The sequence below is a fragment of the Pseudomonas hunanensis genome, assembly GCF_013393325.1.
Taxonomy (GTDB): domain Bacteria; phylum Pseudomonadota; class Gammaproteobacteria; order Pseudomonadales; family Pseudomonadaceae; genus Aquipseudomonas; species Aquipseudomonas putida_P.
The window spans coordinates 1-56,443 of sequence record NZ_QJRC01000076.1; the positions used below are offsets into that span (position 1 = coordinate 1).

General features: G+C 63.7%; 48 protein-coding genes and 4 tRNA genes (1 of these 52 cut by a window edge). 33 read left to right on the forward strand and 19 right to left on the reverse strand.

Annotated features, from left to right (window positions below; translation table 11 throughout):
* From DM807_RS07775 to DM807_RS07845, 15 genes are all read left to right on the forward strand, one after another.
* Positions 1-1,680 (forward strand): motility hub landmark protein FimV (locus tag DM807_RS07775; protein ID WP_280526540.1); only part of this gene is annotated, 1,680 nt, incomplete at its 5' end.
* 130 nt (positions 1,681-1,810) lie between these two features.
* The gene (truA, locus tag DM807_RS07780) at positions 1,811-2,671 is read left to right on the forward strand and encodes a tRNA pseudouridine(38-40) synthase TruA (RefSeq protein ID WP_012271200.1); all 861 of its coding nucleotides are present in this window, start codon (positions 1,811-1,813) and stop codon (positions 2,669-2,671) included.
* 61 nt (positions 2,672-2,732) lie between these two features.
* Entirely contained in the window at positions 2,733-3,353 is a 621-nt protein-coding gene (locus DM807_RS07785) for a phosphoribosylanthranilate isomerase (protein WP_069943353.1), read from the forward strand.
* Positions 3,354-3,575: 222 nt separating this feature from the next.
* On the forward strand, positions 3,576-4,469 hold the full coding sequence (gene accD / locus DM807_RS07790; RefSeq protein ID WP_012271202.1) for an acetyl-CoA carboxylase, carboxyltransferase subunit beta: 894 nt from the start codon (positions 3,576-3,578) through the stop codon (positions 4,467-4,469).
* Positions 4,469-5,776 carry a bifunctional tetrahydrofolate synthase/dihydrofolate synthase gene (gene folC / locus DM807_RS07795; RefSeq protein ID WP_060515084.1) on the forward strand — a complete coding sequence of 436 codons (1,308 nt, stop codon included), beginning with the start codon at positions 4,469-4,471 and terminating at the stop codon, positions 5,774-5,776. Before accD ends, folC begins: the two co-directional genes overlap by 1 nt.
* Entirely contained in the window at positions 5,760-6,410 is a 651-nt protein-coding gene (locus tag DM807_RS07800) for an SPOR domain-containing protein (RefSeq protein WP_060515085.1), read from the forward strand. Before folC ends, DM807_RS07800 begins: the two co-directional genes overlap by 17 nt.
* A 191-nt stretch (positions 6,411-6,601) precedes the next feature.
* Positions 6,602-7,159, forward strand: coding sequence for a CvpA family protein (locus DM807_RS07805; protein ID WP_012271205.1), 558 nt, complete (start codon positions 6,602-6,604; stop codon positions 7,157-7,159).
* 42 nt (positions 7,160-7,201) lie between these two features.
* The gene (purF, locus tag DM807_RS07810) at positions 7,202-8,707 is read left to right on the forward strand and encodes an amidophosphoribosyltransferase (protein WP_012271206.1); all 1,506 of its coding nucleotides are present in this window, start codon (positions 7,202-7,204) and stop codon (positions 8,705-8,707) included.
* 16 nt (positions 8,708-8,723) lie between these two features.
* Complete coding sequence (locus tag DM807_RS07815) at positions 8,724-9,935, forward strand: O-succinylhomoserine sulfhydrylase (RefSeq protein ID WP_179027232.1); 1,212 nt, start codon at positions 8,724-8,726, stop codon at positions 9,933-9,935.
* Positions 9,932-10,705 carry an SDR family oxidoreductase gene (locus DM807_RS07820; protein WP_012271208.1) on the forward strand — a complete coding sequence of 258 codons (774 nt, stop codon included), beginning with the start codon at positions 9,932-9,934 and terminating at the stop codon, positions 10,703-10,705. Before DM807_RS07815 ends, DM807_RS07820 begins: the two co-directional genes overlap by 4 nt.
* 128 nt (positions 10,706-10,833) lie before the next feature.
* Positions 10,834-10,909: transfer RNA gene (locus tag DM807_RS07825), tRNA-Val, on the forward strand.
* Positions 10,910-10,974: 65 nt separating this feature from the next.
* Positions 10,975-11,051: transfer RNA gene (locus tag DM807_RS07830), tRNA-Asp, on the forward strand.
* A gap of 99 nt (positions 11,052-11,150) precedes the next feature.
* A tRNA-Asp gene (locus tag DM807_RS07835) sits at positions 11,151-11,227 on the forward strand.
* A gap of 141 nt (positions 11,228-11,368) precedes the next feature.
* Positions 11,369-11,445, forward strand: a tRNA-Asp gene (locus DM807_RS07840).
* A 201-nt stretch (positions 11,446-11,646) separates the two neighbouring features.
* Positions 11,647-12,459 carry a DUF2242 domain-containing protein gene (locus DM807_RS07845; RefSeq protein ID WP_012271209.1) on the forward strand — a complete coding sequence of 271 codons (813 nt, stop codon included), beginning with the start codon at positions 11,647-11,649 and terminating at the stop codon, positions 12,457-12,459.
* Positions 12,460-12,710: 251 nt separating this feature from the next.
* Here DM807_RS07845 and DM807_RS07850 read toward each other — a convergent pair whose 3' ends face one another.
* Positions 12,711-13,751: an AraC family transcriptional regulator gene (locus tag DM807_RS07850; RefSeq protein ID WP_012271210.1), complete on the reverse strand. Its 1,041-nt coding sequence runs from the start codon at positions 13,749-13,751 to the stop codon at positions 12,711-12,713.
* Positions 13,752-13,755: 4 nt separating this feature from the next.
* On the reverse strand, positions 13,756-14,874 hold the full coding sequence (locus DM807_RS07855) for a nitrilase-related carbon-nitrogen hydrolase (RefSeq protein ID WP_012271211.1): 1,119 nt from the start codon (positions 14,872-14,874) through the stop codon (positions 13,756-13,758).
* Positions 14,875-15,066: 192 nt separating this feature from the next.
* Between DM807_RS07855 and DM807_RS07860 the strand changes: the two genes are divergently transcribed.
* Together DM807_RS07860 and DM807_RS07865 are read left to right on the forward strand one after the other, a co-directional pair.
* Positions 15,067-17,103, forward strand: coding sequence for an NADPH-dependent 2,4-dienoyl-CoA reductase (locus tag DM807_RS07860; protein ID WP_179027233.1), 2,037 nt, complete (start codon positions 15,067-15,069; stop codon positions 17,101-17,103).
* Between the two features lie 96 nt (positions 17,104-17,199).
* Entirely contained in the window at positions 17,200-18,093 is an 894-nt protein-coding gene (locus DM807_RS07865; protein WP_179027234.1) for a 1-aminocyclopropane-1-carboxylate deaminase/D-cysteine desulfhydrase, read from the forward strand.
* Here DM807_RS07865 and DM807_RS07870 read toward each other — a convergent pair.
* A complete protein-coding gene (locus DM807_RS07870) occupies positions 18,084-18,629 on the reverse strand; it encodes a cytochrome b (protein ID WP_012271214.1) in 546 nt (181 codons plus the stop codon). The two genes, DM807_RS07865 and DM807_RS07870, sit on opposite strands and share 10 nt — an antisense overlap.
* A gap of 136 nt (positions 18,630-18,765) precedes the next feature.
* Positions 18,766-19,788: a DUF1853 family protein gene (locus DM807_RS07875; protein WP_060515089.1), complete on the reverse strand. Its 1,023-nt coding sequence runs from the start codon at positions 19,786-19,788 to the stop codon at positions 18,766-18,768.
* Here DM807_RS07875 and DM807_RS07880 point away from each other — a divergent pair.
* From DM807_RS07880 to DM807_RS07930, 11 genes are all read left to right on the forward strand, one after another.
* Positions 19,787-20,677 (forward strand): NAD(+) kinase, encoded by an 891-nt coding sequence (locus tag DM807_RS07880; RefSeq protein ID WP_179027235.1) that lies wholly within the window; start codon positions 19,787-19,789, stop codon positions 20,675-20,677. The two genes, DM807_RS07875 and DM807_RS07880, sit on opposite strands and share 2 nt — an antisense overlap.
* Positions 20,677-21,648 (forward strand): metallophosphoesterase, encoded by a 972-nt coding sequence (locus tag DM807_RS07885; RefSeq protein ID WP_012271217.1) that lies wholly within the window; start codon positions 20,677-20,679, stop codon positions 21,646-21,648. Before DM807_RS07880 ends, DM807_RS07885 begins: the two co-directional genes overlap by 1 nt.
* Entirely contained in the window at positions 21,645-22,532 is an 888-nt protein-coding gene (locus DM807_RS07890) for a rhomboid family intramembrane serine protease (protein WP_012271218.1), read from the forward strand. Before DM807_RS07885 ends, DM807_RS07890 begins: the two co-directional genes overlap by 4 nt.
* Before the next feature lie 13 nt (positions 22,533-22,545).
* On the forward strand, positions 22,546-22,806 hold the full coding sequence (locus DM807_RS07895; RefSeq protein WP_003260154.1) for a YeaC family protein: 261 nt from the start codon (positions 22,546-22,548) through the stop codon (positions 22,804-22,806).
* Positions 22,803-23,633, forward strand: coding sequence for a DUF2797 domain-containing protein (locus tag DM807_RS07900; protein WP_012271219.1), 831 nt, complete (start codon positions 22,803-22,805; stop codon positions 23,631-23,633). Before DM807_RS07895 ends, DM807_RS07900 begins: the two co-directional genes overlap by 4 nt.
* Before the next feature lie 13 nt (positions 23,634-23,646).
* Positions 23,647-26,304: an aminopeptidase N gene (gene pepN / locus DM807_RS07905; RefSeq protein ID WP_179027236.1), complete on the forward strand. Its 2,658-nt coding sequence runs from the start codon at positions 23,647-23,649 to the stop codon at positions 26,302-26,304.
* 184 nt (positions 26,305-26,488) lie between these two features.
* Positions 26,489-27,517, forward strand: a complete 1,029-nt coding sequence (locus DM807_RS07910; protein ID WP_179027237.1) for a WD40/YVTN/BNR-like repeat-containing protein — start codon at positions 26,489-26,491, stop codon at positions 27,515-27,517.
* A 20-nt stretch (positions 27,518-27,537) separates the two neighbouring features.
* Positions 27,538-29,913, forward strand: coding sequence for an efflux RND transporter permease subunit (locus DM807_RS07915; RefSeq protein WP_041166422.1), 2,376 nt, complete (start codon positions 27,538-27,540; stop codon positions 29,911-29,913).
* A gap of 63 nt (positions 29,914-29,976) precedes the next feature.
* Entirely contained in the window at positions 29,977-30,267 is a 291-nt protein-coding gene (locus DM807_RS07920) for a DUF5629 family protein (protein ID WP_060493366.1), read from the forward strand.
* The gene (locus tag DM807_RS07925) at positions 30,233-31,363 is read left to right on the forward strand and encodes a lactonase family protein (protein WP_226343015.1); all 1,131 of its coding nucleotides are present in this window, start codon (positions 30,233-30,235) and stop codon (positions 31,361-31,363) included. The genes DM807_RS07920 and DM807_RS07925 overlap by 35 nt, the downstream gene beginning before the upstream one ends.
* Positions 31,364-31,485: 122 nt before the next feature.
* Entirely contained in the window at positions 31,486-31,665 is a 180-nt protein-coding gene (locus DM807_RS07930) for a hypothetical protein (RefSeq protein ID WP_012271225.1), read from the forward strand.
* A 132-nt stretch (positions 31,666-31,797) separates the two neighbouring features.
* On the opposite strand, the gene DM807_RS07935 is transcribed toward DM807_RS07930, so the two are convergent.
* Genes DM807_RS07935 through DM807_RS07945 form a run of 3 tightly spaced genes read right to left on the reverse strand, consistent with a single transcriptional unit; the run spans position 31,798 to position 37,267 of the window.
* Positions 31,798-32,391 carry a glutathione S-transferase gene (locus DM807_RS07935; protein ID WP_012271226.1) on the reverse strand — a complete coding sequence of 198 codons (594 nt, stop codon included), beginning with the start codon at positions 32,389-32,391 and terminating at the stop codon, positions 31,798-31,800.
* A complete protein-coding gene (locus DM807_RS07940) occupies positions 32,388-36,032 on the reverse strand; it encodes an AAA family ATPase (protein ID WP_179027238.1) in 3,645 nt (1,214 codons plus the stop codon). Before DM807_RS07940 ends, DM807_RS07935 begins: the two co-directional genes overlap by 4 nt.
* The gene (locus DM807_RS07945; protein ID WP_012271228.1) at positions 36,029-37,267 is read right to left on the reverse strand and encodes an exonuclease SbcCD subunit D C-terminal domain-containing protein; all 1,239 of its coding nucleotides are present in this window, start codon (positions 37,265-37,267) and stop codon (positions 36,029-36,031) included. Before DM807_RS07945 ends, DM807_RS07940 begins: the two co-directional genes overlap by 4 nt.
* Positions 37,268-37,479: 212 nt before the next feature.
* Here DM807_RS07945 and DM807_RS28070 point away from each other — a divergent pair, with 212 nt between their 5' ends.
* Positions 37,480-38,136: an RHS repeat-associated core domain-containing protein gene (locus DM807_RS28070; RefSeq protein ID WP_179027239.1), complete on the forward strand. Its 657-nt coding sequence runs from the start codon at positions 37,480-37,482 to the stop codon at positions 38,134-38,136.
* A gap of 153 nt (positions 38,137-38,289) precedes the next feature.
* Here DM807_RS28070 and DM807_RS07955 read toward each other — a convergent pair whose 3' ends face one another.
* From DM807_RS07955 to DM807_RS07980, 6 genes are read right to left on the reverse strand one after another with little or no spacing between them, the layout of a single operon-like run.
* Positions 38,290-39,924 (reverse strand): BatD family protein, encoded by a 1,635-nt coding sequence (locus tag DM807_RS07955; protein ID WP_012271230.1) that lies wholly within the window; start codon positions 39,922-39,924, stop codon positions 38,290-38,292.
* Positions 39,921-41,639: a vWA domain-containing protein gene (locus DM807_RS07960; protein WP_179027240.1), complete on the reverse strand. Its 1,719-nt coding sequence runs from the start codon at positions 41,637-41,639 to the stop codon at positions 39,921-39,923. The genes DM807_RS07955 and DM807_RS07960 overlap by 4 nt, the downstream gene beginning before the upstream one ends.
* On the reverse strand, positions 41,636-42,712 hold the full coding sequence (locus tag DM807_RS07965; protein ID WP_060493346.1) for a vWA domain-containing protein: 1,077 nt from the start codon (positions 42,710-42,712) through the stop codon (positions 41,636-41,638). The genes DM807_RS07960 and DM807_RS07965 overlap by 4 nt, the downstream gene beginning before the upstream one ends.
* On the reverse strand, positions 42,705-43,199 hold the full coding sequence (locus tag DM807_RS07970) for a DUF4381 domain-containing protein (protein WP_060493345.1): 495 nt from the start codon (positions 43,197-43,199) through the stop codon (positions 42,705-42,707). Before DM807_RS07970 ends, DM807_RS07965 begins: the two co-directional genes overlap by 8 nt.
* Positions 43,196-44,140, reverse strand: coding sequence for a DUF58 domain-containing protein (locus DM807_RS07975; RefSeq protein WP_012271234.1), 945 nt, complete (start codon positions 44,138-44,140; stop codon positions 43,196-43,198). Before DM807_RS07975 ends, DM807_RS07970 begins: the two co-directional genes overlap by 4 nt.
* Before the next feature lie 4 nt (positions 44,141-44,144).
* Positions 44,145-45,104: an AAA family ATPase gene (locus tag DM807_RS07980; RefSeq protein WP_012271235.1), complete on the reverse strand. Its 960-nt coding sequence runs from the start codon at positions 45,102-45,104 to the stop codon at positions 44,145-44,147.
* Positions 45,105-45,331: 227 nt separating this feature from the next.
* Between DM807_RS07980 and DM807_RS07985 the strand changes: the two genes are divergently transcribed.
* On the forward strand, positions 45,332-46,642 hold the full coding sequence (locus DM807_RS07985; RefSeq protein WP_179027241.1) for a phospholipase effector Tle1 domain-containing protein: 1,311 nt from the start codon (positions 45,332-45,334) through the stop codon (positions 46,640-46,642).
* A 29-nt stretch (positions 46,643-46,671) separates the two neighbouring features.
* On the opposite strand, the gene DM807_RS07990 is transcribed toward DM807_RS07985, so the two are convergent.
* The 4 genes from DM807_RS07990 to DM807_RS08005 form a co-directional block, all read right to left on the reverse strand.
* The gene (locus tag DM807_RS07990; RefSeq protein WP_012271237.1) at positions 46,672-47,889 is read right to left on the reverse strand and encodes an MFS transporter; all 1,218 of its coding nucleotides are present in this window, start codon (positions 47,887-47,889) and stop codon (positions 46,672-46,674) included.
* Positions 47,890-47,947: 58 nt separating this feature from the next.
* A complete protein-coding gene (locus DM807_RS07995) occupies positions 47,948-49,162 on the reverse strand; it encodes a benzoate/H(+) symporter BenE family transporter (RefSeq protein WP_069943364.1) in 1,215 nt (404 codons plus the stop codon).
* A gap of 76 nt (positions 49,163-49,238) precedes the next feature.
* The gene (locus DM807_RS08000; RefSeq protein WP_012271239.1) at positions 49,239-50,126 is read right to left on the reverse strand and encodes a dihydrodipicolinate synthase family protein; all 888 of its coding nucleotides are present in this window, start codon (positions 50,124-50,126) and stop codon (positions 49,239-49,241) included.
* 44 nt (positions 50,127-50,170) lie between these two features.
* A complete protein-coding gene (locus DM807_RS08005; RefSeq protein WP_012271240.1) occupies positions 50,171-50,953 on the reverse strand; it encodes an aldolase in 783 nt (260 codons plus the stop codon).
* Positions 50,954-51,136: 183 nt separating this feature from the next.
* Here DM807_RS08005 and DM807_RS08010 point away from each other — a divergent pair, with 183 nt between their 5' ends.
* Positions 51,137-51,610, forward strand: a complete 474-nt coding sequence (locus tag DM807_RS08010) for a GNAT family N-acetyltransferase (RefSeq protein ID WP_012271241.1) — start codon at positions 51,137-51,139, stop codon at positions 51,608-51,610.
* A gap of 102 nt (positions 51,611-51,712) precedes the next feature.
* On the opposite strand, the gene mtlD is transcribed toward DM807_RS08010, so the two are convergent.
* Positions 51,713-53,857, reverse strand: coding sequence for a bifunctional mannitol-1-phosphate dehydrogenase/phosphatase (gene mtlD / locus DM807_RS08015; protein ID WP_012271242.1), 2,145 nt, complete (start codon positions 53,855-53,857; stop codon positions 51,713-51,715).
* Between the two features lie 396 nt (positions 53,858-54,253).
* On the opposite strand from mtlD, the gene DM807_RS08020 reads away from it, so the two are divergent.
* Positions 54,254-54,550: a DUF3144 domain-containing protein gene (locus tag DM807_RS08020; protein ID WP_012271243.1), complete on the forward strand. Its 297-nt coding sequence runs from the start codon at positions 54,254-54,256 to the stop codon at positions 54,548-54,550.
* Positions 54,551-54,653: 103 nt separating this feature from the next.
* On the opposite strand, the gene DM807_RS08025 is transcribed toward DM807_RS08020, so the two are convergent.
* Positions 54,654-55,547: a LysR family transcriptional regulator gene (locus DM807_RS08025; protein ID WP_012271244.1), complete on the reverse strand. Its 894-nt coding sequence runs from the start codon at positions 55,545-55,547 to the stop codon at positions 54,654-54,656.
* 147 nt (positions 55,548-55,694) lie between these two features.
* Between DM807_RS08025 and DM807_RS08030 the strand changes: the two genes are divergently transcribed.
* Positions 55,695-56,443, forward strand: partial view of a 4-oxalomesaconate tautomerase gene (locus DM807_RS08030; protein ID WP_012271245.1) — the 5' portion only. Its footprint extends 331 nt past the window's final position; 749 of the gene's 1,080 nt are visible here — the first part of the coding sequence; it begins with the start codon at positions 55,695-55,697; its stop codon lies beyond the right edge, outside the window.

Sequence of the window (56,443 nt, forward strand, 5' to 3'; positions counted from 1 at the left end):
AGCGTGCCGCCAGCGGCCAAGCCGGCACCTGCCGCCGCCACCGCGCCCAAGCCGGCGCCTGCCGCCCAGTCGCAAGGTGTTGTCGACGAAATCATGGGCAACCCGCTGTTGCTGTGGCTGATCGCCGGTAGCGCGTTCCTGGTGCTGCTGCTTCTGCTATTGCTGCTGGCTCGCAAGCGCAAGGCCCAGCAAGAAGCTGAAAAGCACCTGCGCATGGCGCGTGCGCTGGAAGAAGAGCAGGGCACAGGCTTCGACAGCGATACCGAGAGCCTCGATGGCGTCGAAGTCTCGGAACCGAGCGTGACCCTGTCGCCGGCTGTGGTCGCAGCTTCCGCCGCCGCCGCTGTCGCTGCGGAAAAAGTGTCGGCACCCGTTGCCGAGGCAGAGCCCGAGCTTGAACCACAAGCAGACCCGCACGCCGCACTGCTTGCAGAAGTCGATCAGTGCCTGGCCGAAGGCCGTCTGAATCGCGCCGCCGACCTGCTGGAGCCCGCTGTGGCCGCAGCGCCGGAGCGTGACGACCTGCGTCTGAAGCTGATGGATGTGTACGCTCGCCAGGGTGACCAGAGCGCGTTCGCCGAGCAGGAGCGCCAGCTGTCGGCCGGCGAGCAGAACGTTGCCGAAGTCGCCGGGCTGAAAGAGCGTTATCCTGCCATGCTCGGCCTGGCTGCTGCCGGCCTGGGTGCGGCGGCGCTGGCTGCCGAGATGGATGAACAGTACGTGCAGGAGCTGCTGCACGACGAGCCCGAGGCCCCGGTGGTTGCGGATGTGGTGCCTGACGAGGTGCCTGAGTTCGAGCCACAAGTAGAGGCCGAACCCGAGGTTGTCGCGCAAGCAGAGCCTGAAGCAGAGCTGGAGGCCTTCGATGACGTGCCGACACTCGATGCTTCGGGCCTGGATGAGCAGGATCTGGACAGCGCATTCGACCTGAGCCTGGGTGAAGACCTGCCCGAGGAAGACCCGCTGGCAGCGCCGTTGCTGGATGAGCCGATGGCCCAGGAGCCTGTGCCCGACGAGTTGGTCATCGCCGAGCCTGTGCTGGATGAGCCAGAGCTGGAAGACGCTCAGCCAGAAGAACAGCCGTTCGCCGTGGATGCCGAGCTGCAAGACAGCGCCGACGCTGATTTCGAGGCCATGCTGGCTCAGGCTGAGCCACAATCTGCCGTGGACCTGTCTGATTTCGACCTCGATATCAGCGAGCCGGTTGCCCCAGCTGCTCCTGACGCGCTGGCGCAAGAACCGGTTGATGTCGCCGCCGAACTGGCCGCCTTCGACAGCGAGCCGGCATTTGACCCAGTGTCCGAGTTCGATATGCCGTCGGACTTCGACTTGTCCCTGTCGCTGGAAGACGACTCGCCCGCAGCCAAGCGCTTTGCCTCGGAGCTGGACGACGTCAACGCCGAGCTGGACAAGTTGTCGCAGAGCCTCGAATCGCCATCGCTGGAGCCGCACTTCACCCGCGAGGACGCGGTTGCGCAGCCCGAGCCCGAGCCTTTGGACGACCTGGACTTCGACTTCTTCTCCGGCAGTGACGAAGTGGCTACCAAACTCGATCTGGCCCGTGCCTATATCGACATGGGCGACAGTCAGGGTGCGCGCGACATCCTCGACGAAGTGGTCAAGGACGGCGACGACAGCCAGCGCCAGGAAGCCGAGGACATGCTCTCTCGCCTGGTCTGAGGTTGACTGCGCCGGCCTCTTCGCGGCAAGCCCGCGAAGAGGCCCTCAAACGCAGTGCATATCCAACGGCAGCCCTACACGGCTGCCGTTGTCGTTATAATCCCCGCCATTCCGTACACCCACAGGTTTCATGCGCTTGGACATCATCGACACCGCTACCGCCGAATCCGCGGCCGAAGGCTTCTCCCGTATCGCCCTTGGCGTGGAATACAAGGGCGCGCGCTACCGCGGCTGGCAGCGCCAGGCCAGCGGTGTACCGAGTGTCCAGCAGGCCCTGGAACAAGCCCTGTCCAAGGTTGCCAACGAGCCGATTTCGGTGATTTGCGCCGGGCGTACCGACGCCGGGGTCCATGGCTGCGGGCAGATCGTGCACTTCGACACCCGTGCCGTGCGTGACGAGCGCGCCTGGACCATGGGCACCAACTTCAACCTGCCGCACGACATCAGCGTGGTCTGGTCGCAGCCAATGCCGGCCGACTTCCATGCCCGCTTCAAGGCCTGCGCCCGGCGCTACCGCTATGTCATCTACAACGACCCGATCCGCCCGGCGCACCTGGCCGAGGAAGTGACCTGGAACCACCGTCCGCTGGACGTCGAGCGCATGGCCGAGGCCGCGCAGTTCCTGCTCGGCACCCACGACTTCAGCGCCTTCCGCGCCAGCCAGTGCCAGGCCAAGTCACCGATCAAGCACATCTACCACCTGCGCGTTACCCGTCATGGCCAGATGATCGTGCTGGACGTGCGTGCCACTGCTTTTCTGCATCACATGGTGCGCAACATTGCCGGTGTGCTGATGGCCATTGGCGCCGGTGAGCGCCCAGTCACCTGGGCGCGCGAGGTGCTCGAAGGGCGTAACCGCCGCGAAGGTGGGGTAACCGCCCACCCGTACGGGCTTTATCTGGTGCAGGTGGAGTACCCCGAGGAATTTGCGCTGCCCAAGCGTTACATCGGCCCACACTTTTTGAGCGGTTACGAGGCGTTGGCAGACTGACGGGCGAAAAGCCATTTGCTAACATCCGGCCTTTCGCCGCAATAACCAGGGTTCGCGTTCCATGAGCTATGTTCGCAGCAAGATCTGCGGGATTACCCGCATCGAAGATGCGCTGGCCGCCGCCGAAGCGGGTGCCGATGCCATCGGCTTCGTCTTCTATGCCAAAAGCCCGAGGGCGGTGGACGTGCGCCAGGCGCGGGCGATCATCGCCGAGCTGCCGCCGTTCGTGACCACGGTCGGGTTGTTCGTCAATGCCTCGCGCTGCGAGCTGAACGAGATCCTCGAAGTGGTTCCGCTGGACCTGCTACAGTTCCACGGCGACGAAACCCCGCAGGACTGCGAAGGCTACCACCGCCCCTGGATCAAGGCCCTGCGTGTGCGCCCTGGCGACGACCTGGAGGCGGCCTGTAAGCAGTACGCAGGTGCCCGCGGTATTCTGCTGGATACCTACGTGGCGGGCGTGCCTGGGGGAACCGGTGAAGCGTTCGACTGGTCACTGGTACCGGCGCACCTGAGCAAGCCGATCATTCTGGCGGGCGGGCTGTCAGCCGATAACGTTGGCCAGGCCATTGCCCAGGTACGGCCTTATGCGGTGGATGTCAGTGGCGGCGTCGAACAGGCCAAGGGCATCAAGGACGCGGCGAAGATCGAGGCGTTCATGCGAGCGGTGAAGCAGGCGTGATGGCAGATGTGACGGCTGGCTGCGCGCCATCGTCCATAGCTTTCGCAGCCCTGCGGGGCCGCCGCCAGCGCTTATGGCGGCAAGAAAACACATTAGCGGTGGAGTGGCGCGCTGGAAGCCCCGGCGGCCGGTCCACCATCGTTTTGTAAAAGATTTTGAGCTCAAGGGCAGGGCAGGGCCGGCGACACCGACCCCCGCCTGCCAATACTGGAGAAATAAAGCATGAGCAACTGGTTAGTCGACAAACTGATCCCTTCGATCATGCGTTCCGAGGTGAAGAAGAGCTCGGTGCCTGAGGGGCTGTGGCACAAGTGCCCGTCCTGCGAGGCCGTGCTGTATCGTCCGGAGCTGGAAAAGACCCTGGATGTCTGCCCCAAGTGCAACCACCACATGCGCATCGGCGCACGTGCGCGCATCGACATCTTCCTCGACGCCGAAGGCCGTGCCGAACTGGGTGCCGACCTGGAGCCGGTCGACCGATTGAAGTTCCGTGACGGCAAGAAGTACAAGGACCGCCTGACCGGCGCCCAGAAACAGACCGGCGAAAAAGACGCGCTGATCTCCATGAGTGGTACCTTGATGGGCATGCCGATCGTGGTCAGCGCCTTCGAGTTCTCGTTCATGGGCGGGTCCATGGGCGCCATCGTCGGCGAACGTTTCGTGCGCGCGGCCAACTACGCCCTGGAGCATCGCTGCCCGATGGTCTGCTTCTCCGCTTCGGGCGGTGCGCGCATGCAGGAGGCGTTGATCTCGCTGATGCAGATGGCCAAGACCTCGGCCGTGCTGGCACGCCTGCGCGAAGAAGGCATCCCGTTCATCTCGGTGCTGACCGACCCGGTGTACGGTGGTGTCTCTGCCAGCCTGGCAATGCTCGGCGATGTCATCGTCGGTGAGCCAAAGGCGCTGATCGGCTTCGCCGGCCCGCGCGTGATCGAGCAGACCGTCCGCGAGAAGCTGCCAGAAGGCTTCCAGCGCAGCGAGTTCCTGCTGGAGCACGGTGCCATCGACCTGATCATCTCCCGTGGCGAGTTGCGCCCGCGTCTGGCCCGCCTGCTGGCGCAGATGACCGGCCAGGACACCCCGGAGCAAGCGCGTGAGGCGGCTGCCGTCGCGTGATGAAACAACGATCCCTGGGCGAATGGCTCGCCTACCTCGAGCAGTTGCACCCCTCGGCCATCGACATGGGCCTGGAGCGGTCGCAGAAGGTGCTTGCCCGGCTGGCGCTGGGCAAGCTGGCGCCACGCGTGGTGACGGTAACAGGCACAAACGGCAAAGGTTCGACCTGCGCCTTCGTGGCTTCGTTGCTGCGTGCCCAGGGCCTCAAGGTCGGCGTGTACAGCTCGCCGCACCTGTTGCGTTACAACGAGCGGGTGCTGATCGAGGGCCAAGAAGCCAGCGATGAGCGCTTGTGCGAAGCCTTCGCCGCCGTTGAGGCGGCGCGGGGCGATATTTCCCTCACCTACTTCGAGATGGGTACGCTGGCCGCGTTCTGGTTGTTCTACCAGTCGCAGCTGGATGCCGTGGTGCTGGAAGTGGGCCTTGGTGGCCGGCTGGACACCGTGAACGTGGTGGACGCCGACCTGGCCCTGGTGACCAGCATCGGCGTCGACCATGTCGATTACCTGGGCGATACCCGCGAGCTTGTGGCCTTCGAGAAGGCCGGCATCTTCCGCCCCGGCAAGCCGGCCCTGTGCGGCGACCTGGACCCGCCACGGCCGTTGCTGGACAAGGCTGGCGAACTGGCCGCGCCACTGTTCCTGCGCGGTCGTGATTTCGACCTGGCCAGCGCCGATGGCAGCTGGAGCTGGCGTGGTACCGCGGCCAATGGTGCGCAGGTAGCGCTGAGTGACCTGCCTTTACTCGACCTGCCCATGGAAAACGCCGCGTTGGCGTTGCAGGCTTACCTGTTGATGGGGCTGCCGTGGGATGCGGCGCAGGTTCGCCAGGCATTGCTGGATACCCGTATCACCGGGCGTCTCGACCGCCGCCAGCTGAACTGGCAGGGCAAGCCAGTTGAGCTGTTGCTGGATGTCGGGCATAACCCGCATGCGGCGCAGTACCTGGCCCGCCGCCTGGCGGCCCGTCCGCTGAATGGGCGCCGTTTCGCGGTGTTCGGCTTGCTCGCCGACAAGGACCTGGGCGGCGTTATCGCGCCGCTGCAGGGCCTGGTCGACGAATGGGCAGTGGCGCCGCTGGACACCCCGCGCAGCCGCCCGGCTGCGGAACTGGCCACGGCCTTGACGAACCATGGCGCCGCAGTGAAGTCTTATGCCAGCGTCGACGCCGCCCTTGAAGGGCAATGCGCGCAGGCGACGGCGGATGACCAGATCCTGCTGTTCGGTTCGTTTTTCTGTGTCGCCCAGGCGCTGGAATGGCTGGAGCGGCATGCCCAGGAGGGTGGAGTAGATGGCAGTGCTGGATAAAGGGATGAAGCAGCGCATGGTCGGTGCGCTGGTGCTGGTGGCGCTGGCGGTGATCTTCCTGCCGATGCTGTTCAGCCGCGAGGACGAGATGCGCCAGGTGCACGTCGAAACCCCGCAGGCACCGGCCATGCCCAGCCTGCCGGAAGTGAAGGTGGAGCCGGTTGCCGTGCCGCAACCGCAGGTGATCCCGGAGGCGCCTCAGCAGGCGCCGGTGGTGATCGATGAAGCCACTGCGCCGGCGAGCACGCCCAGCCAGCCCATTACCCCGTCACCACAGACTCAGGCACAGGTTCAACCGCCCAAGCCGCAAGCACCCGCGCCAGCGCCAAAGGTCGAGGCCAAGGCCGCTGCAGCCCCAGCGCCGGCAGCGCCTTCGAAGATCGACGTCAATGGTCTGCCAGTCAGCTGGTCGATCCAGCTGGCCAGCCTGTCAAACCGTGCCGGTGCCGAAAAACTTCAACAAACGCTGCGTAGCCAGGGTTACAACGCTTATATCCGCTCGGCGGGTGGCATGAACCGGGTGTATGTCGGGCCGTTGATCGAGCGGGCCGAAGCCGAGCGCGTGCGTGATGCGATCAATCGCCAGAACAGCCTCAAGGGCTTTGTGGTGAGGTTCCAGCCAGAACGCAGCTAATTCAGGCCGTAGGCTTCTGCGCGGCCCCTAAGATCTCTGCAGTACAGCCAGAACTGCTGGGGCCGCTTTGCGGCCCTTTCGCGACACAAGGCCGCTCCCACACCCAGGTGGCGCTAATCCCCGACATTCCGCTTACTCCCAGCCCTCTGCTCTGGTAAAATGCGCCGCCTCAAACGTCTGCAGGCAGCACCGTGGCATTTACCTTGGTTGATTGGGCGATCATTGCGATCATCGCCGTCTCCACACTGATCAGTCTCAAGCGCGGCTTCGTCAAAGAGGCCTTGTCCTTGCTCATCTGGATCATTGCCGGTGCGGTTGCCTGGATGTTCGGCGGTTCGCTCTCGGTGTATCTTGAGAGCTATATCCAGACGCCATCGATGCGCGTCATCGCTGGCTGCGCCATTCTTTTCGTCGCCACCTTGCTGGTGGGGGCCATGGTCAACTTCCTCGTCGGCGAACTGATCCGCGTGACCGGGCTGTCCGGCACCGATCGTTTCCTGGGCATGGCCTTCGGTGCCGCGCGCGGGGCCTTGCTGGTAGTGGTGGCCATAGGCCTGATCAGCCTGGGGCCGGTTCAACAGGACACCTGGTGGCAGGAATCACGCCTGATACCACAATTTCTCTTGGTCGCCGATTGGTCGAAAAACCTGATTCTGGGTTTCACCGGTCAGTGGTCGCCCAGTGGGTTGATCAGCGCTCCCGCTGATCTTCCGTTCAAGGAACAGTTGCTCGGGCCGTCCAAGCCCTGAGCGCTATTCACTCAAGTTTCGTCAAAGTAGGGGTTGCGTCGCATGTGTGGCATCGTCGGTATCGTCGGTAAGTCGAACGTCAATCAGGCGCTGTATGACGCGCTTACGGTCCTCCAGCACCGCGGCCAGGACGCTGCCGGTATCGTGACCAGCCATGACGGCCGGTTGTTCCTGCGCAAGGATAATGGCCTGGTGCGCGACGTGTTCCAGCAGCGCCACATGCAGCGCCTGGTGGGCAGCATCGGTATCGGCCACGTGCGCTACCCGACGGCGGGCAGCTCGACCTCGGCCGAGGCCCAGCCGTTCTACGTCAACTCGCCGTACGGCATCACCCTGGCCCACAACGGCAACCTGACCAATGTCGAGCAGTTGGCCAAGGAGATCTACGAGTCCGACCTGCGCCACGTCAACACCAACTCCGACTCGGAAGTGCTGCTGAACGTGTTCGCCCATGAGTTGGCGGTGCGTGGCAAGTTGCAGCCAACCGAAGAAGACGTGTTCGCGGCGGTTTCCCATGTACACAGCCGCTGCGTCGGCGGTTACGCCGTGGTGGCGATGATCACCGGCTACGGCATCGTCGGCTTCCGCGACCCCCACGGCATCCGCCCGGTGGTGTTCGGCCAGCGTCATACCGATGAAGGCGTGGAATACATGATCGCCTCGGAAAGCGTGGCCCTGGACGTGCTCGGCTTTACCCTGATCCGCGACCTGGCGCCGGGCGAAGCGGTGTACATCACCGAAGAAGGCCAGCTGTTCACCAAGCAATGCGCCGAAGCGCCGAAGTTGCAGCCGTGCATCTTCGAGCACGTCTACCTGGCCCGCCCGGACTCGATCATTGACGGTATCTCGGTGTACAAGGCCCGTCTGCGCATGGGTGAAAAACTGGCTGACAAGATCATGCGCGAGCGCCCTGAGCATGATATCGACGTGGTCATCCCGATCCCGGATACCAGCCGCACTGCTGCGCTGGAACTGGCCAACCGCCTGGGCGTCAAGTTCCGCGAAGGTTTCGTCAAGAACCGTTACATCGGCCGTACCTTCATCATGCCCGGCCAGGCCGCGCGCAAAAAGTCAGTGCGCCAGAAGCTCAACGCCATCGAGCTGGAATTCCGTGGCAAGAACGTGATGCTGGTGGACGACTCGATCGTGCGCGGCACCACCTGCAAGCAGATCATCCAGATGGCCCGCGAAGCCGGCGCCAAAAATGTCTACTTCTGCTCCGCAGCCCCTGCAGTACGCTACCCCAACGTCTACGGCATCGACATGCCGAGTGTTCACGAACTGATCGCCCACAACCGTACCACCGAACAGGTGGCCGAGTTGATCGGCGCCGATTGGCTGATCTATCAGGATCTGCCAGACCTGATCGACTCGGTCGGTGGCGGCAAGATCAAGATCGATCATTTCGATTGCGCGGTGTTCAACGGTGAGTACGTCACCGGCGATATCGACGAAGCCTACCTCGAGCGTATCGAGCAGGCCCGTAATGACCTGGCCAAGGTCAAGAACCAGGCCGTCAGCGCGATCATCGACCTCTACAACAACTGATTTTGGGAGCGACGGCATGACGGATCAATGGGATGCCGGGCGACTGGACAGTGACCTCGAGGGTGTCGGTTTCGACACCCTGGCGGTGCGCGCCGGTCAAAACCGTACACCGGAAGGCGAACACAGCGAAGCGCTGTTCCTGACCTCCAGCTATGTGTTCCGCACAGCGGCTGATGCTGCTGCGCGCTTTGCCGGCGAAACGCCGGGCAACGTCTACTCGCGCTACACCAACCCCTCAGTGCGTGCCTTCGAGGAGCGCCTGGCTGCAATGGAAGGCGCGGAGCAGGCCGTGGGTACGTCCACCGGTATGGCGGCAATCCTGGCCGTGGTCATGTCGCTGTGCAGCGCCGGTGACCATGTACTGGTGTCGCAGAGCGTGTTTGGCTCCACCATCAGCCTGTTCGAGAAGTACTTCAAGCGCTTTGGCGTACAAGTGGACTACGTGCCACTGGTCGACCTCAATGGCTGGGAGAAGGCCATCAAGGCCAACACCAGGCTGCTGATCGTCGAATCGCCGTCCAACCCGCTGGCCGAGCTGGTCGATATCACCGCGCTCAGTGAAATCGCTCATGCCCATGGCGCCATGCTGGTAGTGGACAACTGCTTCAGCACCCCGGCGCTGCAGCAGCCGCTGAAACTGGGTGCCGATATCGTGTTCCACTCGGCCACCAAGTTCATCGACGGCCAGGGCCGCTGCATGGGCGGTGTGGTCGCCGGCCGTGCCGAGCAGATGAAAGAAGTGGTCGGTTTCCTGCGTACCGCAGGCCCGACGCTCAGCCCGTTCAACGCCTGGATCTTCACCAAGGGCCTGGAAACGTTGCGCCTGCGCATGCGTGCGCACTGCGAAAGCGCCCAGGCCCTGGCCGAATGGCTGGAGCAGCAGGAAGGCGTGGAAAAGGTGCATTACGCAGGCCTGCCGAGCCACCCGCAGCACGAACTGGCCAAGCGCCAGATGAGCGGTTTTGGTGCGGTGGTCAGCTTTGAAGTCAAAGGCGGTAAAGAGGGTGCCTGGCGCTTCATCGATGCCACCCGGGTGATTTCCATCACCACCAACCTGGGTGACAGCAAAACCACCATCGCGCACCCGGCCACCACCTCCCATGGTCGCTTGTCGCCGCAGGAGCGTGAAGCTGCGGGTATCCGCGACAGCCTGATCCGGGTTGCCGTAGGCCTGGAAGACGTGGCCGACCTGCAAGCCGACCTGGCGCGCGGGCTGGCTGCACTGTGATCGAAATCAGCGGCAGTACCCCAGGCCACAATGGCCGGGTAGCCTTGGTCACCGGTGCCGCGCGCGGCATCGGCCTGGGCATTGCCGCTTGGTTGATCTGCGAAGGTTGGCAGGTGGTGCTCAGTGACCTGGACCGCAAGCGCGGGGCCAAGGTGGCCAAGGCGTTGGGTGACAACGCCTGGTTCATCACCATGGACGTTGCCGACGAGGCCCAGGTCAGTGCCGGGGTGTCCGAAGTGCTCGGGCAGTTCGGTCGGCTGGACGCGCTGGTGTGCAATGCGGCCATTGCCAACCCGCACAACCAGACCCTCGAAAGCCTGAGCCTGGCGCAATGGAACCGGGTGTTGGCGGTCAACCTCAACGGCCCGATGCTGCTGGCCAAGCATTGTGCGCCTTACCTGCGTGCGCACAATGGGGCGATCGTCAACCTGACGTCTACTCGGGCGCGGCAATCCGAGCCCGACACCGAAGCTTACGCGGCAAGCAAGGGCGGCCTGGTGGCTTTGACCCATGCTCTGGCCATGAGCTTGGGCCCGGAGATTCGCGTCAATGCGGTGAGCCCGGGCTGGATCGATGCCCGTGACCCGTCGCAGCGCCGTGCCGAGCCGTTGACCGAGGCCGATCATGCCCAACACCCGACGGGGAGGGTAGGGACGGTGGAAGATGTGGCGGCCATGGTTGCCTGGCTGTTGTCGCGCCAGGCGGCGTTCGTCACTGGCCAGGAGTTCGTGGTCGATGGCGGCATGACCCGCAAGATGATCTACACCTGAGGCTTCCCGTCCAACCTATGCCGCTTTTGTCTTTTTTGAAAAAAATTCAATGGGGCTATTGACTTAGCTCCGCCATCTGCGTAAATTTCGCGGCCTCAGCGAAGCAAACGCAACAAGCAACATCGCGAGGGTGATTAGCTCAGCCGGGAGAGCATCTGCCTTACAAGCAGAGGGTCGGCGGTTCGATCCCGTCATCACCCACCACTTCCTGAGATGTTCCTAAAGCATCGGGTTCGCAAGAAGTCGATAGCCAGAGAGGAACGCACTGCGCAGCGGTAGTTCAGTCGGTTAGAATACCGGCCTGTCACGCCGGGGGTCGCGGGTTCGAGTCCCGTCCGCTGCGCCATTTTTCAGTAACAGATGGGTGCATGGCACCGGTCTGAAGCCACAAGGCAAATGCCTTGGGCTGATCCCAGTTTCAATCAGGCGCGAGCCTGAACGATACGCAGCGGTAGTTCAGTCGGTTAGAATACCGGCCTGTCACGCCGGGGGTCGCGGGTTCGAGTCCCGTCCGCTGCGCCATCTTCGTTTCAAGGTCCCTAGAACACCTTGAAGCAAACACAAGAGAAGCGATCACGTTATCGCTTTTTTTGTGCCTGCCCCGATGCCATTGCGGCGCAAGGGTAGACCCAGGTTTCAATCGGGCGCAAGCCTGAATGATACGCAGCGGTAGTTCAGTCGGTTAGAATACCGGCCTGTCACGCCGGGGGTCGCGGGTTCGAGTCCCGTCCGCTGCGCCATCTTCGCCTCAAGGCCCCATGAACGCCTTGAAGCAACGTCAAAGCGACCTTCGGGTCGCTTTTTTCGTTCTGGCGCCTGGTAAATTGCCTGCCTTTACCCAGATTTACACCAACCTGACAGGTTCTTCACCGACCAGCGGTTCCTGTGCCTGCCTGCTGTGTTGCACAATAGGCACCTTCTCGACATACCCGGAATTCGCAATGACCAGATCTTCCGTCTTTGGTGCGCTCGGGCTGGCCCTGGTGCTGGCGGGCGTGACCGGTTGTTCCTCGAAAAAAGCGGCCGTCTATGAGCACGAAAACTTCGATGACTCAGGTACGTTCTCGCGCAGCTTTCCGGTGAGCGATGCTGGCTCTTGCGAGGCGGCCAGGCGTGCCTTGCTCAGCCAGGGGTACATCATTACCAGCAGCGGTGCCAACCAGGTGGTGGGCAACAAGAGCTTCCAGCAGAACAGCGAGAACCACCTGCAGATCAGCTTCAACGTCACCTGCGCGCCGGATGTGAGCGACGAACAGCGCTCGACCATGTTCGCCAACGCCCTGCAGGACCGTTATGCACTGAAAAAGTCCAATACCTCCGCCAGCCTGGGTGTGGGCGTGCTGGGGTCGGTGTCGATGCCGATCGGCTCCAGTGACGACTCGATGGTCAAGGTAGCCAGCGAGACCGTGACTGCGGCGCAGTTCTATGACCGCTATTTCGCCTTGGTGGAGAGCTATTTGCCCAAACCGAAGAAGGTCGAAAAGGCCAAGGTCGACGCACCAGTGCCGAAGGTTGAAAAGCCGGCGGTTGACCTGGGGTTGCCGGAGCAGGCTGCGGCGAACCCAGTGGCGCCTGCCCCTGCCCAGGAAGCTGCACCCGCGCCTGCGGCTGTTTCCCCGGCAAGTGAGGCAGTCGCGGCACCGGTGGTGGATGACAGTCAGGGTTCGCAGCCGGTCGCACCGCCCGTGGAGGCTGCGCCGATTCAGGTGCAGCAGGATGCACAGCCTGCCGAGGCTGTGCCGCCTTCCCTTTGATAAAGCCGGTACAGGCTGCGCACATCCCCTGTTACAGACACCCCGCGATAACTTCCTGAACACCTGCTACGTTTATCACTCATACGCTTGTCATCATCGCTTCATCCCACCTGCTTAGGCTGAAGGCGATACCCACGAAGACAAAATGAGCAAAGAGGACGCAGGGCTATGGATGAATATCAGGAAGAACTACTCGAAACCCAGGCTTATGAACTGGACACCCCGGAACCGGCCGACGATGCCACCGAGCTTTAACCCGCCCGGCGCTGGCTGCGGCGGAACTCCCCCGGCGTGAGGCCCGTCCAGCGCTTGAACGCGCGCTGGAAGGCCTCGGCTGAAGCAAACCCCAACAGATAGGCAATCTCGCCAAAGGCCAGCTCCGTGTCACGGATGTAGGTCTCTGCCAGGTCGCGCCGTGTTTCGTTGAGCAGGTCGCGAAACCGCGTGCCTTCCTCGGCGAGTTTGCGACGCAAGGTCCAGGTTGGCAGCTGCAGGTGCAGCGCCACTTCTTCCAGGTCCGGTTCACGGCCACCATTGAGCAGCGGGCCCAGCAGATGGGTGATGCGCTCGCCCAGGCTGCGTACCCGTGTGCGCTGTAGCAACTCTGCTTCGCACAGTTGCAGCAGGTGCTGCCAGGTGCTCGGGCAGTGCCTGGGGTTGGCTAGTTGTAGTGTTGCGCGGCTTAGCCGCAGTTGATTGGCTTCGGCCGTGAATTGCACTGGCGTGCTGCACAGCGCCTGATAGCGCGCAGCATAGGCGGGGGCGGAAAATTCGATGCTAAGGCGTTCTGCCTGTATCGCCATGCCGGCCAGGTCGGCAAGTTGCGCCAGCCAGCCGGCAAGCAGTGAATCGACCACGAAGCGGTTGTAGGCGTTGTAGGGGCTGATGGAATAGAAGCGCAACCAAGCGCCCTGGGCATCTTCCACGAAGCTGGAACGGCCACGGTAGTTGGCCGCGTACAGGGGCTCGAAGCGCAGCAGCGTGCGCGCCGCCTCGCCCAGGGTGGGGGCCTGGGCGGCGGTTACTCCGGCCAGGCCGGCATGTGCCAGGCGGCTCAAGCGCCCCATGTGCAGGCCGAGTGCGGCTTCGCCGCTCAGCTCGATGGCTGCGTGGCCCAGGTGCATGTAGCGGGGGATCGACAAGCGCGCGCCGGCTTCGGCAAGGCGTGGGGCATCCAGGCCATAGCGCAGCAGCAGGGGCTCGGGGTCATGACCCCGCTCGCGCAGGGCCTCGGTCAGCGGCTGGACAAAGCCTACTGAAAGGTCGCCGAGGCGTACGCGGGGGCGGGCCATGGGCCTACAGCCACAGGTTCAGCAGGCGGGCGCCATGGCTAGGAGTACCCGCCAGCAGTTCACCCGACTGGCGGGCAAAGCCCTGGCCGTCGCTGGCCTGTTCCCAGAACTGCCCGCGCATGAACACGCTCATGCTGCTGACGCCGGCCCCGGCTGCCTCGGTCAGGCGCTGCCAGGCGTTCTGCTCGCTGACTTCGCCACGTTGCAGGGCCAGCCCAGCGGTGGCCTCCTGGTGGCGATTGCCACGCCATGGCGCTTCCCAGCTGCCTTTGCCGCTCAGGAACACCGGGTTGGCGATCAGCTGTACTGCTTGCTGTGCCAGTTGTTGGTGGTTTTCCGGGTACCAGCTGTCACTGCCCACCAGTACCCCCAGGCGCCCGGCGGGAGTCTGCACGACTTGCAGCGGGTGCTGGCGGCCGTCGTGGACATAGCGACGCATTTCACTGTCAGGGTATTGCTGGCGTTGGGGCTGGCCCAGTAGCGAGCCGTCGCCGGCAAACACCACGCTGCTGTTGAACAGCGGACCACGGCCGGCATGCAGCACGCCTTGTTTCACGTAGGGTTCGGGCAGCACGATCGAGCCGGCCACCAAGGTGACGCCAAACTCCTTGGCAAGGCCGCCGAACAGTTGCTGGTAGTCTGCGGCCATCTGCTCGGCCTTCATGCGCAGGTGCGCATCGGCACGCCAGTCGTCGCCGTCGGCGCCAAGCATGGCCAGGCCGTAGCGCAGCGGGTTGCTTAGCTCCAGCCATTGTTGAGCCTCGCGGCTCTGAGTGACCTGGTACAGCTCGTTTTTCTCACCGCGCGCCCACAACCAGGTACCGATGTGCTCTGGCAGCACCACCACCGTGCGTGGGCCCACCAGCCCTTGGGCTCGGGCTTGCTCCAGGTAAGCGGCGAGCTTGCGGTGCAGGCGTTGCAGGTTCTGGTAGTCGCCTGGGTAAAGCAGCGGCTCCACACCGAGCAGGTTGCCATGCTCGCCCGGCACGCCATGGTTGAGTGCCAACTCGATGCGCAGGTCGGACAGGTAGTGGCCTTCCGGGCGCTGTTGAGTCCAGAAACCGTAGCCGCAAAGCGCGGCGATCATCACCAGCGCCAGGGCGCTTGCCAGGAGTTTTCGCATGAAGCAGTACGGCACCTTGGACAGTGAGGGTCCCCTAGGTTAGTCGCGCTGTATGCCAGGATCAATAACTTGTCAGTTTCGATCATTGAGCCAATTCAAACGGCTGTTTAATGTCGCTGACAGACAAACGACGGGCCCCGCCGACCAGTGAGGTGCCCGCATACCGTGATCACGCCACCAGGGGACCTTTCCATGGCCGCCGACCGCTACCCGCACCTGCTTGCTCCGCTGGACCTAGGCTTTACCACCTTGCGCAACCGTACCCTGATGGGGTCGATGCACACCGGCCTCGAAGAACGCCCCGGTGGTTTCGAGCGCATGGCCGCGTACTTTGCCGAGCGCGCCCGGGGTGGCGTTGGCTTGATGGTCACTGGCGGCATCGCGCCCAATGATGAAGGCGGGGTGTATTCCGGCGCGGCCAAGCTCAGCACCGAGGAAGAGGCTGACAAGCACCGCATCGTCACCGAGGCGGTGCACGCCGCCGGTGGCAAGGTCTGCCTGCAGATCCTGCATGCCGGGCGCTATGCCTACAGCCCACGGCAAGTGGCGCCTAGCGCGATCCAGGCGCCGATCAACCCGTTCAAGCCCAAGGAGCTGGACGAGGCGGGCATCGAGAAACAGATTGCCGACTTCGTCAATTGTGCGGCGTTGGCCCAGCGCGCCGGTTACGATGGTGTCGAGATCATGGGGTCGGAAGGCTACTTCATCAACCAGTTCCTCGCCGCCCACACCAACCACCGCACCGATCGCTGGGGCGGCAGCTATGAAAACCGCATGCGCCTGGCCGTGGAAATCGTCAGCCGGGTGCGTGGTGCGGTAGGGCCGAACTTCATCATCATCTTCCGCCTGTCGATGCTCGATCTGGTCGAGGGTGGCAGCACCTGGGACGAAATCGAGCTGCTGGCCAAGGCTATCGAGCAGGCCGGTGCGACCCTGATCAACACCGGCATCGGCTGGCACGAAGCGCGTATCCCGACCATCGCCACCAAGGTGCCGCGTGCGGCGTTCAGCAAAGTCACCGCCAAACTGCGCGGTGTGGTGAACATTCCGCTGATCACCACCAACCGCATCAATACCCCGGAAGTGGCCGAGGCGGTGCTGGCCGAGGGGGATGCCGACATGGTCTCGATGGCTCGACCGTTCCTCGCCGACCCGGATTTCGTCAACAAGGCCGCCGCTGGCCGAGCCGACGAAATCAACACCTGCATTGGCTGCAACCAGGCCTGCCTGGACCACACCTTTGGCGGCAAGCTGACCAGTTGCCTGGTCAACCCGCGTGCCTGCCACGAAACCGAACTCAACTACTTGCCTGCGCGCGCGGTGAAGCGTATCGCCGTGGTCGGCGCCGGGCCGGCAGGCCTGGCGGCGGCCACCGTGGCGGCCGAGCGGGGCCATGCCGTGACCCTGTTTGACGCCGCCAGCGAAATCGGTGGCCAGTTCAACGTGGCCAAGCGGGTGCCGGGCAAAGAAGAATTCTTTGAAACGCTGCGTTACTTCCGCAACAAGGTCAAAAGCACGGGCGTGGAGCTGCGCCTGAATACTCGCGTCGATGTGCAGGCACTGGTGGAGGGTGGCTTTGATGAAATTATCCTGGCCACCGGTATCGCCCCGCGTACCCCAGCCATTCCGGGTGTGGAGCATGCCAAGGTGCTCAGCTACCTGGATGTGTTGCTCGAGCGCAAGCCGGTGGGCAAGGCTGTCGCGGTGATTGGCGCGGGAGGCATTGGCTTTGATGTGTCCGAGTACCTGGTGCACCAGGGCGTGGCCTCCAGCCAGGACCGTGACGCATTCTGGAAAGAGTGGGGCATCGATACCCATCTTGAGGCACGCGGTGGGGTGGCCGGGATCAAGGCCGAGCCGCATGCCCCGGCACGGCAGGTTTACCTGTTGCAGCGCAAGAAGTCCAAGGTGGGTGATGGCCTGGGCAAGACGACCGGCTGGATTCACCGCACCGGGTTGAAGAACAAGCGGGTGCAGATGCTCAACAGCGTCGAGTACCTGGGTATCGACGATGCCGGTTTGCACATTCGCGTGGCGGACGGCGAGCCGCAGGTGTTGCCGGTGGACAACGTGGTGATCTGCGCCGGGCAGGAACCGCTGCGCGAGTTGCAGGACGGGCTGGTGGCGGCGGGGCAGTCGGTGCACCTGATTGGTGGCGCGGATGTGGCGGCCGAGCTGGACGCCAAGCGGGCGATCAACCAGGGGTCGCGATTAGCGGCTGAGCTTTGAATGGGCAGGGGCCGCTTCGCGGCCCTTTCGCGACCAAGGCCGCTCGCACAAGGATCGCGTAACCTTTCGCTTCGTCCATCCCTGTAAACTGCGGCCATGCCTGTATTCGACCTTCCTCAAGCCCCCCTGCAACGCCTGGATCTGCCTTGGCTGGCAACCGCACAGGTCGAAGCCGCCATCCTGCGTCTGGACCTGATCGACCCGCTGATCAGCGGCAACAAGTGGTTCAAGCTACGCCATCACCTGGATCAGGCCAGTGCCGATAACGCCCCCGGGCTGATCAGCCTCGGCGGTAACCATTCCAACCACCTGCACGCCCTGGCCGCCGCTGGCAAACGCTTCGGCTTCGCCACTGTCGGCCTGCTGCGCGGTCACGCCCAGGATACGCCAACCGTGCGTGACCTGCAGGCGCTGGGCATGGCGCTGCACTGGTTGGGCTATGGCGGCTACCGCGCACGCAACGAGCCCGGTTTCTGGGGCCCCTGGCAGGCACGTTACCCAGGCTGGCACTGCATCCCCGAAGGCGGTGGCGGGCAAGCTGGCGCGCAGGGCTGCGCGCAGATCATGCAGCAGGCGCACGCGCAAATCGCGACGCTGGGGTGGTCGGGCTACGACGCCTGGTGGCTGGCTGCTGGAACGGGTACTACCTTGGCCGGCCTGGTGCTGGCCGAGGCGGGGGCACATGCGGTACATGGCGCACTTGCCGTGCCCAGGGCTCATGGTGTGCCGGAGACGGTAGCTGCATTGGCCGGCACGCTTGGTTACCAGCTACACGACGCCTGCCGTGGTGGTTTCGGCAAGTTCGACGATGAACTGCTGGCCTTCATTGCCGAGTGCGAGCAACACACTGGGGTGCCGTTCGAAGCGCTCTACACCGGCAAGGCCCTGCTGGCCCTGCGTAATCAGGTCGCTGCCGGGCTGTTCACGCCCGGCAGCCGCCTGATCTTCGTCCACACAGGTGGCCTGCAGGGCCGGCGCGGTTACTTGTAGGGCAGCATGCGCAACAGTGTGTTGTCGCGCTGCACATAGTGGTGGTACAGCCCGGCCAGTGCGTGCAGGCCGATCAGCCAGTAGCCCCAGCTGCCGATACGTTCATGCCAGCCCTTGATGAACTTGGCCTGGTCCGGGTTCGGGCCGATCAGGTGCGGCAGTTCCAGGCCGAAGAACGGCACCGGTTTGTCGGCGGCGCTGAGGATCAGCCAGCCGGCCAGCGGCAGGCCGATCATCAGCAGGTAAAGCGCCAAATGCATCAGGTGTGCAAGGCCGGTTTGCCAGGCTGGCGGCTTGGGCACGATGGGCGGGGTCGGGCGGCTCAGGCGCATGGCCAGGCGCAGCCAGACCAGTACGAACACGCTGAGCCCGAGCATGAAGTGCAGGTCCTTCATCAGGTTGCGTTCGGCGCTGTCCTTGGGGAACAGGCCACGCAGTTCGATAAGGGCGTAGACAGCGGCCAGCAGTACCAGCATCAGCCAATGCAGGGCGATGGACAGGCGTGCGTAATGGGTCGCGGGGGTGGATGAAACCATGATCGGTCCTCGTCATCAGGTCGGAATGGCGCTCTTGCTGGCGCTCAGGTACCACTGTAAAGGTTACCGGGAACAAATCTTTGCGCTGGGTCTGTGAAAATTGTGTTGCCCGCACCGGCCTTTTTAACGGGCGACATCATGCCTCGGGTAAAAATGGCCAATTGTCAGCCACCAGAAACACCCGCTCCACCTCCTGCCATGCGCCATCACCCGCCTGCTCCAACCTCACCAGCAACTGTGCCGGCGCTTGCCGCTCCAGCACATGCAACCATGCCGCAAATTGCTCCACCGTCCAGCATTCGCCTGCTTCGACCCGCGCCGGTGCCAGCCAGGCATGCCGCTGCAGCGGCTGCCAATGCTCACCCTCTGCCATCTCCCAGTCCCGCCGTCGCACCCAGCGCCCGCGCAAGTGCTGCGGGTTGGCCCCAGCGGGTGGCTCGGCATGCCCAGGCAACGGATAGAACAGATAGCCGCCCAGCCATACATGGGCCTGCACCTGCTCAACCCCCAGCGTGGCCAACAGCTCGCGGCTGTGCGCGCCCTTGGACATGGGCAACTGGTGCCCGGCCAGGTGCGCAAGCTTGGTCCCCAACCGGTCATGGCAGCCTGGGCCCAGCCAGGTGTGCGGGTTGAGCCCGCCGCCTTCAGGGCCCAGGTACAGCTTGATCGCCAGTTCCAGGTGGTGCACGCCGTCGCCGTCGCGCAGTACCACGTCCAGCTCGCCCAAGGTGCGCCCGCCGTCGCGAATCGCCAGGTTGGCCGCCAGTAGTTCGATGCCCGGCGCCTGGCCCAGGGCGAATTGCCACAGGCGTTCGTAGTAATGCCCCAGGCGCCGGCTGCCCAGTTTCGCCAGCCATTCGCGCAACGGGCGGTCGTCGTCATCCAGCCCGCGCAACCACTGTTCAAGGCGTTGTGGCTGCTGCGCCCACAGGCTGCCTGCCAGCGGGTGGCGCTGGGGGCAGGGCGGGGCGCTGAGCAGTGGCGGCGACAGCAGGGCCCAGGCCAAATCGCGCACGGCGGGGCGCTGCAATTGTCGGGGCAGGTCTTGGAGCAAGGTGAATGGCGTCATCCTGCGAGCATAGCCGGTTTGCCGCTGCCCGGTGCTTTCGCCCATAATCGGCGCATCGTCACCCGCCGCAGAGCCTCGCAGGAGCCCCATGGAGCAATTTCGCAATATCGGTATCATCGGTCGCCTTGGCAGCTCGCAGGTGCTCGACACCATTCGCCGACTGAAAAAATTCCTCCTCGATCGCCACCTGCACGTGATCCTCGAGGACACCATCGCCGAAGTGCTGCCTGGCCATGGCCTGCAAACCTCCACCCGCAAGCTGCTGGGCGAGGTCTGCGACCTGGTCATCGTGGTCGGCGGCGACGGCAGCCTGCTGGGCGCTGCCCGTGCCCTGGCCCGGCACAACATTCCGGTGCTGGGCATCAACCGTGGCAACCTGGGCTTCCTCACCGACATCCGCCCCGACGAGCTGGAAGTGAAGGTCGCCCAGGTGCTCGATGGCCACTACCTGGTAGAAAACCGCTTCCTGCTGCAGGCCGAGGTGCGCCGCCACCACGAAGCCATCGGCCAGGGTGATGCGCTGAACGACGTGGTGCTGCACCCCGGCAAGTCCACGCGCATGATCGAGTTCGAGATCTACATCGACGGCCAGTTCGTCTGCAGCCAAAAGGCCGACGGCCTGATCGTCGCCACCCCCACCGGCTCCACCGCCTATGCGCTGTCGGCCGGTGGGCCGATCATGCACCCCAAGCTCGACGCTATCGTGATCGTGCCGATGTACCCGCACACCCTGTCGGGGCGGCCGATCGTGGTCGATGGCAACAGCGAGCTGAAGATCGTGGTCTCCAAGGACCTGCAGATCTACCCGCAGGTGTCCTGTGACGGCCAGAACCACTTCACCTGCGCCCCCGGCGACACCATCACGGTGAGCAAGAAACCGCAGAAACTGCGCCTGATCCACCCGTTGGACCACAATTACTACGAGGTCTGCCGCACCAAGCTGGGGTGGGGCAGCCGCCTGGGGAGCAGGGACGACTGATGTTCGATCCGGCGCGAAGTTTCGACATCATCGGTGACGTGCACGGCTGTGCGCTGACCCTTGAACGCCTGCTCGACACTCTCGGATACAAGCGCGTGGCCGGCGTGTGGCGCCACCCGCGACGCCAGGCGTTGTTCCTCGGTGATATCGTCGACCGTGGGCCGCGTATCCGCGAGGCGCTGCACATCGTTCACGACATGGTCGAAGCCGGTCAGGCGTTCTGCATCATGGGCAACCACGAGTACAACGCCCTGGGCTGGGTGACCCCGGCGCTGCCCGGCAGCGGCAAGGCCTATGTTCGTGAACACACGCCACGCCATGCCCGGCTGATCGATGAAACCCTGACCCAGTTCGCCCACCACCCCGGCGACTGGCACGACTTCGTCAACTGGTTCTACCAACTGCCGCTGTTCGTTGACGCTGGGCGTTTCCGCCTGGTGCACGCCTGCTGGGACCCGCGCCTGATCGAGCCGTTGCGCCAGCAATACCCCGACGGGCGCATCGATGAACATTTCATCCAGGCTTCGGCGGTCAGCGGCAGTTTTGCCGACACCGTGTGCAACCGCCTGTTGCGCGGTACCGACATGCGCCTGCCGGACGGCTTGACCCTGACTGGCGGTGATGGCCTGACCCGGGCGTTCTTCCGCACCAAGTTCTGGGAAGAAGACCCGCAAACCTATGGCGACATCGTGTTCCAGCCCGATGCCCTGCCCGCGGAGGTGGCCAGTACCCCGCTCAGCCACAGCCAGAAGAACGCCTTGCTGCGCTATGACGAAGACGAGCCGCTGCTGTTCGTTGGCCATTACTGGCGCAGCGGCCGCCCGGCGCCGATCCGCGCCAACCTGGCCTGCCTGGACTACAGCGCCGTGCTCTACGGCAAGCTGGCCGCCTACCGGCTGGATGATGAAACCCGCATCGACCCGCACAAGTTCGTCTGGGTCGACGTCGACCGCCCACAGGCCAACCAATGAACATTATCGAAGTGATGCGCCTGCCGCTGTCGGTCGACCTCAGCGGCTTCGTTCACCTGCTGCAGCGCCTGCAGGTGCCACACCGGGTCAGCGAGGAGGGCGATGCCCAGGTCCTCTGGGCCCCCGATACCCTGGCCCAAGACGTGCTGCAGCTGTACCAGCGCTACCCCGACGGCAACGCCGACCTCGAACTTGCACAGGACCCTGGGGGAGCGGGCCTGCCCGCGAATAGCCCCGCACAACCCTCCCTGGTAGAACAAGCCAAAGCCTGCAAGGTCACCACCCTCACTCTGCTGCTGTGCTTCATTGTCGCCGGCCTCACCAGCCTGGGTGACAACTTCACCACCATCAGCTGGTTCACTTTCCTCGACTTCCGCGTCCAGGGCGACTACCTGTACTTCAGCTCGCTGGCGCAAAGCCTGGACGAAGGCCAGTGGTGGCGCCTGGTATCGCCCATGCTGCTGCATTTCGGCGTGCTGCACCTGGCCATGAACAGCCTGTGGTACTGGGAACTGGGCAAGCGCATCGAGCTGCGCCAAGGGCCCTGGATGCTGCTGGGCCTGACCCTGTTGTTCAGCCTGGTTTCCAACCTGGCCCAGCACTACACCAGCGGGCCAAGCCTGTTTGGCGGCCTGTCCGGCGTGCTGTACGGCCTGCTCGGGCATGTGTGGCTGTTCCAGTGGCTGGCGCCCAACCGTTACTTCAACCTGCCCAAGGGTGTGCTGGTGATGATGCTGATCTGGCTGGTGGTGTGCCTGACCGGTGTGGTCGGCACCCTCGGCCTTGGCCAGATCGCCAATGCCGCCCACGTCGGCGGGCTGCTCATCGGATGCCTGACCGGGCTCTTGGGTGGGGCGCTGGCCCGGCGTAAACTGTCGGCTTGAATCAGGAGACTGTATGTCCACTTTCGCGCAAATGATTGAAAACATCACCCCGGAAATCTACGAGAGCCTGAAACTGGCCGTGGAAATTGGCAAATGGTCGGATGGCCGCAAGCTCACTGCCGAGCAGAAAGAGCTGTCGCTGCAGGCGGTCATCGCCTGGGAAATGAAAAACCTGCCTGAAGACCAGCGTACCGGCTACATGGGCCCGCAGGAATGCGCATCGAAGTCCGCGCCGATCGCCAACATTCTGTTCAAGTCGGACTCGGTACATTGATCGAACTCGCTCGTGGCTCGTTGAGCAAAATGGCGGTAAGCCTGCAGGCGCCGGTGGTGCAGTACAGCTTCCGCCTGGATGACACACAGGTGCCGGTCAACCCGCTGATCGGCCAGCGTCTGCGCCTGGAATACCTCGGCGCCATTCACTGCAGCCATTGCGGCAAGCGCACCAAGACCAGCTTCAGCCAGGGTTACTGCTACCCCTGCATGACCAAGCTGGCCCAGTGCGACGTGTGCATCATGGCCCCGGAAAAATGCCACTACGACGCCGGCACCTGCCGCGAACCGTCGTGGGGTGAACAGTTCTGCATGACCGACCACGTGGTCTACCTGGCCAACTCTTCGGGAATCAAGGTCGGCATCACCCGCGCCACCCAGTTGCCCACCCGTTGGCTCGACCAGGGTGCCAGCCAGGCCCTGCCGATCATGCGCGTGGCTACTCGTCAGCAGTCGGGCCTGGTCGAAGACGTGCTGCGCAGTCAGGTGCCGGACCGCACCAACTGGCGTGCGCTGCTCAAGGGCGACGCCGAGGTGCTCGACCTGCCCGCCATCCGCGAGCAGATCTTCGATGCCTGCGCCGACGGCCTGCGCGAGCTGCAGGGGCGCTTTGGCCTGCAAGCGATCCAGCCGTTGCCCGATGCCGAAGTGGTGCAGATGAAGTACCCGGTCGAGGCCTACCCGAAAAAGATCGTCAGCTTCAACCTCGACAAGGACCCGGTGGCCGAAGGCACGCTGCTGGGCATCAAGGGCCAGTACCTGATCTTCGACACCGGTGTGATCAATATTCGCAAGTACACGGCCTACCAGTTGGCCGTGCTCCAGTAAAAAGGACCTGCACATGCGTACCGAACAACCGCAAGTGATCTACCTCAAGGATTACCAGGCGCCCGAGTACCTGATCGACGAGACGCACCTGACCTTCGAGCTGTTCGAGGACCACACCCTGGTTCACGCGCAACTGGTCATGCGCCGCAACCCGGCACGCGGTGCCGGCCTGCCGCCACTGGTGCTCGACGGTCAGCAGCTGGAATTGCTGCGGGCCTCGCTGGACGACCTGGAACTGCAGGCGGGCGACTACCAGCTTGAAGCCGACAGCCTGACGCTGCACCCCAAGGCCGAGCGGTTCACCCTCGACACCAGCGTGAAGATCCACCCCGAGAGCAACACCGCGCTGGAAGGCCTGTACAAGTCGGGCAAGATGTTCTGCACCCAGTGCGAGGCCGAGGGCTTCCGCAAGATCACCTACTACCTCGACCGCCCGGACGTGATGAGCACGTTCACCACCACGGTGATCGCCGAGCAGCATCGCTACCCGGTATTGCTGTCGAACGGCAACCCGATCGGCAGCGGGCCGGCCGAAGACGGCCGCCACTGGGCGACCTGGGAAGACCCGTTCATGAAGCCGGCGTACCTGTTCGCCCTGGTGGCCGGCGACCTGTGGTGCGTAGAGGACACCTTCACCCGCCAGTCCGGCCGTGACGTGATCCTGCGCATCTATGTTGAACCCGAGAACATCGACAAGTGCGACCACGCCATGGTCAGCCTGAAGAAGTCCATGCGTTGGGACGAAGAAGTCTATGGCCGTGAATACGACCTGGACATCTTCATGATCGTCGCGGTAAACGACTTCAATATGGGCGCCATGGAAAACAAGGGCCTGAACATCTTCAACTCCAGCTGTGTGCTGGCCCGTGCCGAGACCGCCACCGATGCCGCGCACCAGCGCGTCGAAGGCGTGGTCGCCCACGAGTACTTCCACAACTGGTCGGGCAACCGTGTCACTTGCCGTGACTGGTTCCAGCTGTCGCTCAAAGAAGGCTTCACGGTATTCCGCGATGCCGAGTTCAGCGCCGACATGAACTCGCGCACGGTCAAGCGCATCGAAGACGTCGCCTACCTGCGCACCCACCAGTTCGCCGAAGACGCCGGCCCCATGGCCCACCCGGTGCGCCCGGACAGCTTCATCGAAATTTCCAACTTCTACACCCTGACCGTGTACGAGAAGGGCGCCGAAGTGGTGCGCATGGTGCGAACCTTGCTGGGTGCCGAAGGCTTCCGCAAGGGCAGCGACCTGTACTTCGAACGCCACGACGGCCAGGCGGTGACCACCGACGACTTCATCAAGGCCATGGAGGATGCCAACGGCGTCGATTTCACCCAGTTCAAACGCTGGTACAGCCAGGCCGGCACCCCGCGCCTGGAGGTCAGCGAAGCTTATGACGCCGCTGCGCAGACCTACAGCCTGACGTTCCGCCAGAGCTGCCCGCAAACCCCGGACAAGGCTGAAAAACTGCCGTTCGTGGTCCCGGTGGAGCTGGGCCTGCTGGACGCCGCAGGCAACGACCTGCCGCTGCAACTGGCCGGTGAAGCGACGGCGCAGGGCACCAGCCGCGTGCTGTCGGTGACCGAAGCCGAGCAGACTTTCACCTTCCAGCGCATCCAGGCCAAACCGCTGCCATCGCTGCTGCGTGGCTTCAGCGCCCCGGTGAAGCTGAGCTTCCCCTACGACCGCGACCAGCTGATGTTCCTGATGCAGCACGACAGCGACGGCTTCAACCGCTGGGAAGCGGGCCAGCAGTTGTCGGTGCAGGTGTTGCAGGAGCTGATCGGCCAGCATCAGCGCGGCGAAGCGCTGAAGCTCGACCAGCGCCTGATCACCGCCCTGGACACCGTGCTCGGCAACGAGTCGCTGGACCCGGCCATGGTTGCCGAAATGCTCTCGCTGCCGGGTGAGGCCTACCTCACCGAGATCAGCCAGGTGGCCGATGTGGACGCCATCCACGCCGCCCGCGAATTCGCCCGCCAGCAGATCGCCGAGCAACTGTTCGACGCCCTGTGGGCGCGCTATCAGGCCAACCGAGAAGTGTCGCGCAGCACCGAGTATGTGGCGTCTGCCGAGCACTTTGCCCGCCGCAGCTTGCAGAACATCGCCCTGTCGTACTTGATGCAGAGCGGCAAGCCGCAGGTGCTGGAAGCGACCCTGGAGCAGTTCGAGCACTGCGACAACATGACCGAGCGCCTGACCGCGCTGGCAGTATTGGTCAACTCGCCGTTCGAAGCCGAGCGTGCCAAGGCGCTGGAAGCCTTTGCCGAGCACTTCAAGGACAACCCGCTGGTCATGGACCAGTGGTTCAGCGTGCAGGCGGCAAGCGCCTTGCCGGGCGGGCTGGCGCGGGTCAAGGCGCTGATGCAGCACCCGGCGTTCACCTTGAAGAACCCGAACAAGGTGCGTGCGCTGATCGGTGCTTTTGCCGGTCAGAACCTGGTCAACTTCCATGCGGCCGATGGCTCGGGGTATCGCTTCCTGGCGGACCTGGTGATCGAGCTGAATGCACTGAACCCGCAGATTGCTTCGCGCCAACTGGCGCCGCTGACCCGCTGGCGCAAGTATGACGAGGCGCGCCAGGCCCTGATGAAAGGTGAGTTGGAGCGGATTCTCGCTTCTGGTGAGCTGTCCAGTGATGTGTATGAGGTTGTGAGCAAGAGCCTGGCTTAAGGGCCAAGGGGGCTGCGCAGCAGCCCCCTGCATTCCCGGATAACAAAACATAACACCCCGCCCGTTGTATTCCCGCAAACATCCCCGCTACGATCCCCTCAAGCTATTGCAGGCCTCTAGATCAGGCTTTTCGCAGTACCTGCAATGCATTGACCCACCAACAAGAACACAACAGGGGGCAGTCATGAGGGAACAGCTACAGGCGCCAGCCAGGCGTGGTGCCTGGCCATGGGCGGCCAGCGCAGTGCTGGCACTGGCATTGGGGGTGTGGGCCGACAGTGCCCAGGCCGCCGGGGCCGACGAATATTCCACCGAATCGGCCAAGGCCAGCCAAAGCCTGTTGATCGGCGCCACCCATGCTGGCAAGCGCCTGGTGGTGGTGGGTGATCGTGGCCATATCCTGTTCTCCGATGACCAGGGCAGCACCTGGACCCAAGCCCGTGTACCGACCCGGCAACTGCTCACGGCGGTGTACTTCCTCGACGACAAGCGTGGTTGGGCAGTCGGCCATGACGCGCAGATCCTCGCCAGCAGCGACGGCGGCGCGACCTGGAGCAAGCAATACGAAGACCTCGCCCGTGAAGCCCCCTTGCTCGATGTCACCTTCCTCGACGCCCAGCACGGCTTTGCCGTGGGGGCCTACGGCGCCTTGCTGGAAACCACCGACGGTGGCCAGCACTGGCAAGACGTGGCCGAGCGGCTGGACAACCCCGACCAGTTGCACCTGAACGGCATCGCTCGGGTGCGCGAAGCCGGCCTGTTCATCGTCGGCGAGCAGGGCGGCATGTTCCGCTCCGCCGACAACGGCCAGACGTGGGCCAAGGTACAGGGCCCCTACGAGGGCTCGCTGTTCGGCGTGATCGGTACCGCCAAACCGCAAACACTGCTGGCCTACGGCCTGCGCGGCAACCTGTTCCGCTCCAGCGACTTCGGTGACAGCTGGCAGCCGATCGAACTCAAGGCCGCACGCGGTAACCTCGAATTCGGCCTGGCAGGCGCTACGCTTGTCGATGATGGCAGCCTGGTGCTGGTCGGCAATGGCGGCAGTGTGTTGCGCAGCACCGATGATGGGCAAACCTTCAGCGTGTACAACCGTGCCGACCGCATCGCCCTGGCCGGCGTCAGTGGCTTGGCCAACGGCGGCCTGCTGTTGGTGGGGCAGGGTGGCGTACACCTGGCTGATGCCCAGGGCGCCGAGGGGGTGAGCCGATGACCAGCAGGGAGAGCATTACCATGCACCCGCATCACCAGGACAAGGCCACGCTGCTTGAACGCCTGATCTTCAACAATCGCCCCGTGGTCATCGCCCTGTGCGTGCTGGTCAGCATTTTCCTGTTCTGGCAGGCCACGCAGATTCGCCCGTCCACCAGCTTCGAGAAGATGATCCCGCTGCAGCACCCGTTCATCGAGCAGATGATGGAGCACCGCAACGACCTGGCCAACCTGGGCAACACCGTGCGCATCTCGGTGGAAGCGGTGAACGGCGATATCTTCGACAAGGACTACATGGAGACCCTGCGCCAGGTCCATGACGAAGTGTTCTACATCCCCGGTGTCGACCGTGCCGGGCTGAAGTCGCTGTGGAGCCCCAGTGTGCGCTGGAGCGAGGTCACCGAAGAGGGCTTCTCCGGTGGCGAGGTAATCCCCAACACCTACAACGGCTCGCAGGACAGCCTCGACACCCTGCGTGACAACGTGCTCAAGTCCGGCCAGGTGGGGCGCCTGGTGGGCAACAACTTCAAGTCCAGCATCGTCGATGTACCGCTGCTGGAAAGCTATCCCGACCCGCAAGACCCAGGCAAACAGGTGAAACTGGACTACCAACAGTTCTCGCACCTGCTTGAAGAGAAGGTCCGCGACAAGTTCCAGGCACAAAACCCCAATGTGAAAATTCACATCGTCGGCTTCGCCAAGAAGGTCGGTGACCTGATCGATGGCCTGGTGATGGTGGCGATGTTCTTCGGCGTCGCGCTGGCCATCACTTGGGTACTGCTGTACTGGTTCACCTGGTGTATCCGCAGCACCATCGCCGTGCTCATCACCACCCTGGTGGCGGTGGTCTGGCAGCTGGGGCTGATGCATGCGGTGGGCTTTGGCCTGGACCCGTACTCGATGCTGGTGCCGTTCCTGATCTTCGCCATTGGTATTTCCCACGGGGTGCAGAAGATCAACGGTATTGCCTTGCAGTCGAGTGACGCCGACAACGCCCTGACCGCGGCACGGCGTACCTTCCGCCAGCTGTTCCTGCCGGGGATGATCGCTATCCTTGCCGACGCGGTGGGCTTCATCACCTTGCTGATCATCGACATCGGGGTGATTCGCGAGCTGGCCATCGGCGCCTCCATTGGCGTGGCGGTGATCGTGTTCACCAACCTGATCCTGTTGCCGGTGGCCATTTCCTACGTTGGCATCAGCAAGAAGGCCATCGAGCGCAGCAAGAAGGACGCGACGCGCGAGCACCCGTTCTGGCGGCTGTTGTCGAACTTTGCCAGTGCCAAGGTGGCGCCGGTTTCGGTGCTGTTGGCACTGGTCGCCTTCGCCGGTGGCCTGTGGTACAGCCAGAACCTGAAGATCGGCGACCTCGACCAGGGCGCGCCGGAGTTGCGCCCTGACTCACGCTACAACCAGGACAACAACTTCATCATCAGCAACTACTCGACCAGCTCCGACGTGCTGGTGATCATGGTCAAGACCCCGTCGGAGAAGTGTTCTGTCCACTCGACCATGGCACCGATCGACGAGCTGATGTGGACCATGCAGAACACGCCGGGCGTGCAGTCGGCTATTTCCCTGGTGACCGTGTCCAAGCAGGTGATCAAGGGCATGAACGAGGGCAGCCTGAAATGGGAAACCCTGTCGCGTAACCCGGACATCCTCAACAACTCCATTGCTCGTGCCGACGGCCTGTACAACGGCGACTGCTCACTGGCACCCGTGCTGGTGTTCCTCAACGACCACAAGGCTGAAACCCTGGAGCGGGTTACCGCCGTGGCCAAGGCGTTTGCCGACAGCCACAACAAGGAGGGCCTGCAATTCTTGCTGGCAGCGGGCAACGCCGGGATCGAGGCTGCGACCAACGAAGTGATCAAGTCAGCCGAGTTGACCATCCTGATCCTGGTGTACATCTGCGTGGCAGTGATGTGTCTGATCACCTTCCGCTCGTTCGCCGCCACGCTGTGCATCGTGCTGCCGCTGGTGCTGACGTCGGTGTTGGGCAACGCACTGATGGCCTACATGGGCATCGGGGTGAAGGTGGCGACCTTGCCGGTGGTGGCGCTGGGTGTGGGAATTGGCGTGGACTACGGTATCTACATCTACAGCCGCCTGGAAAGCTTCCTGCGCGCCGGCTTGCCGTTGCAGGAAGCGTACTACCAGACCCTGCGTTCGACCGGTAAAGCGGTGTTGTTCACCGGTTTGTGCCTGGCCATCGGCGTGTGCACCTGGATTTTCTCGGCGATCAAATTCCAGGCGGACATGGGCTTGATGCTGACCTTCATGCTGCTGTGGAACATGTTTGGCGCGCTTTGGCTGCTGCCGGCCCTGGCGCGGTTCCTCATCAAGCCTGAAAAAATGGTGGGCAAGGAGGGTGGGTCGATTTTCGCCCATTAAATGGCAGGGGGCCGCTTTGCGGCCCCAGGTTATAATGCCGCCACTTCTTCCACAGGTACCCCCATGTCCCCCCTCGCCAACGCCCTGCAGTCCTGCGACATGCTCCTCATCGACGGCCTGCACGCCTTCGACTTCACCGCCGATGAGTCCGGCCTTACCATCGAATGCATGGACGGCCGCCAACTGCGCCGCTGGTCATTCACCCCCGAGCAAGTCGCCGGCGCCGTTGCCACCGGCGATGAGTGGCAACTCAACGATGCCAACGGCGCGCATCGGCTAGTCTGTATGAGTGCCTTTCGCGCCCCGGATGAAGACCAAGATGAACCGGACCTGGACGAGCCTGCTGACCGCTAGCCTGATGAGCCTGACAATCAATGCCCACGCCGCCACCTTGCTGGTGGGCAGCTACACCGATGGCGCCAGCCAGGGTATCTACCGCTACCAGTTCGATGAAAAGGCCGGCCACATCGACCCCACACCGCAACAAGTGGTGAAGAGCGTCAGCCCTTCATGGCTGGTGCTGTCGGCCGACCAGCGCCTGCTGTTCGCGGTCAATGAAACCCAGGGTGGGCATGCCAGTAGTTTCAGCGTCAGTGCCAAGGGTGAGATCAAGCCGCTCAACCAGGTGGCCACCCAAGGTGACGAACCGACTCACGCCAGCCTCAGCCGTGACCAGCGTTACCTGTTTGTGGCCAACTACGCGGTCAAGCCCGACCCCGGCGGCAGCCTGGTGGTGATCCCGGTGGCCAAGGACGGCAAGCTCAAGGCCGTGGTGCAACAGGCCCGGCACAAGGCAAGTGGGGTCAACCCCGAGCGTCAGGCCGGTGCCCACGTGCATTCACTGGTGCTGTCGCCCGATGGCCAGCATGTGTATGCCTGCGACCTGGGTGCAGACAAGGTGTTCATCTACCGCTACGACGGTGCCAGTGTGGACAAGCCGTTGAGCCCGGCAATCCCGGCCTCGGTGGACTTGCCGCCAGGTAGCGGGCCGCGTCACCTGCTGTTCGACGCCAAGGGCCGGCATGCCTACCTGACGCTGGAAATGAGTGGCGAAGTGGTGATGTTCGATGTCAAGGACGATGCCTTGCTCGAGCGCCAGCGCTTGCCGCTGGCCGAACAGCAGGACCCTGCGGCCAAGGCGGCGGGAGGCTTGCACCTGTCGGCAGATGGGCGCTTCCTGTACGTGAGCAATCGCGGAACGGCCAACGAAATCGTTGTGTTCAGTGTGGGCAAGGACGATGGCCAGTTGGCGTTTCTGCAACGTCGCTCGGTGGAAGGTGATCATCCCCGTGAGTTTGCCCTGGACCCCAGTGACAACTTCCTGCTGGTGGCCAACCAGAAGAGCAACCAGATCGTGGTGATGCGCCGCGATCCGCGCAGTGGCAAGCTGCTGGAGACGGTGCAGACACTGAAGCAGGAAGCACCTTCGGACCTGAAGTTCATCGAGTGATATCGATCGGCGTGATAATCGATACTGCTGCAATGAATTTTTGCGTTCGGCGTCGGCGGCGTAAGTTTGACCCAAGGCCCAAACGGGCCACTGTCAAACCACCGCCGTCGAGGTCAGCCCAGATGAACTTCAATCTCTTCCCGGTCATTGCCGCATCCGCCATTTCCGCATCGGTCGTACTGCCAGCGCACGCCCATGCCGACAGCAGCGGCAAGGCTTCTGCTACCCACAGTTACACCGAGCAGTACCTGCGCCAGAGTGCCAATTTCCATGCGGCCCTCAGTGGCAAGCACAACCACTGATGCCAAGCCTCACGCGTACCCTGTGGGAGCGGGTTTACCCGCGAACAAGGGCGAAGCCCTTGCCATGCACCGCGCGACCTGCTTCGCGGGTAAATCCGCTCCCACAGGGCTCCGCGTAAAGTCGAAAGCTGATTACTTGGCCATTACCGACTTAAAAAGCTCCGAAGCCAGCCACCCCTCCAGCCAGCTCCGCACTTGCGGATAAGCCGCCTCGGCGAACCACTGCGGTTCGACCCCGGCAAACTGGCGCATCAGGGGTAGCAACGCGGCATCGGCGAGGCTTGGGTGATCGGCCAGCAAATAGGCTCGCCCCGTCAGCAGGCCTTCGAGTTCCGCCAACCAGGCTTCGGCCTGTTGGCGGTAATGCTCGCGGGGATACGCCGGGTAACGCTCGGCATACTTGTACAGGTTCACCTGCGCCTTGAACGTAGTGTCGTTGCGCGCAATCAGGGCTTCAGCGTGCTGCGCCGCCGCAGGGTCTGCCTGCAGTTGCCAATCCTGCGGGTCATTTTGCGCCAGCGCCCAGCGCATGATGTCCAGGCTCTCTTCCAGCACTCCGGCACCGGTATCCAGCACCGGCACCGTGCCTTTGGGCGACAAGGCCAGCAATTCTGCCGGCTTGTTCTTCATCGCCACCTCGCGTACTTCCACCGCGCAGCCGGCGTAGCGCAGGGCCAGGCGCGCGCGCATGGCCCAGGGGCAGCGGCGGAACGAGTAGAGGATCACCCACACACCTCCACGTCACTCAGGCCATTACCCTGGCGCCGCACCTGGATCTGCACCGGGATGCGCTCGTGCATTTCCTGCACGTGGGAAATCACCGCCACCTTGCGGCCTTGGGCCTGCAAGCCGTCGAGGGCGTCCATGGCAAGTTGCAACGACTCGGGGTCGAGGCTGCCGAAGCCTTCGTCGATGAACAGCGATTCGATGCGCAGGGTGCTGGAGGCCATTGACGCCAGGCCCAGGGCCAGGGCCAGCGATACCAGGAAGGTTTCCCCGCCCGACAACGAGTGCACCGAACGCAGTTCGTCGCCCATCTCGGTATCCAGTACCAGCAGGCCCAGGGCACTGCCGCCGCGCTTGAGGCGGTAGCGGCGGGCCAGCTGGCGTAGCTGGGCGTTGGCGTGGTGCAGCAGCAGGTCGAGGTTGTAGCCTTGGGCAATCTTGCGGAACACGTCGCCCGAAGCCGAACCGATCAGGTCATTCAGGCGACCCCAGCGTTGCCATTGCTGGCGAGCCTCATCGATTTCTGCCGCCAGTGCTTGGTGGGCCTGCTGCCGGCGCTGGTCGTCGGCCTGCAGCGCGCGCAATTCTGCGCACTGTTGCTCGTGCAGGGTCAGGCGCTCGCGTAGCTCGGTCAGGGCTTGCTCCAGGGCTTCGACCGAGGTGTCCACGGTCATTTGCGCGGCGTGCTGCTGCAGGCGCTGCTCACGTTCCTGCAGCAGCACCCGGCCTTGTTCGATGGCCTTTTCAGCGTTTTGCAGGCGCTGGCGCAGTTCATTCACCTGGGCATCATCCATGCCCAGCAGGCGGTCCAGCCCGGCGTCATCCAGTTCCGGGTGCTCGCTGCGCCATTGGGCGATCTGGCCCTGCAACTGCTGGCATTCGCTGGTCAGCGCCTGTTGCTGCTGGGCATTGGCCTTGAGCTCGCTGGCCAGTTGTACGCCCTGGGTGCGCAGTTCCTGCAGGCGCTGGGCGGTGTCGGCGTCAAGGGCACGGGCTTGCTCCAGCGCGGTGTCCATGTGCTGTTGCCAGGCTTCGGCGCTGGCATGTTCGCCGAGCAGCTCGCCGAGCGAGGCCTGGGCTTGCTGGCGTTGCTCGTCGAGGGTAGCCAGCTTTTGTTGCAACTGCTGCTGGCCTTGCACGCGCGCCTGTTGTTGGTCGCGCAGTTTGTCCAGCTGGGTTTGGCGGGCTTGCTGTTCTTCCTGTTCGTCCTTGCGCTGTTCCAGGTGTTGCCGGCGCAGGGCAATTTGCTGGTCAAGGGCCAGGAAGGCATTGGCCGGGTCTTCGTTCAGGGCCTTGAGGGCTTCCTCGGGCAGAACCCCGGCCAGGTCGCTCAGGCCTTGCTGCAACTGCTGCTCATCGTTGGCCAGGGCCTGGTGCTGTTGCTCCAGGTGGCGCTGGGCCTGCTGCTGGGCGTCGTGGGCGGCCTGCAGTTGCTGGTTGAGGCGGGCGGCGTCTTTTTGTAGGGCTAGCAGGACTTTTTGGCGCTTCTCGTCCTGGCCGATGTGTTCGTCCAGGCGCCGCAGTTGGCTGTCGAGCCAGGTGCTACGGGCGATGTCGTCCTGCGGGGCGAGGGCAGGCCACAGGCTGTGCGCCTGTACCTGGGCCACTATTGGCTGCAGCTGTTCGCTCAGGTGTTGCTGTTGCTGCTGGTAGTCCTTGAGTTGAGCATTGACCACACCCAGCTGGGTACGAAGCTCCACCAGTTTGCTGTTGAGGCTTTCGACCTGTTTCTGGGCGGCGTCTTCTTCGGCCTGGTCATGGCGGCCCAGGCTCTGCAGCAGCGCTTCGGGCTGATGGAACGGGTGTTCGGCGCTGCCGCATACCGGGCAGGGTTCGCCGTCGCGCAATTGGCCACGCAGTTCTTCGACGCTGGTGTTGCGTGCCAGGCGCTGGCGCTCCAGCAACTGGCGGGTGAGGGTGAGCGCCTGTTCGGCGGCCTCCAGCTCGGCCTTGGCGGCGGTGCCCTCGGTAATCAGCTGCTGGCGCTGCTGCATGGCCTGCTGCTGCCGTTCGCGCGCGGCGTCCAACTGCTGGCGCAGCTCCCGTTCACGGGCGTGCAGGCGCGACAGTTCCTCGACGGCGCGCTGCTGCTTGCGGTTGTCCTGCAGCATGCCGCCCAGCAGGTCGATCTGCTCGGCAAGGGCCTGTGGTTCGGCCTTGGCCTCGCGGAACAGCAGGTCGTAGGCGTCACGCTCGGCCTGCAAGTGTGCATTGGCCTGGCTGGCCAGGGCCTGCAGGCCGGGCAGCTCGTCGCGGCCTTTGCTCAGGCGGCCGCCTATCAGCATCACCTGTTTAAGTTGCGGCAAGTAGGCGTGCCAGGCATCGGCCAGGCCCGCCAGGTGCTGACTGTCGGCAAGCGCGGTGTCGATCTGTGCCAGTTGCTGCAGGCTGCGCTGCTGATTGTCTTCCAACTGCTGCAGCTGCTGCTGGCCGTCAGCGACTTGCTGTTCAGCCTGTTGGTTGCTGCTGCGCTGGGCGGCCAGCTCCTGGTCCAGGCGGGCCAGGTTGTCCTGGGCGGCAAAGGCCTGGCGCAGGCGTGGGGTGTTTTCGCCATGCTGGGCCTGGCGATCGGCCAGCGCTTGGCGGGCAGCGTTCAGCGCCTGTTCCAGCTCGTGGGTACGCACCTGCAGTGCGTCTTGCTGCTGTTGCAGCTCGGCAATTTTCGCGGCCACTGGCGCCAGTTGTGCGCTGAGTGCCTGTTGGCGATGAAATTGGTGACGTTGTGGCGCCAGGCGCTCCAGGCGTACCAAGTCCAGGCGGGGTTCGGCCAGCAACTGCCAGCCCTGTTCAGCGGCCTGCAGTGCGGTGCCGGCTTCGACGTGCTGGGCTTGCAGCTGGCGTTGCTCATTCAGCCAGCTGCGTTGCTGCTCAAGTTGGCGCTCGCCGGTTTGGTCGGCCTTGAACTGTTGCTGCGCCTGCTCCAGGCGTTGGTCGAGCTCGGTACGGGCTTCGACGGCCATCGGCAACAAGTGGCTGGCGCGGTCATTCAGGGCTTTGTGCGCCTCGCCGGCTTCACGCGCCTTGCTGAAGGCGCGCTGGCCCAGGCGGGTGTAGATGGCGGTGTTGGTGAGCTTTTCCAGCAGTTCGCTGCGCTCTTTGTCGTCGGCCTTGAGGAACGCGCCGAACTCGCTCTGGGCCAGCATCACTGCACGGGTGAACTGCTCGAAGTTCAGGCCCAGACTGGCCTCGACCAGTGGTTTGAACTCGTTCTTGGCGCTGGCCAGTACTTGCTCGCTGTCGAGATCGTAGAGGCTCTGGCGGCTAAGTTGCAGTTTGCCGTTGGCTTTGTCGCGGGCGCGGTTGGCTTCCCAGCGGGCACGGTAGCGGCGGCCATCGATGCCGACGAAATCGACCTCGGCAAAACCGCTGCCGGTGCCACGGCGCAGCAGGTTGCGCGGGTCTGACGTGGGGATTTCGCCGTCGGCATCCGGCACCTTGGCCTCTCGGCCGATGTCATTGAGCCGTGGCACGGTGCCAAACAACGCCAGGCACAAGGCGTCGAGCAGGGTGCTCTTGCCGGCACCGGTCGGCCCGGTGATTGCGAACAGGCCCGCGCTGGCCAAGGGTTCTGCGGTGAAGTCAATTTCGACCGGGCCGGCCAGTGATGCCAGGTTCTTCAGGCGGATGGCGAGAATCTTCATGGCTGTTCCTCTTCCTGCTGCACGTCCTGCAACAGCAGGGCGAAGTCGGCCAGCGCCTGCTCGTCGGCGGGGTTGCCGTAGGCTTGCTCCCAGGCACGGCTGAACAGATCTTGCGGGGTCATCTGGGCCAGTTCGACAAAGGCCAAGTCGTCATCTTCGGCGTTGGTGCGGCCAGCGTATTCGGCGCTGATGCGGATCAGCCGTACCGCCTTACCCTCCAGCGCAGTTTCGATTTGCTGGCGCAGGTCGGGTTGCGGCTCGTCCAGAACAACCCGCACTTCCAGCCAAGGTTGGCGGTTGGGGTCTTCGAGCAGGTCGATCACCGGCAGGTCGGCCAGTTGCTGCAGCAGCTCGCCCAACGGCGCCGGGCCCACCCGTTGCAGGGCTACCGCGCGCGGTACCGGGCGCGGTTCGACGCTGACCAGGCCAGCGCCGTCCAGCTCCACTTCCAGCACCTGGTGTGGGTAGTTGATTTCGGCGAACGACAGCGGAATCGGCGAGCCGCTGTAGCGAATACGCTCTTCGCGGTTGACCTTCTGCGGTTTGTGCAGGTGGCCCAGGGCAACGTAGCTGATGGCCTTGTCGAACAGCTTGGCCGGCAGCGCCTCGGCATTGCCGATGATCAGGCTGCGTTCGGAGTCTTCCGACACGGATCCACCGGCCATGTGTGCATGGCTGATGGCGATCAGCGCCTGGTCTTTCTTGCGCTTTTTTTGCGCGGCGGCGATCAGTTGCTGGTGCACCTGGGTGATGCCTTGCAGGTAGTCGTCACCCAGGTGCGGGCCGGTCACTTCAGCCGGGCGCAGGAAAGGCAGGGCCAGGCACCAGGCAGCGACCTTGCCACGGCCGTTGGTCAGCGGAATCAGCAGCCGCTCGGCATCCAGCTGGCCCTCGTCCAGCCAGTGCACACGGCCCAGGGCATGGGTGCGCAGGCGCCGCATGAGCGCGGCGGGCAGTTCGATGCGCGAGCCCGAATCGTGGTTGCCGGCGATCATCACGATGTCCAGCTTGGGCTGTTGCTCGTGGGCCTGGACGATGAAGTCGTAGAGGCGTTCCTGGGCTTTGACCGGCGGGTTGACCGTGTCGAAGATATCGCCGGCGATCAGCAGCGCATCGGGTTGACGCAGGTGCAGCTGGCCGAGCAGCCAGTCGAGGAAGCAGGCGTGTTCGAAGTCGCGTTCCTGGCCGTGCAGGCTTTGGCCCAGGTGCCAGTCGGAGGTATGAAACAGACGCATGGATGACCTGTTGGTGTCGAATCGGGCAAGCGGGGGAAGGGCGGTATGGTAACCCAAGCGTGGGGCCGCTGTGCGGCCCAATCGCGACACAAGGCCGCGGCTACATGGGCCGCGCTCGCCTGGCATTTTTGTCAGTTGCCTTGCCGTTGTTCATGGCTGAAAAAATTGTGCTCGAGCAGTCTGCAACTGGCTCACTTGAATGAGGCTGGGCAATGGCAACATTGACGCAGGTCTACACGGCATACGGGTACTCCGATTGGCCATCGAATAGCACGGTACTTGGTTTCAATGGTGAGCGGCTGGCCGTCGAGTTGGCGAGTTACCTGTTGGGCAATGGGTATCGGGCGTTCAGCCCGGTTCTGATGCGCTTCTGGTCGCCGGACAGCTTCAGCCCTTTCGGTGAGGGTGGCTTCAATAGCTATGCGTATTGTTCGAATGACCCACTCAACAGGTGCGATCCAAGCGGGCGCACAGGCGATGCATTCATTAGAGGTGTCCCTACAAGGCGTGCTTTCCGAAAACCGTTAAACCCCGCGTGGACAAGTCAGGCGCTGAAGGTTGAGTTCAATAAGCTAGGGGAGCAGATGACTAAAAGAAAAATTGCGAGCGATGGGCAAGCGAATAACAGGCTGCACAACAAGCAGTTAGCCATTGTAAAAGTTTTAGCGGCTACTGAATCTCAACATCTTGTCAAAGCGAATAAGCGGGTTCTGGATCTGCCGGTTACATCGGATACACCGATGATCAACGCATTGTTGAATACGACTGATCCTTTTCCGCCAATGCTGCGTAGTACCACGACTGTTACAAAATCAGTTGTCGACTTGGGTATGGAGTTGCGCGAAAGTAGCAACACCCAGTCTCGCTAGAGTGATGCGCTGTTCATTGTAGGAGCGGCCTTGTGTCGCGAAAGGGCCGCAAGCGGCCCCGGCAATCTTGCGATGATGCGAAGGTCCTGGAGGGGCGCTTCGCACCCCATCGCGACACAAGGCCGCTCCCACAGGGATCGTGCAGGCAGCGCGTTACTTGGGATAAAGCGGCGGCAAGGTGCCGGTCTCACCCGCCGGCAACAGCACCTGCTCGGCCGGCGGAATCGTCCCGATCGCCCGCCACAAATCCTCCCCCTGCCAATATTGGCCACTCTCGCTGTACAACGCCCCGTTCAACCCATCCAGCGCATCCGACAACGGCACGAAGCGCGCCGCCATCTCGGCCAGGGTTTCCGGCTGTTGCCGGGCCCAGGCATCCAGCGCCTGGCGCGTGGCCTGTGGGTCGTTGGCCTGGCACGCGCGCTTGAGGTCATCCAGCAGGGTACGCGGGCTTGGCCCGTTCTGCGCGGCACGCAGCACCGCAGGCCGCGAGCGGGCGCGCCACCACAGGGCAAAGCCCAGCACGGTGGTCAGGGCGAACAGCAGTGTGGCTAGCTGCCAAGGCCACAGCAGGGTACTGGCGTTGCTGTTTTCGCCCACCGGGGTGTCGGCGCTCAGCGCCGGGTTGTCCTGCACGTTCAAGGTGCGCGCTGGCAAACTGCTGTGTTCCAAGTGGTCTTCGCGGGTGTTCCACCAGGCCACCTCCAGCGCCGGTAAGGCCAACGTGCCGGCGTGGGTGGGCACCAGGGCTTCGCGCTCTTCGCGGTTGGCGGTCATGCCGCGTTCGTTGATTTCGTTGCGCAACAGCGGCTGGTCGGGGTAGCGGCGCAGGCCGATGATCTCCGTGGCCGGCAGCGGCGGCAGTTGGGTGCTGGACAAGCCTTCGGCACGCAAGGTGATGTTGCGCGTCAGTGAGTCGCCAATTTGCACCTTCTGGCTGCCGGGGTCGGGGTTCCAGTGCTCTTCCAGGGTCAGGTTGCGCGCTGGCAGCCACGGCACGCCGGCGGGCCAGGCGGCCGGAACAGGCCGAACAGTGAGGCGCAACGGCAGCGAGCTGACCTGTACCTGGCGGCCGGCGCGGGCGGTGCCGTTGGCCTGTGGCGCCTCGTCGTTGCTGGCGGCGGCCGTGGCGGTGAACGTCAGTGGCGGGATGTCGAGGCTGCCGCTTTGCTGGGCGTACACTGCATAGCGGGTTTCGATCACGCCGTGACGCACGCCGTTGATTTCCTTTTCATAGGTGCGCGATTCGCCCAGTGGCTCGACCTTGGCGTTCTCCAGTTGCAGCGGGGTCAGGCTGCTGTCGTCGTACAGGGCTACCGAGTGGTAGATGCGCAGGGTGAGCACGGCCTGTGCCTGGACATAGACGTCGTTGCTGTCGAGGGTGGCCTCGATGAACACCTGTGAGGCGCTGTCCGGGCGGCTGGCATCGGCTTGCAGCACTTGCAGTTCGATGGCCTGGCTGTGCGACTGGCCCAGTTGCAGCTCGGGAATGCGCAGGCTGCCGCTGCGCCGTGGCAGCAGGGTGATGATCCAGCGGGTACTGGCGCGGGTTTCGCCGTCGAGGGTATGCAAGCTGTTCAGCTGGCGCGTGCCGCGCACTTCGAAGTCACCTTCCAGGGCGCGTAGGTCGGGCTTGCCGAACTGGGTAACGTCCTGGCTTTCCAGGGTCAGTTCCAGGCTTTCGCCGGCCTCCAGGCGAGTGCGGTCGACGCTGGCTTGCAGCAGCGGTTCGGCCTGAGCCAGAACGGCCCATAGCAGGGTGAGGAGAAAGACGCCGAAGCGACTCATCGTGGGTTTTCCTGATGCAATTGCTGTTCATACCAGAACTTGCGCCGCAGCAGCTCCGCCGGGTTGTCGGGGATTTCCCGCAGCCATTGTTCCAGGGCCTGGCGCTGTTCGGTATCGAGGTTGGTGGACACCGGGCGCTGTGGCGGCTGGATGACGCTGTCGTCCCCCCCGGCCTGGTTGCCGGGTGCGGCTTGGTTGTTGCTGCTGCTTTCGCCGGCTTGTTCGGCGTTGGCTTCCTGGTCGTTGCCGGGTGTGCCTTGGGCTGGGCTGCCAGCCGAGCTGCTGTTGCCTTCGGTTTCGCTGCCAGGTGTGCCTTGGGCATCACTGCTGGGCGGTTGTTCCTCGGCCTTGGCTTCACGCTGCTGCAGCAGTTGTTGCACCAGTGCCTGGTTGTCCAGCGCGGCTTGCAGGTCGGGCTGACGCTCCAAAGCTTGCTCGTAGGCGTCCAGGGCGGCTTCCAGTTCGCCGCTGTGGGCCAGGGCATTGCCTCGATTGTAGTGGGCGGCTGCGGTGTCGCCTTGGGAAAATGCTTCGGCGGCTCCGGCATAGTCGCCGGACTGGTACAAGGCCATGCCGCGCCATTGCGAGTCCTGGAAGTGGCGCGCAGCGCTGGCCGGGCGATTTTGCTCCAGCAGCCGCAGGCCTTGCTGGTCGGGGCGCAGCCACAGGTCGTTGAATTCGAAAGCCTGGCTGGGCTGCGGCAAGGCCAGCAGCAGAGGCAGGCAGAACAGCCAGCCGCGCCGGCCGGCACAGGCGGCTAGCAGCAGCAATGGGATCAGCAGCCAGTAACCCTGGTCGGCCCAGCTGTCCAGCTGCAGGGTCTGGCCGTCATTGCGCCCGACCCGTGGGTTGTCGAACAGGCCCAGTCCGCGCAGGTCGAGGTCGTCTATACGGGCATGCCTGTAGCGCCCGCCGGTGCCGCTGATAAAGCTTTTGAGGCTGGCGCTGTCCAGACGTGGCAGGAGGATGCCGCCCTGGTCGTCCTTGAGGTATTCGCCATTGGCCTGGCGCACGGGGGCGCCTTCTCGACTGCCGATGCCCAGCATCAGCAGGCTTGGGCCTTGGCGGCCGAGGGCCTGGGCAATGCCCTGGCGCTCTGGCGCGCTGAGGGCCGAGGCGATCAGCAGCAGGCGGCCTTGTCCGAGCCCGCTCTGGGCCAGCAGCGCCAGGCCTTTTTGCACGGCCAGGTCGGCGCGTTGGCCGGGTTTGGGCATGATCGATGGGTCGATGGCCTCGAGCAAGTTGCGGGTGGTGGCCAGGTCGTCGGACAGCGGCACCAGGGTGTGCGCGGACCCGGCATACACCACCAGCGCCGTCTGGCTGTCGCGGCGGTGTTCAAGCAGGTCGAGGATTTTGCGCCGGGCCTGTTCCAGGCGGTTGGGCGGGCTGTCTTCGGCGAGCATCTGCGGGGTCAGTTCGAGCAGGATCACCAGTGGGTCGGCCGGCCGTTGGCGGCTTTCTTCCACGCGCTGCCAGCTGGGCCCGAGCAAGGCCAGGATCACCAGCGCCCAGGCCAGGCCCAGGGCTATCCACGGCAATTTGCTGGTGCTGCCGCTGCCACCGCCCAGCAATACGCCATGGAAGGCGGGCGGCAAAATCATCTGCCAGCGCCCGGCGCGTTTGCGCCGGTGCCACAGCTTGTACAGCAGCCAGCCGAGCAGGGGCACCGCCAGCAACCAGAGCGGACGCAGCCATTGCGGCCATAGGTCGATCATCGCCGCCTCCTCAAGCGCAGGCGCTTCAAACGCTGGCGCCATTCGGGGTGCGGCTGCAGGAAACGCGGCTTGCGCAGCAGGCGTTGCAGCAGGTTGTCGGGCCACTGCACGGCCACTACCAGTAGCACGCTGAGCAGCAGCGCCAGGGCCAATGGCCAGGCGTACAGGGCCTGAGCAGTGCGGGCTTGGGTCGGTTGCTGGGCCACCGGCTCCAGCTGGTCGAGGGTGTCGCCGATGGCGTCCAGCTCGGCGCCGTCATGGGCGCGGAAGTAGGCACCGTGGGTGATGTCGGCAATTTCCTTGAGGGCGGCTTCGTCCAGGTCCAGGCTCGGGTTGAGGCCGAGCAGGCCGGGGGTGCCACTGGCTTCGGGGTTGGCGCCGATACCGATGGTGTAGATGCGTACCCCTTCCTGGGCCGCCAGGCGGGCGGCGGTCAGTGGGTGGATCTGCCCGCCGTTGTTGGCACCGTCGGTGATCAGTACCAGCACTCGGCTTTGAGCCGGGCGTTGGCGCAGGCGTTTGACCGCCAGGCCAATGGCGTCGCCGATGGCGGTGTTCTTGCCGGCGATACCGATTTGCGCTTCGTCGAGGAAGGTGCGCACGGTGCGTCGGTCGAAGGTGAGCGGCGCCTGCAAGTACGCCTGGCTGCCGAACAGGATCAGCCCCACGCGGTCGCCTTCACGGTCTTGCAGAAAATCGCCCATCAGCGCTTTGACCAGGTCGAGGCGGCTGATGTCTTCGTTTTTCCACTGCATGTCGGGGAAGTCCATCGACCCGGACACGTCCACCGCTACCAGCAGGTCGCGGCCGCTGGCGGCCACTGGCACCGGTTCGCCCAGCCATTGCGGGCGAGCAGCAGCGCACAGCAGCAGCAGCCAGATGACGACGAACGGCGCCTGCTGGCGCCAGGTTGGCAGGTTAAGCCGCGCACGGCGCCCGGCCAGGCCTTCCAGTTCACTGAGGAAGCCTACCTTGAGTACCGGCTCGCCACTGTCGGCGGCCGGCAGCAGCAGGCGCGCCAGCCAAGGCAGCGGCAACAGGGCGAAGACCCACGGCCAGGCCAGTTCAAACATGCTTGCGGATCCAGGTTTCGACGGCTTGGCTGAGCCCGGCAATGGCCTTGTCGTCGAGTTTGCACTCGGGTTTGTAGGCGCCTTCGACCAGTACCATCCAGCGGGTCAGGCCGGCGGCCGGGCAACGGTTGTCGAGAAATGCCAGCCACTGGCGGCCGTTGAGCGTGTGGCTATTGGCGCCTGGGTAGTGGTTGCGGCACAGGCGCTTGAGCAGGGCGTTGATCTGTTGCAGCCAGGCGCCCGCCGGGGCGCCGTCGTACGGGCGTGGCAGGCGGGCCAGCTCGGCCAGGGCTTCCACGCGCACCGGGTCCAGAGGTTGCTCGGCGCGCACGATGCGGCGCTTGCCCGGGCGCCAGCGACGCAGCCGCCACAGGCCCCAGCCCAGCAGCGGTAACACGGCCAGTAGCAGCCACCAGCCCGGTGCCGGTGGCCACAGGCTGATCGGTGCCGGAGCGATCAGCGGGTGCAATTGATCGAGCGGGTTCATGACGCGCTCCGTGGGCGCTGGGCGTTCAGGTACTCGCGCAGTTGCTCGATCATTTCGCTTTGCGTGCTCAGTGGCATCAGTATCACCCGCAGCTTTTGCGCCAGCACCTCCCAGCGCTCGATGCGTGCTTCGGCCTGTTGGCGGTAGGCCTGGCGAAGGTTGGCGTCGAGGGTGTCCAGCTCCAGCTGGGCGCTGCGCTGGGCGAAGCGCAGCAGGCCGGCGGCGGGCAGGGCATGGTCGAGCGGGTCGGACACCGGCAACAACAGCAGGTCGCAATGCCGCGAGAGCATGGCCAGGTGCTGTTCCACCTGGGCGCTGAGCGAGCGTTCGTCGCAGATCACGATGGCCAGGCTGCCGGGGCGCAGCACTTCGCGGGCACGGCGCAGGGCCAGGCCGAGGCTGTCGGCCCCGGGCGTGGCCTCGGTGTGCAGCGACTGGTTGACCTTGGCCAGGCGATTGAGCAATTGCAGCAGGCTTTGTTTGCTGCGCCGGGGTTTGATTTCGTGGTGTTCGTTGTCGCCGAACACCAGGCCGCCGATGCGGTCGTTGTGGCCCAGCGCGGCCCAGCCGAACAGTGCGGCGGCCTGGGCCGCCAGCACCGATTTGAACATCAGCCCCGAACCGAAGAACAGCCGCTGGCTTTGTTCGACGAGGATGAAGATTGGCCGCTCGCGCTCTTCGTGGAACAGCTTGGTGTGCGGTTCCTGGGTACGTGCAGTGACCCGCCAGTCGATGTTGCGCACATCATCGCCGGCCTGGTACACGCGCACCTGGTCGAAGTCCACGCCGCGCCCACGCAGCTTGGAATGGTGCAGGCCCACCAGCGGGCTGCGCTGGCCGGGCTTGGAAAACAGCTGGATTTCGCGCACGCGGTGGCGCATGTCGATCAGCTCGGCAAGGCCGATGCGGATGCCAGGTTCGGTCAGCTGCGCAGTGGGCATGGGCTCAGGCAACGGCGACGACGTCGAGGATGCGCTGGACCACGCGGTCCTGGTCGATCCCTGCCGCCTCGGCCTCGAACGAGAGGATGATGCGGTGGCGCAGCACGTCGAACAGCACGGCCTGGATGTCCTCGGGGCTGACGAAGTCGCGCCCGGCCAGCCAGGCGTGGGCACGCGCGCAACGGTCCAGCGAAATGGAACCGCGCGGGCTGGCGCCGTAGGCGATCCAGTCGGCAAGTTCCGTGTCGAACTTGGCCGGGGTGCGGGTGGCCATGACCAACTGCACCAGGTATTCCTCCACCGCATCGGCCATGTACAGGCCAAGGATTTCCTTGCGCGCGGCAAAGATGGCCTGTTGGCTGACCCGGCGCTCGGGCTTGGTCTCGCCGCCCAGGGCTTCGCCACGGGCCTGCGCCAGGATGCGCCGTTCTACCGCTGCGTCGGGGAAGCCGATTTTTACGTGCATCAGGAAGCGGTCGAGCTGGGCTTCGGGCAGCGGGTAGGTGCCTTCCTGCTCGATCGGGTTCTGCGTGGCCATGACCAGGAACAGTGGCGACAGGTCGTAAGTGCTGCGGCCCACGCTGACCTGGCGCTCGGCCATGGCTTCGAGCAGCGCGGACTGCACCTTGGCCGGGGCACGGTTGATTTCGTCGGCCAGCACCAGGTTATGGAAGATCGGCCCTTGCTGGAACACGAAACTGCCGGTTTCCGGGCGGTAGATTTCTGTGCCGGTGATGTCGGCCGGAAGCAGGTCGGGGGTGAACTGGATGCGATGGAACTGTGCCTCGATGCCTTCGGCGAGTTCTTTGATGGCTTTGGTCTTGGCCAGGCCCGGGGCACCTTCGACCAGCATGTGGCCGTCGGCCAGCAGCACGATCAACAGCCGCTCGACCAGTTTCTCCTGGCCTAGGATCTGGGAAGAAAGAAAGGTGCGCAGCGCGATCAGCGCTTCACGGTGTTCCATCGGCGACGGTTCCTGGTAGGGGGCCTGAGGCGGCTGAAGGCAGCTGCCCTGGCAAGGGCTGATACTTTAATCCATCCGGGGGGCGGCGACTAATGGCGGCGGGTAAATTTATCTTCGCGCTGGGGTGTGCTGCTACAGAAATGTCTTACGTATGGCTGGCCATTGCCTGATGTTCCGCGCCGGTGTGCTGGCGCCTGCTTGTGCTTTTTGGGCAAGCAGAAGGCACGATGATGAAAATGAGCAGCGGCAGCACGCCAACCCCAACGCCGGTCACCCTGCGTTTTGGCGTGTTCTTCGATGGCACTGGTAACAACCAGCACAATGCCACGGCGATGGATGAGCAGGGCAGCAAGGGCTGCAGTTATGGCAATGCCTTGAGCAATGTGGCCCTTTTGCATGCGTTGTATCCGGCAGATGCAGCCAATGCCAATGGCCCGCAGGCGTTTTTGAAACAATATGTGGAGGGCGTGGGCACCCTGGCCGGTGAAGCCGACCATGTCTACGCCTCTGCCACCGGGCGTGGGCGTACGGGGGCCGAGGCGCGGGTTGCCGAGGCTTTGCAGGGCATGGCCGAGCAACTGCAGGTGTGGCAGCGGGCGCATCCGCAGGCACTGCTGGAGCGGGTCGAGTTCGATCTGTTCGGGTTCAGCCGCGGAGCGGCGGCGGTGCGGCACCTGGCCAACCTGCTGAACGATGGCGCGGGCGGGGTGTTGCCGGTGGTGTGTGAAGCCTCGATCAACTTTATCGGCCTGTTCGACACCGTAGCGGCGATCATCGCGCCGTTGCAGGGTGACTTCGATCCCGCCAACGGCCGCCATGGCAACCTGCGCCTGGGGCTGGCTGCGGGTATAGCCCGACAGGTGGTGCAACTGGTGGCGGGGGACGAGCTGCGGCACAACTTCCCGCTGGTGTGCAGTGGTCACGACATCGTGCTGCCGGGCGTGCACTCGAATATAGGGGGTGGGTACCCGGAAACCACGTTGGAACAGGTACTGCTGTGCAAGCCGCAGTCACAGCGTGTGCCGGTGGGTATGCGTGCCGAGCAGAGCCGCGTGCATGCCACGGCAAGTGCCTTGCTGGCTTCGGCGTTTGCCAATATGGGCGAACCCAGGCCGCAAGTAACGACCTGGGAGGAGCCGATTGCCGGCGGCCGACCGGATGAGGCGCAAAAGCAGGTGTACGCAGCGGTGTACCGCGAGCGGCAGGTGGCGGGGCAGTTGTCCCGGGTGTACTTGAGCGTGATGCGGGCGTTGGCGGTACGGGCTGGCGTGCCGTTTGCGCCGTTGGGCGGGCAGGCTGAACATGGGGTGCCGGATGAATTGCTGGCGATTAGCCGCAAGTTGCATGCGTTTGCCCTTGGAGAAGTTACCCAGCTGGGGTTGAGTGAGCAAGAGCAGCAGCTGTTGCGCGAGAAGTACGTGCATGCGTCGGCGAATTGGAATGCACTGAAGGGCTTGCGCAACAGTGTGCTGGATGTGCTGTTCGTCAATCGGCCGGGGGCAGGCGGGCGAGTGGTGCATGCGAACCCGGCACACTGAGCCATCGAAATGACTGGGCAAGGCTGCTTCTACAGGGTGCGCGCCAGTCGTTCAGCGTTGCGGGCCCTGGCCAGGTACGCCTCCTGCGCCAGCGTCAGCAGCACCGTCAGCAGCATGAACATGACCGATGCGATGAAAACCCCGTTGGGCAGGTGCTGGTCGAGCATCCAGCCGAACGCCACCGGCCCGAGGGCGCCGCCGATGTTGAACCCGGTCGACACCAGCCCGAAGGTTTTGCCCTCGGCACCTGGCGGCGCCGCCGCCTTGACCAGCATGTCCCGCGATGGGGCGATGACCCCGGTCAGCAGGCCAATGGCGCCCAATACAACCACCAGTGCCCAGCCCTGCAGCAGCCCCAGGGCCACCAGCGCGGTCAGTGCCGCTGCCAGTGCGAAGGCCAGCGCCGCCACCAGACCGTGGCGCCGGGTACGGTCGGCCAAGGCGCCACCGCACAGTACACCGGCAGCGCTGCACAGCAGGAAAGCGGTGAGTGCGGTGTTGGCCCAGGCCAGTGTCAGGCCTTGGCCCTGAATCAGGGCGGCTACGGAAAACTTCTCGATGGCACTGGTGCTCAGGTTGAGCAGGATGAACAACACCGTCAGCACGCCGATCATCGGTGTGAACACGCGCAGGCGGCCTGTTGTTGGCGCCAGGCCTGCGCCTTCTTTGTTGCAAGGCCTGGCGGCCTGGTACACGCCACTGCCCGGTATCGATATCAGCAGCAGCGCAGCTACCCCGAACACCGCGCCCACCGCCAGGGCTGCCGGTGTGCCGAACACGGTGGCGATGCCGAGGAAAAGTGCCGGCGTAACCGCCGAGCCGAGGAAGCCGGCGAAGGTATGAACAGAGAACGACCGCCCCAGGCGTGCCGGCTCGATGCCATTGGCCAGCAGTGCATAGTCTGCCGGGTGATACACGCCATTGGCCAGGCCGGCCATGGCCATTGCCACCAGCAATACCGCGTGACTGGGGCTGGCCGCCAGCAGCAGGAAGCTGAGGCTGCCCAGCAACAGCCCGGCCTTGAGCACTTTACGCGCTCCATAGTGGTCGACGGCATAACCCAGCGGGGCCTGTACCAGGGCCGAAACGATGTTGAACACCGCCAGGGCTACGCCGAGCTCGACGAAGCCCACCCCCAGCAGGCCAGGCAGCACGGGCAGTAGCGCCGGGATCAGCATGATGTGTACATGGCTGACGAAGTGCACGGCAGCAATTTGAGTGAGTAGCTTGGGGCCAGCTTGGGGCATGTCGATACCTGTCGAACGGCGTGCGCCTTTGGCGCACAGCAAGGAGGTGGAAGCCCGGTTAGCGGGAGGCGCCGCCGAAGCCGGGCAGGCGACCGTTCAGCGCAGCATGGGCCAGCAGGCCAATCACCAAGCCCCAAAAGGCCCCGCCAATGCCGAGCAGGCTGATATTCGCAGCCGCTGCCAGGAAGGTGATCAGTGCGGCCTCGCGTGAGCGGGCATCGGCCATTGCGCTGGCCAGGCTGGCGCCGATGGTGCCCAGTAGTGCAAGGCCTGCCAGGGTGGTGATGAAGGTGGCGGGCAGGGCCATGAACACACTCGCCAGGGTGACGCCGAACACCCCCACGAGGATGTAGCAGACACCGGCAGCGATCCCCGCCACCCAGCGCTTGCTCGGGTCTTCATGGGCTTCCTTGCCGGTGCAGATGGCCGCCGTGATAGCGGCGATGTTGAAGGCGTGTGAGCCGAAAGGGGCCATCAGCAACGAACCCAGGCCAGTGACCGCGACGATCGGGCTGGCGCTGGTCTTGAAGCCGTCATTGCGCAGCACCAGCATGCCAGGCATGTACTGCCCCGTGAGGGTGATCAGGAACAGTGGCAGGGCCACGCTGAGGGCGGCATTGACGGAGAACGTGGGTGCGGTGAACACCGGTGAGGCGAACTCCAGCCGTAAGGTTGTCAGGCCCACGTGCCCCTGTAGCAACAGGTAGCCCAGGCCCAGTAACAGAATGGCGACCACGGCGTAACGGGCGGTGAAGCGCTTGAATGCCACATAGGCTGCAATCAGCAGCCCGGCCAGGGCGGGGTCGACCGACAGGCTGGCGAAGGCGCCAATGCCGAACTGCAACAGGATGCCCGCCAGCAGGCCGGCGGCAATGCCGCCCGGAACGAGCCGGACCAGGCGCTCGAACCACCCGCTCAGCCCCAGCACCACGAAGCCTGCGGCTGACAGCAGGTACGCACCTACGGCCTCGCTATAAGGCACATTGGCCAGGGCGGTGACCAGGAACGCGGCGGCTGGCGTGGACCAGGCCGTGATGATCGGTTCGCGGCTGTACCAGGATAGCGCCAGGCCGCTGAGGCCGACGCCGATCGACACTGCCCAGACCCACGATGACGTCAGTTCCGGGCTCAGCCCGGCCACTTTGGCCGCCTGGAACACCAGGATGAATGTACCGCCGTAGTTGACGATGACCGAAACGAACCCGGCTATCACCGGGTGAAGGATGTCTGTCAGCTTTAACGGGGTTGCAGAGCTTTGTGCAGGCGCGTCCATGATGGCCTCTGGTAATGGTCAGGTGCTGCAGAAGTACGCTGCCCGTCAGCGACTGGCTGCCGGGCAGGTTTGAGGGTCAGTTGGCCAGCGCTACCAGCAGGCTTTTCAGGTAAGTGCTGCCCTGTCCATCCAGCGGTTGCAGGGGCAGGCGCGGCGCGCCGACATCCTGGCCGAGCATTTTCAGGCCGGCCTTGATGGTGGTGGGCAGGCCACGGCGGGTGATGTACTCCAGCAGCTCGTACTGGCGGTAGAACAGCGTGCGGGCTTCGGCCAGCTCACCGTGCTGTACGGCGTCCCACAGCGCCAGGTTCAGTGCCGGGATCAGGTTGGGCGCGGCGGTACACCAACCCGTTGCGCCGGCCACCAGGGCTTCCAGGGTGAGCGGGTTGCAACCGTTGTAGAACGCCACCTGCCCATCGGTGGCTTTGAACAGGCGGTGCATGCGCTGAATGTCGCCGGTGCTTTCCTTGACCATGGTCACATTGGGTACTTCGCCAAGGATGCGCAGGATCAGTTCCACCGACAGGTCGGTGCCGCTGGTGCCCGGGTTGTTGTAGAGCATGATCGGGATGTCGATGGCCGCGCCGACTGCTTTGTAGTGGGCAATCACTTCCGCTTCGGTGAGTTTCCAGTACGAGATGGGCAGCACCATCACAGCGGTAGCGCCGCAGGCCTGTGCCAGGCGGGCGCGCTGCACGGTGCGCGCGGTGGTCAGGTCGGACACGCTGACCACGCTTGGCACGCGCCCGGCAATGCGTGCCTGGCTGAAGCGCACCACGGTTTCCCATTCGCTGTCGGACAAGTAGGCCCCTTCGCCGGTGCTGCCCAGCGGTGCGATGGCATGCACACCGCCTGCGATCAGGCTATCGATGGACATGCCCAGGGCATCCAGGTCGAGTGTGCCGTCTGCGGTGAAGGGAGTGATGGTGTAGCCGATGACGCCGCGAATTACAGAAGTAGACATGACCAGGCACCTTTGCCGTTGTTGAGGAAAGAGTACAGCTTCGATCAGCCCAGGCAGTCGCCATGGGCACGCAAGGCACGGCGCGCGTAGTAGCTGAACGCGGCACCATGACGTTTGGGGGTGGAGATCCAGTCGTGGGCTTCTTTGCCCAGTGCTTCGGGGATGGGGCGGATGTCACCGGCGCCCATGGCCAGCAGTTGCATCTTTGCCGCGCGCTCGAACAGCAGGGCGAGCACGCAGGCTTCTTCGATCGAACCACCGGCAATCAGCAAACCGTGGTGAGAAAGCAGGATCGCGCGCTTATCGCCAATCGCCTTCGCGATGATTTCGCCTTCTTCGTTGCCCACCGGCACGCCGGGCCACTCCTTGAGGAATGCGCAGTCGTCGAACAACGGGCACAGGTCCATGTGCGAGATGGCCAGCGGCACTTCCAGCATCGACAGGGCCGCGCTGTGCAGCGGGTGGGTGTGGATGATGCAGTTGACGTCGGGGCGGGCGCGGTACAGCCAACTGTGGAAGCGGTTGGCCGGGTTGGCCATGCCACGGCCTTGCAGCACGGTGAGGTCTTCGTCCACCACCAGCAGGTTGGAGGCGGCAATTTCGTCGAAGCCCAGGCCCAGTTGTTGGGTGTAATAAGTGCCAGGTTCCTGGGCGCGCGCGGTGATCTGTCCGGCCAGGCCAGAGTCGTGGCCGCCGTCGAAGAGGATGCGGCAGGTGAGGGCAAGTTTTTGCCGGGCGGTGTAGGTATTGTCGGCCAGCGCCGTCAGCATCTGCTGCTGGGCGAGTTTGACCAACTGGTCCTTGGGGGTGTGCATGGTGGTCGTCATGGGCGGTACCTGCTTGATGAAAGGCTGAGTGACCAGGGGTGTTTCCAGGACACTTGGCGATCTTAATGACACCTTGTGTCATTTTCAAGCTTTGCGTGACACCTCCGCGTGACAGCTTTGCAACCTCATGCTCGCAAGCTTGCTGCCCTCATAACCATGAACCGGTCGTGGCAGGCGAGTACCATGAGCAGATCCAACCCTCGATACGGTCTAAGCATGTTTCTGGATTTACACGTGCGGCTCGCTTGCGAAGCCGACCTCGATGCACTCTTTGCGCTGGATGTTATTGCGCAGCGCGAAGAAAGCCGGCGGGCATTCATTGCCCACTCGGTAGCCTGCGGCCATTGCTGGGCGGCAACGGACGCTGCCAACACTGCGGTGCTCTTGGGTTATGGCGTACTGGACAAGTCGTTTTTCGGGCAGGACTTCATTGCGCTGGTGGTGGTAGGGGATTCGGCGCGTCGCCGTGGCGTAGGCGCAGCCATTCTGCGTGGGCTGGAATCCCGGTCCTTTGGTACCAAGTTGTTCACCTCGACCAACGCGTCGAACCTGCCGATGCAGGCGCTGCTTGCAAAGTGCGGTTTTATCGGCAGTGGTCAGGTTGAAAACTTGGACGAAGGTGACCCAGAGCTTGTTTTTGTAAAGATAAGGCCCTGATGCGCGAAAACACCGGCAAAGCCGGTGTCATCTGCCACGTTGGATACTTCGCAGGTGAACCCGCACCTACAGGGCATAGCCCGTTGCTGCGGCGTCAATGGTTCAAGCGCCTATGCAAAGGTCGTCCAGGCGGTTTGCTACATCCCTTTGCGGGTACTGCCGGAAAGCGTCTGAAATGGCGCTGATCAGCTGCGCGTCCGTGATCGGGTCCAGCCCAGGAAAACGCTTGCCATTACAGTCAACGTCATGGGTAAGCACAGCCTCGACACTGGCGCCGTTGTCCCTGTAAACCTGCCTGATGGCCTGGGCCTCCAGCGCTTTGTCGTCCTTGCAGCGCAGGGCATGGTGAATGGCCAGGGCGGCGCCAAAGGCCAGCGCCGGGGTTTCAATACCCTGCTTGCGGGCAAGGTCGATGCTGCTGAGGATGCGTTCGTTGCGTTGTAGCTTGCGCAACGGGTCGCGTCCCACCCGGGCGCAAGGGTCTTTGAACGAGGTTTTACAGCGCTCCAGGAAGGTATCGGCAAAACGGCTGACCACCTCTGCCATTTGCGGGTACTCCGCCACCAGTGCGGGGCCGACTTCCTGGCGAATCAGGCGCTCGGCCAGCTCGCATACGCGCGCGTCGCCCATGCCTTGGCCTACCGAGTCATGGCCCAGCAGGCTGGCGTACCAGGCAACGATGGCGTGCGGGCCGTTCCACAGGCGGTTCTTGATGACCTGGATCTGGGCAATGTCAGGCACCGTCTTCACCTGGCGCAGGCGTTCGAGCAGGTCGCTGCCGTGCTCTACATACAGCGGCATGTCGGGCTCGCTGTTGAACAGGATCAGGTGCAGCTGGCTCATTGCGCTGCTGGGCTGGGCAAAGGGCCTGAAGCGCCCGATCAGGCGTTCGTATTCAGGCACTGGCGTCGATGCCTTTGTGGCAACTGCCGGCTCGTCTTCCAGGCTGTTCTGGAACATCTGCGACTTGATGCGCAGTTGCCGCACCAGTGCGTCGTTGCTGAGCTTGGAGACGATGCGGCTGACCACCGTTTCGGCGAAATGGGTCTTTTCCAGCACTTGCTTGCCGATGGCTGGCGGGCACAGCAAGGCCAACTCCGCTTGCACATGGCGGCGCACGAACGCGGCGCCGCCCACCTTGTTAAGCACGATCAGCAACGTAAGCTCACGGCCACGTCGTTCGAAACGTTGCAGCAGCCCTTTGGCAATCACCTTCGCCTGGTTGCGGATGGCCTGCTCGGGCAGGCTCAGGCCGATGATTTCGGCCGTGGTGTACATGCCGATTACCGCGTCGTCATCGTCCAGGTCGATCATGCGCACGTTGTCGATGGTCTGGTCGAACGATGTAGCCCCATAGCGCACGCTGTAGCGGCCGAAGGCATTGACGCTTTCGCGCAGCATGCGCGAGCGCGTCGCGGCGATGATTTCACAAGGCCGGGTGTAGCCATCCCAATGGGAAAAGACCTGCGTCAGGTAGCCACCCCCGATGGCGCCGAAACCATGAATGCCCACGCGGAACTGGTTCATGGAGGCCGGGAAGCTTTCGTTCAGTTCGGGCATGCCCAGGTCGGGAACGCACTCGCTCAAGTCGGCCAGGAACTCGGTCATGCTGCGGTAGGCCTTGAGCGCGGCCGCCTTGATTTCTGGGGCAGGCGGTTTGATGTCCTCGATCAGTATCGCCTGGCCTTCAGCACGGATGGCCGACAGCATGCCGTTCTCCGAATCTTCGACCATGAAGCATTGGCCAGGCTCGCAATTGAGCGCGCGGGCAGCTTTCAGGAAAATCTCGGGGTGGGGTTTGCCCTGGCTGACTTCATCGCCACAGACGGTGATGTCGAAGTACTTCAGCACGTTGGCGTTGATCAGGTATTCCTCGGCAATGGCACGGCGACTGGACGTGGCCACCGCCATGGTCAAGCCCGATTTGCGCAGGCGTTCCAGTACCTCCAGCAGGCCGGCCTTGATCGGTACGCCGTGATTGCGCACGTACGCCAGCTCAAGTTCATCCGCGCGTTTGCGGATCTCGGTGTATGGGAAGTCTTCACCGTTATGCGCCTTGGCCAGGGCCTCGGCTTTTTTCGCGCTCAAACCCAGCGAGCCGATCAAAGTGTCCTCGCTCAGCGCTTTGCCGAAGATTTCAAGAGAGGCTTGCTTGAGTGTCTTGAAGCGCAAGCGTTCGGTGTCGAAGAGGGTGCCATCCATATCGAAGATGGCGCTGAGAAGCTGTTTACCTTGGAAGAAAAGCATCGAGTGTTGCCCCCGTGGGTGCGTCGGACATCTCGCCTGTAGCAAGCGAGTACGGCGTGTGAACTGCAGCGTCGGCAGTCAGGTCGGGGGCACGCGTTTGTCAGGTGCACGCTCAGGCGTGACACAGAGATAAGGCGGGGCAGAGCGGGGAGTGCAGAGGAGGTTTGCAACCTTTGAAGCGAGGCGGGCGGCGCGTTTGGCCTTGAGGTCACGCCCACTGGCTGCAGTCGGTTTTGCAGGCAGTGGGCGCAAATAGCGATGGATACGTGTGATTCCAAGCATAAGGTGGTTTGCGTCCTTTTTCGTCATGGGTGATCCTTTTTCAGCCTTGCACGTATGCGCCGCGACATGCAAGGCTTGGCCTCCCGCTCCAATCCCGCAACAAGGTGAACCGCAATGACCCAAGCTACCGACCAGGCTTTTTATGACCGTGCCGATGCGCACATCGAACTGGCGAACCAGCAGATCGAAAAGTTCGAAGACCTGGGCAAGGTAAGCGCCTCGCTGACCTTCGGTGCCGCCCGCTTCAGCGCCTGGATGAGCGCCCGCAGCTTCAAGAGCGGCGCCGAGCTTGGCGCCGCGCGGGAAGAGATTCTGAAGTACTTCTGTGAGCAGTACCGGATGATGCTCGAGGACAACCTTGACGAGCATATCGAGCATTTTGACCAGTACATGCTGGGCAAGAACGACTGAGGCTGCGTGGGCATGCCTGCTCCCACAGGGATAGCGTATCCCTGCACTCAACGCGGAACCTGTGGGTGGTCACAGATGAGGCAGCGGCAGGGTGGGCCAAGCCTCAGCGATTGGTCCATTTCTCCAGCAAGATCGAAACGAACTTCTCCGCCGCAGGCGACAACGATGCGCCGCGCCGGTATACCAACCCCAGCGTGCGGCTAACCTGCGGCTCGATCAGCGGCACGCTGACCAGCGTCGGGTGGTCGGCGTCGGGCATGGCCAGGCTGGGCATGGCGGACACACCCAGCCCGGCCTCGACCATGCCCAGCGACGTGGACAGGTGTTGCACTTCGTAGAACCATTTGGGTCGCAGGTTGAGCCCGGACAACGCGTGGTCCAGTAGCATGCGGTTGCCGCTCAGGCGGCCGACGCCGATCAGGCGGTAGTCAGCCAGTTCCGTCCAGGTAACGGAGGCCCGGTTCGCCAGTGGGTGGTCGCGCCTGCAGGCCAGCACAAAGTGCTCTTGCACCAGTGTGACAAACTCGATGTCCGGGTGCTGGCCGCTCATCATGTTGATGCCGAAATCGGCCTCGCCGCGCAGCACGGCTTCGAGCCCGTCGTTGGCGCTAAGGTCCAGCAGGCGAATGCGGATTTTCGGGTATTGCTCGTTGTAATCGCGGATCACCGACGGCAGGAAGTAGAACGCTGCGGTGGGGATGCAAGCAAGGGTAACCTGGCCGGTCTGGCGCTCGGCCAGCTCGCGAATGCTGAGGATCGAGTCTTCAAAATCATCCAGCAGGCGCCTGGCCTTGGGCAGGAAGTCGCGGCCCACGCTGGTCAGGCTGACCCGGCGGGTGGTGCGCTCCAGTAGCGAGGTGCCCAGGCCTTCCTCCAGCTTCTTGATCCGCCGGCTCAAGGCCGGCTGGGAAAGGTGAAGTGCTTCGGCGGCTTCGTGGAAACTGCCGAGTTCGGCGATTTTCACGAAAGATCTGATGTCTTGCAGCTCATATTCCATAAGAAAACCCGCTACTGTCGCCGTGTTTGATTGATGTTTGAATCGCAATAATGGCTACGATATTTGCATTGGATTGATTTATCCAGGCCTGTCACTCTTTTGCTCACAGCATCAATGATGTCCATTGATCAACAAGAGTGCAAAATCATGCAACGTATTCCTTGCGTACTCATGCGCGGTGGTACCTCGAAAGGGCCGTTCTTCCACGCCTGGGACCTGCCTGCCAATGTGGTCGAACGTGACGAGTTGCTGATCAACCTGATGGGCTCTGGCCATGAGCTGGAAATCGATGGCATCGGTGGCGGCAGCCCGCAAACCAGCAAGGTGGCGATCGTCAGCCCTTCGTTGCACCCCGAGGCTGATGTCGATTACCTGTTCGTTCAGGTGATGGTTGCCCAGCGCCGTGTCGACACCGCGCCCAATTGCGGCAACATGCTGTGCGCCGTGGGCCCGTTCGCCATCGAGCAAGGCCTGGTCAAAGGGCAGGATGGCAAGACCTTGGTCCGCATCCGTAACCTGAACACCGGTACCTTGGTCAATTCGCTGGTGGAAACCCCCGGCGGTATCGTGCGCTACGAAGGCCGCACGGCAATCGATGGCGTACCGGGCACTGCCGCCCCGGTGCACCTGACCTTTCTCGATGCCGTGGGCAGCAAGACCGGCAAGCTGTTCCCCACCGGCAAGGCCACGGATGTGATCGATGGCGTACCGGTAACCTGCATCGACATGGCCATGCCCATGATGGTCGTGCAGGCCAGTCAACTGGGGGTGACCGGATCGGAAACCCCTGCAGAACTCGACGCCAATGAAAAACTGCTCAAGCGCCTTGAAGCACTGCGCCTGAAAGCTGGCAGGGCCATGGGCCTTGGCGACGTCAGTGGCATGGTAATCCCCAA

Excerpts from the sequence above, each read along its gene's own strand:
- DM807_RS07965 (WP_060493346.1), bottom strand. The coding sequence starts at position 42,712 with ATGTTTGAACTGGCCTGGCCGTGGGTCTTCGCCCTGTTGCCGCTGCCT.
- DM807_RS07785 (WP_069943353.1), top strand. The coding sequence starts at position 2,733 with ATGAGCTATGTTCGCAGCAAGATCTGCGGGATTACCCGCATCGAAGAT.
- DM807_RS07925 (WP_226343015.1), top strand. The coding sequence starts at position 30,233 with ATGAACCGGACCTGGACGAGCCTGCTGACCGCTAGCCTGATGAGCCTG.
- DM807_RS07880 (WP_179027235.1), top strand. The coding sequence starts at position 19,787 with ATGGAGCAATTTCGCAATATCGGTATCATCGGTCGCCTTGGCAGCTCG.
- DM807_RS07850 (WP_012271210.1), bottom strand. The coding sequence starts at position 13,751 with ATGGCCCGCCCCCGCGTACGCCTCGGCGACCTTTCAGTAGGCTTTGTC.
- DM807_RS07960 (WP_179027240.1), bottom strand. The coding sequence starts at position 41,639 with ATGATCGACCTATGGCCGCAATGGCTGCGTCCGCTCTGGTTGCTGGCG.
- DM807_RS07940 (WP_179027238.1), bottom strand. The coding sequence starts at position 36,032 with ATGAAGATTCTCGCCATCCGCCTGAAGAACCTGGCATCACTGGCCGGC.
- DM807_RS08025 (WP_012271244.1), bottom strand. The coding sequence starts at position 55,547 with ATGGAATATGAGCTGCAAGACATCAGATCTTTCGTGAAAATCGCCGAA.
- DM807_RS08010 (WP_012271241.1), top strand. The coding sequence starts at position 51,137 with ATGAGCAGATCCAACCCTCGATACGGTCTAAGCATGTTTCTGGATTTA.
- DM807_RS07895 (WP_003260154.1), top strand. The coding sequence starts at position 22,546 with ATGTCCACTTTCGCGCAAATGATTGAAAACATCACCCCGGAAATCTAC.
- purF (WP_012271206.1), top strand. The coding sequence starts at position 7,202 with ATGTGTGGCATCGTCGGTATCGTCGGTAAGTCGAACGTCAATCAGGCG.
- DM807_RS07990 (WP_012271237.1), bottom strand. The coding sequence starts at position 47,889 with ATGCCCCAAGCTGGCCCCAAGCTACTCACTCAAATTGCTGCCGTGCAC.
- DM807_RS28070 (WP_179027239.1), top strand. The coding sequence starts at position 37,480 with ATGGCAACATTGACGCAGGTCTACACGGCATACGGGTACTCCGATTGG.
- folC (WP_060515084.1), top strand. The coding sequence starts at position 4,469 with ATGAAACAACGATCCCTGGGCGAATGGCTCGCCTACCTCGAGCAGTTG.
- DM807_RS07800 (WP_060515085.1), top strand. The coding sequence starts at position 5,760 with ATGGCAGTGCTGGATAAAGGGATGAAGCAGCGCATGGTCGGTGCGCTG.
- mtlD (WP_012271242.1), bottom strand. The coding sequence starts at position 53,857 with ATGCTTTTCTTCCAAGGTAAACAGCTTCTCAGCGCCATCTTCGATATG.
- DM807_RS08000 (WP_012271239.1), bottom strand. The coding sequence starts at position 50,126 with ATGTCTACTTCTGTAATTCGCGGCGTCATCGGCTACACCATCACTCCC.
- accD (WP_012271202.1), top strand. The coding sequence starts at position 3,576 with ATGAGCAACTGGTTAGTCGACAAACTGATCCCTTCGATCATGCGTTCC.
- DM807_RS07915 (WP_041166422.1), top strand. The coding sequence starts at position 27,538 with ATGCACCCGCATCACCAGGACAAGGCCACGCTGCTTGAACGCCTGATC.
- DM807_RS07855 (WP_012271211.1), bottom strand. The coding sequence starts at position 14,874 with ATGCGAAAACTCCTGGCAAGCGCCCTGGCGCTGGTGATGATCGCCGCG.
- pepN (WP_179027236.1), top strand. The coding sequence starts at position 23,647 with ATGCGTACCGAACAACCGCAAGTGATCTACCTCAAGGATTACCAGGCG.
- DM807_RS07815 (WP_179027232.1), top strand. The coding sequence starts at position 8,724 with ATGACGGATCAATGGGATGCCGGGCGACTGGACAGTGACCTCGAGGGT.
- DM807_RS07885 (WP_012271217.1), top strand. The coding sequence starts at position 20,677 with ATGTTCGATCCGGCGCGAAGTTTCGACATCATCGGTGACGTGCACGGC.
- DM807_RS07890 (WP_012271218.1), top strand. The coding sequence starts at position 21,645 with ATGAACATTATCGAAGTGATGCGCCTGCCGCTGTCGGTCGACCTCAGC.
- DM807_RS07865 (WP_179027234.1), top strand. The coding sequence starts at position 17,200 with ATGCCTGTATTCGACCTTCCTCAAGCCCCCCTGCAACGCCTGGATCTG.
- DM807_RS07945 (WP_012271228.1), bottom strand. The coding sequence starts at position 37,267 with ATGCGTCTGTTTCATACCTCCGACTGGCACCTGGGCCAAAGCCTGCAC.
- DM807_RS07870 (WP_012271214.1), bottom strand. The coding sequence starts at position 18,629 with ATGGTTTCATCCACCCCCGCGACCCATTACGCACGCCTGTCCATCGCC.
- DM807_RS07845 (WP_012271209.1), top strand. The coding sequence starts at position 11,647 with ATGACCAGATCTTCCGTCTTTGGTGCGCTCGGGCTGGCCCTGGTGCTG.
- DM807_RS07980 (WP_012271235.1), bottom strand. The coding sequence starts at position 45,104 with ATGGAACACCGTGAAGCGCTGATCGCGCTGCGCACCTTTCTTTCTTCC.
- DM807_RS07910 (WP_179027237.1), top strand. The coding sequence starts at position 26,489 with ATGAGGGAACAGCTACAGGCGCCAGCCAGGCGTGGTGCCTGGCCATGG.
- DM807_RS07920 (WP_060493366.1), top strand. The coding sequence starts at position 29,977 with ATGTCCCCCCTCGCCAACGCCCTGCAGTCCTGCGACATGCTCCTCATC.
- DM807_RS07995 (WP_069943364.1), bottom strand. The coding sequence starts at position 49,162 with ATGGACGCGCCTGCACAAAGCTCTGCAACCCCGTTAAAGCTGACAGAC.
- truA (WP_012271200.1), top strand. The coding sequence starts at position 1,811 with ATGCGCTTGGACATCATCGACACCGCTACCGCCGAATCCGCGGCCGAA.
- DM807_RS07955 (WP_012271230.1), bottom strand. The coding sequence starts at position 39,924 with ATGAGTCGCTTCGGCGTCTTTCTCCTCACCCTGCTATGGGCCGTTCTG.
- DM807_RS07930 (WP_012271225.1), top strand. The coding sequence starts at position 31,486 with ATGAACTTCAATCTCTTCCCGGTCATTGCCGCATCCGCCATTTCCGCA.
- DM807_RS07970 (WP_060493345.1), bottom strand. The coding sequence starts at position 43,199 with ATGAACCCGCTCGATCAATTGCACCCGCTGATCGCTCCGGCACCGATC.
- DM807_RS08020 (WP_012271243.1), top strand. The coding sequence starts at position 54,254 with ATGACCCAAGCTACCGACCAGGCTTTTTATGACCGTGCCGATGCGCAC.
- DM807_RS07975 (WP_012271234.1), bottom strand. The coding sequence starts at position 44,140 with ATGCCCACTGCGCAGCTGACCGAACCTGGCATCCGCATCGGCCTTGCC.
- DM807_RS07985 (WP_179027241.1), top strand. The coding sequence starts at position 45,332 with ATGATGAAAATGAGCAGCGGCAGCACGCCAACCCCAACGCCGGTCACC.
- DM807_RS07875 (WP_060515089.1), bottom strand. The coding sequence starts at position 19,788 with ATGGGGCTCCTGCGAGGCTCTGCGGCGGGTGACGATGCGCCGATTATG.
- DM807_RS08005 (WP_012271240.1), bottom strand. The coding sequence starts at position 50,953 with ATGACGACCACCATGCACACCCCCAAGGACCAGTTGGTCAAACTCGCC.
- DM807_RS07860 (WP_179027233.1), top strand. The coding sequence starts at position 15,067 with ATGGCCGCCGACCGCTACCCGCACCTGCTTGCTCCGCTGGACCTAGGC.